This is a genomic window from Marinobacterium sp. xm-g-48 (genome assembly GCF_013282925.1).
Lineage (GTDB): Bacteria > Pseudomonadota > Gammaproteobacteria > Pseudomonadales > Balneatricaceae > Marinobacterium_E.
The window spans coordinates 1-57,671 of the sequence record NZ_WBYQ01000003.1 but is presented as its reverse complement, the minus strand read 5'-3'; the positions used below and the strand labels follow the sequence as shown (position 1 = coordinate 57,671).

The window sequence follows — 57,671 nt, the reverse complement described above, 5'->3', positions numbered from 1 at the left end:
GCTACTTCTTCGTTTTCGTAACGCTTGAAGCCGGTGTTGCGTTCTGCGTCTACTGGGAAGATAACCGATGCGATCTTGCGCTCACGGAAGTAAGCCGCAGTCTCATCGGGTGATGGCATCATGTTGTGGCCAGCTGGGTTCTTGAAGTACTTCGCGAACGCTTCTTGGAACTCAAAGTAGCCGTCATCACGATCACAAGAGCAGGGCTCTTCCGCGTGTGTGTGGAAGTCGATGGCGATGATTTCGTCTAGATTAATCATTCTCTATCCCCTTAAAGTGAGATCACGTGGTCATCAGATGACTCAACGTATAGTGATTCCATTATATCAGCACGGCGAGCCATGACAGCGCGCTGGTTGATCGAGCCCTTGTCTGTGATCTCGTTGCCGTCGATCGATGGCAGTTCAGACAGTACTGTGATGCGTTTAACGCGTGTTGAACTACCGGTACTGGTGCCCGCCATCTGTTCAAGACGTTCTGCCATCACCTCTTTGACGTGTGGTTGAGCAACCAATGTCTCGTTGTCCATCTCTTTGCCACCCGGCACCAGTGCTTGCAGGTGCGCCCAATCTGGGAAGATCATCGCAGCAATGTAACCACGGTCACGGCCACAGATTACGGCATCTTGCACATAAGGAGCAAAGTGGTGAATCAGTGATGCACGCAGTGTGCCTACGCTGACCCAAGTCCCGGTATCGAGTTTAAAGTCTTCAGAGACACGGCCATCAAACAGAAGGCCGCGGTTAGGTTCGTTCGCGTCGATCCATTTAACCGCATCGCCTAGACAGTAGAAGCCCTCTTCATCGAACGCTTTCTTAGTCTGCTCTTCGTTACGCCAGTATCCAGGGGTGATGGTAACCGCTTTCACGCGGATTTCTGTTTTGTCACCGTTAGGGATGAGCTTAAGCGTGATGCCGGGTGCTGGGCTGCCAACAACGCCTGATGCAGACTCTTCAACGGATGCGAACAAGACAGACGGTGCCGTCTCAGTGGCGCCAAGACCTGTCACCATAGGTACTTTCTTACCAGTGTGTTCAACCGAAAGCTCGTCAAGCTGATCCCAGACGTGCTGAGCTAGGCCAGCACCGGCGAAGAAGAACATCTTCAAGTTTTTGAACAGCGATTTAGCGATTTCAGGGTTCGCTTTTAGCTCTTTCGCCATCAACTCGTAGCCTTTAGGCACATTGAAGTAGATGGTTGGCGAAATCTCTTTGAGGTTCTCCATAGTGTGGTGAATCATCTTCGGTACCGGTTTACCTTCATCAATATAGAAAGTACCACCGTTGTAGATCGCCATACCGATGTTCTGGTTACCACCAAAGGTGTGGTTCCATGGTAGCCAATCAAGAATAACGGGCTTCTCATCTTTCAGGAATGCGTAGACCGAACGCACCATCTCTTGGTTTGCACAGATCATCTGCTGAGTGTTGATCACCGCTTTTGGCATGCCGGTTGAACCGGAAGTCCATAAGAACTTTGCGATCGCATCACCAGTTAGAGCGGCGTGTGTTGCGTCAGCTTCTGCTGAAGCTTCGCAATTGAGCGCCAGGTCAAGGTGGGTCACATCATAGCTTAAGCCATCCGTTGCGTGGTCTGCTGAACAGGTCAGTACTGGTGCTTTATCGATGTTAACCGCGTCAATGGCATCACGGTAAGGACCTAGGTTATCGGTAAAGATAAGACCCGGTGTCAGTGTGTCAAAGACGTGACGCAGTTTGCCGTAGTCGCTCGAGATTAACGAATATGCAGTCGAGATGGGTGAGAAAGGTACACCGATGTACATCGACGCTAGAGCAACCAATAGGTGTTCTGTCGAGTTGCCTGACAGGATAACCACTGGGCGATCGTTGCTCAGGTTTTGCGACAGCATCCAGCTGGCAATTGAACGTACACGCTCAAGTGTCTGTGCGAAGGTGAGTGATTCCCACTCACCATTTTCACCGCGCTGGCTGATCAGTACAGTGTCTGGGGTCTCTTTAGCCCAGTGAACCAGTTTATCGGTTAGCTTAACTGGGTAGTCAGCCAATGGCTCTGCACTGGTGACGTATTGCACGCCTTCGGCAGCGTTCTCAATCGTCACGCCGAAGTCGTTGATATTTACTGAATGAAATTCTGCAGTCATTTTTATCTCCTGATGCCTAATGCATCTAAGCGTTAAGCATCAAATTTGTAGTCCGCAATTCCGTCAGCTGCGGAATTGAAGTTAGCCACTTTTGCATACACCTGAGGTAACTGGTGCGCATTGTAGAACTTGGCTAGCGCGATCATGTTGCCAAAGAACTCTGGATCGTTGCTCTGTTCAGCAGTTGCTTTCAATGCAATCTCGCCAAGTTGCCATGCTGTCAGTAAGAAGCCCAGTGCATCCAGCATTGGGACTGCGCCAGCATTCAGTTGCAGTAGATCAGCCTCTTCAGCCATCAGGGCAGGGAGGGTGTCACGAACGGCTGCGGTTGCTGCGGTAAGGTCCTGGCCCAGTTTGGCAAGATCCGTGTTTGCAGTGAGCTCATTAGCGACAGCATCGATCTCTTCAAGTAACTGAGTCAGTGCTACACCCTTATCCATACGAATCTTACGGAACAGCAAGTCGCTACCTTGAACACCGGTAGTACCTTCGTAAATGGTCGTGATGCGAGCATCACGCATAAACTGTGCAACGCCCGTCTCTTCAACAAAGCCCATGCCGCCAAATACCTGAATGCCGGTACCGGTCATTAGGTTGGCCTGTTCGGTCGCGAAGGCTTTAAAGATTGGAGTGAGTAGTGCAATACGCGACTCTGCTGCAGCTTTTTCAGCTTCGTCCGTTGCGTGTTCTGATTGATCAAACAGTGCTGCGATTAGGTAACCTAACGCGCGCTGACCAGTCGCAAATGACTTCATGGTCATTAGCATACGCGCAACATCGGGGTGCTGTGCGATGGCTACGCGACGCTCACCAGTAGCAAAGTGACGACCCTGTGGACGTTCAAGTGCATATTCACACGCCTGCTGATATGCGATTTGAGAAAGAGCTACACCCTGTACACCGACAGATAGGCGAGCTTCGTTCATCAGAATGAACATTGCCATCAAGCCTTTGTTCTCTGGACCGACTAATTCGCCGAAACAGTTGTCCTTGTCACCGTAGCTCATTGAACAGGTCGGGCTACCGTGTAGACCGGTTTTGTGTTCGATGCCGGTACAGACAACGTCGTTAAATTCACCCAGTGAACCATCGTCATTAATACGGTAAGTGGGTACAGCAAATAGAGAGATGCCACGGCTACCTTCAGGAGCATCCGGTGTGCGAGCTAGAACAAAGTGAACCTTGTTCTCAGTCATGTCGTGCTCACCGTAGGTGATGTAGATCTTTTGACCTTTAATTAGGTATTGGCCGTTATCCTGAGGAATCGCTTTGGTTTTGAGCTCACCCAAGTCAGTACCAGCGCTAGGCTCAGTTAAAGCCATGGCAGCAGTCCATTCGCCGGTGATGAACTTCTCGATGTAACGCGCTTTCTGCTCTTCCGTGCCGAACTTCATTAGGATTTCACTACAGCCCTGAATGACTGCGTGGAACATGACAAACGAAAGGTTAGCGCTATGCCACATCTCGTTAACAGGCTGCGCGATGAATTTAGGCAGCTCCTGACCACCGAAATCCATAGGTAGGGCTAGGCCCATCCAGCCGTCTGCTGCGAACTGATCGAACGCCTCTTTCCAACCGGTAGGTGTGAAGACTTTGCCATCTTCAAAGCGACAACCTTCGTTGTCACCCACAGCATTCATTGGCGAAAGCGATTTTCCAGCCAGTTCACTGGCCGCTTCTAGAATGGCTGCCACAGTATCGGCATCGAAATCAGCCAAAGCTTCATTGGCGTTCAGACCGGTATTTTCAACAGCGTTCTGAACCAAAAACTGCATCTCTTTTAGCGGAGCTTGATAGTCACTCATCGTTAACTTACCTCTGCTTAATGATTATTTGGCGGCCATGCGGATCGCACCATCAAGGCGGATCACTTCACCGTTTAACATCTGGTTTTCGATGATCTGCTGTGCAAGCATTGCAAACTCATCTGGATTACCAAGACGTGAAGGGAAAGGTACAGATGCCCCAAGCGCTGCCTGAACCTCTTCAGGTAGTTCGTCCATCAGCGGTGTGCGGAATAGACCTGGAGCAACCGTCATGATGCGGATGCCAAGTTTCGCTAGTTCACGCGCTAGTGGTAGTGTCATTGCTGCTACACCGGCTTTAGATGCAGAGTAAGCCGCCTGACCAATCTGACCATCAAATGCAGCAACCGATGCCGTGTTGACAATCACACCGCGCTCGCCAGAATCACCTGGTTCGTTGTTCTGCATGACGTTCGCAGCCAAACGTGCAATGTTGAATGTACCGACTAGGTTGATGTTTACAATGCGCTGGAAGCTCGCAAGGTCGTGTGGGCCATCACGGCCAACCAGACGTTTAGCACCGCCAACACCAGCACAGTGAACAACCCCTGAGAGTGCACCAAACTTAGCTGTTGCTGCTTCAATACACGCGCTTACAGAAGCTTCATCAGAGACGTCAGTTTTACAAAAGATCGCCGAGTCGCCCAAATCGGCTGCAACACGGTTGCCGCCTGCTTCATTGATATCTGCGATACATACCTTGCCACCCATCGCACTTAGACGACGTGCCACTGCTTCACCAAGGCCTGAGCCAGCGCCAGTCACTAGAAATAGTTTATCTGCAATCTGCATAGTGAACTCCGGCCGCTTACTGCTGTGGCTGTTTTTTACGGTTTAGGAATTTCTCTAGACGAGCAACAACGTCTGGGTGAGTCTGTGTAATACCGCAAAGTAGAGACTCAGTGTACATGCCGTCGTCATGAGACATGCTGTCGATGTGACGAAGGCCTGTTGTCATAGCCCAGTTTGAGTAGGGTGAGTTGGTGGCAATGTGTGCTGCTAGCTCTTTTGCTTTCTCCAGTGACTGGCCATTTTCAACAACGTAGTGTGATAGGCCTAGGCGGTAGCCCTCCTCAGCGTCGACATCACGACCCGTTAGCATCATCTCAGTCATGCGGCCGGCACCGATAACGCGTGCAACGTTACGTGATGCACCACCACCCACGAAGATACCGTGGCGGCCTTCTGGTAGGCGGTAGTAAGTGCCTTTTTCAGAAACACGAACGTGTGCACAGGTTGCTAGCTCAAGGCCACCACCGATAACAGCACCCTGCATAGCGGCAATTACTGGAAGGCCTGAGTTTTGAATATGTCCAAAGGTGCGGTGCCACATGTTTGAGTGCTTAACAACATCTAGGCCTTGGCGTGCTTTGTGTTCCGCAAGATCAAGACCTGAACAGAACTCTGGGCCAGCACCCGAGAAAATCACGACACGTACATCTTCAGGCATGGTGATAAATACCTGTTCGATCTCAAGACACAGTTCGTCGTTGATCGCGTTTTTCTTCTCAGGACGGTTAAGGTGTAGGTGGCCGATGCCGTCTTCAACAGTGAACTGGATGTAAGTGTAGTTGCTCATAAGAAGCCTCATTTTGTTTGGGTGCTATGAAGCACAGTGTCTGTCTGATATTTGTTTATCATATAAACAATTAAAGGGCTCAGCAATATGCTTTGGTCTAAAACTGTTTAGTAACTAAACAATTTTAATTTAAGTACAAAGTGTGTTTACAATATCCCTATCTTTTTAAGTGCTTTATAGCTGCTGTATTAGTGTTAAGGGTAAAGAATGGCGAGTCGTTCAAAACGTAAAAATGAATTAGATGTGGATCTTGGCCTATTGGGGAGCTCCCTAGGTTACCACCTGCGTCGTGCTCAGCTTGCTGCCTTTAATGGGTTTTCCAAAGGTTGTGCTGAGTTAGGCATCAGTCCAGGTCTGTTTTCAGTGTTGGAAATTGTTTACCGCAACCCTGGCCTGACGCAGACCGCAGTGGCGAATACCCTTGGTACTGACCGTTCGGCTATGGTCGCAGCGATCGATAAGCTAGAAAAAATGAATCTGCTAGAGCGTTGTGCTGCCGAGAATGACAGACGATCCTATGCGCTCAGAATGACTGAGCATGGCAACGAGTGGTACCAAGCGGCAGAGAAGAAGGTGCAGGCTAACGAAGAGGCCTTCTATGAGCCGTTACAAGATTCAGAGCGCGAACTACTGGTCGATATGCTGACTCGTTTATCGAATCGAGCTGAGGCTCAGTAAAAGCATGACCGCCTCAACGAGCATGAATCCCATTCCCCAGTTTGGGCTCTACGGTGAATCCAATATTGATGATCCGGTGTTTGTGCATGTTGAGAACATAGCCAGTCGCAGTCGCGATAATGGTTGGTCTATTCAACCACACCGACATGGACGAATGTTCCAAATCATTTTTGTCTTTGATGGCATGGCTGACGTCACTATCGATGATCATAATCACTCTTTGACAGGCCCCTTTGCGATTTCATTGCCTGCCGGTGTTGTACATGGCTTTCGATTCTCGCCCGAAACTGAGGGTGTCGTGCTGACATTGGCAGAACCGCTGTTGACCAACGAGTCCTATGAGCGTTGTGAACCCTATTTTGGTTCCCTGTTTGCTGGTGCATCGGTGATCTCTCTAGTCGGTCAAGAGCGCATTGTTCAGGAGATTCAGGGTTACTTAGGCATGATCGAGCGGGAACTGGCCTCTGTCGATATGGGGCACTCATTGGTCTCGGAATGGTTAGCCCGAGCGACGTTGATGCAGCTGCGCCGTTTGCTAGTCACTGATGCTGATAGCGCGCCATCACTTCAAGCCGCCAAACCGGTAATACGATACCGAAAACTGATCGAACAACACCTCTATGACCACCTGTCGGTAGAGCAGTATGCGTCGTTTATCGGTATCTCTGCTGATCATCTTAACCGCCTCTGTAAACAGGAGGTGGGTAAAACCGCCAAGGCGATGGTGCAAGAGCGATTGCTGTTGGAAGCCAAGCGCCGTCTGGTGTTCACCCGTGGTAGTGTCGAAGAGTTAGCCTTTGATCTGGGCTTTAAAGATCCTGCCTACTTCTCGCGTTTCTTCAAGAAACTCACTGATCAAACCCCTGCTGTCTACCGTAGTTCTCATAACTACGACTCTAATTAAGATCGGAAAAGTACTATTAATGATCGTTAATGGCCCTGTTGGGAGCAGAGCCGTCGGTCCATTATGTTTGAACGATTTTGAATCATCTCGAGAGCAGAATAATGAAAACATTGAAGACACAAGTAGCGATCATTGGTGGCGGCCCTTCGGGTCTGTTGTTAGGACAACTGTTACACAAGAAAGGGATCTCTAACGTCATACTTGAACGTGTAACAGGTGATTACGTATTGGGTCGTATCCGCGCAGGTATCCTTGAGCAGGGCTTTGCAGATCTAGTCCGTGAAGCCGGTGTTGCTGAAAACATGGACAAGTGTGGTCACGTTCATGAAGGTGTCGTCATTGCAGTAAATGGTGAAAATCATCGTATCGACCTTAAAGGTTTGACAGGCGGTGACGTCGTTGTCTGTTACGGTCAGGTCGATATTACTGAAGACCTAATGGCTGCTCGTGAAGCAACTGAAGGCTTGGATACTTACTATGAAGCATCGGATGTTCAGCCACATGATGTGAAGAGTGATAATCCTTATGTGACATTCACTCACGGTGGAGAAGAGTACCGTCTTGAGTGTGACTTCATCGCGGGTTGTGATGGCTTCCACGGCGTTTCACGTCAAACGATTCCTGAAGATGTACGTACTGAGCACGAGCGTGTCTACCCATTCGGTTGGTTAGGTCTACTGGCTGATGTGCCTCCATGTCACGATGAGCTTATTTATGCGAAATCAGAGCGTGGCTTTGCCCTAGCATCACAGCGCTCACCAACTCGTTCACGTTACTACATTCAGGTACCTTTGACTGACAAGGTTGAAGATTGGTCTGATGAAGCGTTCTGGGAAGAGCTTAAAAAGCGCCTACCTAAAGAGGCGGCTGACAATGTTACTACTGGACCAGCACTTGAGAAGTCTATTGCACCGCTCCGTTCATTTGTTTGTGAGCCAATGCAGTACGGCAATCTTTTCCTAGTCGGTGATGCGGCACACATCGTACCGCCAACAGGCGCTAAAGGTCTTAACCTGGCTGCTTCTGATGTGGCAACGCTATACAAGATTCTGACTAAAGTTTATGAAACGGGTGATCGTAAATACATTGATCAGTACTCTGAAATCGCACTGCGCCGCGTTTGGCACGGTGAACGTTTCAGCTGGATGATGACTAACATGCTTCACGACTTTGGTGACGAAGTTAGCGATGCAGGTACTGATCCAGAAATGCGTCAGCGCTTTATGGATTCTGAGCTCAGCTACTTCATGAACTACGAAAATGGTCGTCGTGTTATTGCCGAGCAGTATGTAGGTCTTCCTTACGAAGATGTAAAAGAGTAATTTTACGCATCTGCTAAAAACGCCAGGCTGCTTAGTTGCAGCCTGGCGTTTTTATTTGGTCATTCACTTCAGGTTATAGCCAATCTTATGCAGGAACAGCATGCCTGCAATCATCACAACCAATGCTCCAAGAAGTGCTCCAAGGTAGGAGCCAGATAGGTCTGCAACGTAACCGGCAAAAATCGGTGCAACGATCTGAGCAACCCCAAAGCTGATGGTCAGTTTTGCCATCGCTTTCGCTGGGTTGTAGGGGAATGCGCGTCCGACAATGGCCAGCGTTAAGCTGACGATTCCGGCAAAGGTGCCTCCCCAACAAGCGGCGGCAATGAAACTGGCCAAACTTTGGTCGGTCACAAGCGGCAAGATAAACGAAATGATTTGAATGATGTAGGCCAATTGCAGGGCTTGTATCTGTCCAATGCGGTTAGCTACCTTGTCCCAGATCAGTGCCGACGGCGCCGCACAAAGCCCCACGATGACCCACACCCAACCACCTTTGCCTGCTAACTGGGGTGTGTTTTGTAAAATATCGATAATGAACGTGGCACTGATCACGTAACCAACACCGGCACAGAAATAGGTGGCGATCAGTAGGTTCATAAACCGTGAATCAGGCTCTTCAGTTTGATTTGACGTACCTGCTTCAAATTTAGGTGGGTAGGGCATCCAAAGCCAAGCTGGAATTAGAAACACAGCGCCCATCAATGCAAGGTCTTGCCACTGTTGATCCCAGCTTAGATCGGCCGAAAATAGGGCTGTGATCAAACCGGTAAAGACAATACCGATGCCCATGCCGATGAAATGGACCCCTAATTGTGGCTTGAAATGATTGGCGCGCAACCAGTTTATGACCAGTCCAGAGGCGAGCAGCAGCCCCGCGGTACTGGAGATGCCAGAGAGAAATCTGAGTATTGACCAGAGCAGGTGATCCTCTGTAAGGCCAGTACCATACGTAGTGACCGTCGCAAGAATTAGATAAAAACGGTAGAGATGAAGTTTTGCTGACAGCTCTTTGATATTCGCCGCTAAGATAGCTCCGACTAAATAGCCGATGTAGTTGTAGGTTGCTAACCAGCCTCCCACTAACTTTGAGAGATCTGTCTGCTCTAGCATTTGCGGTAGCAGAGGTGTGTAAGCGAATCGAGCTATGCCAACCGTCAGGATCATTGAACAGATGCCAGCAAAGATAACTTTGTTGCGCTCAATGATTAAATGTCTGTTTGAATCTGTGCTGCTCACAATGCTCAATTCCTAAAGGTGATCGATCACTCTAATGCGAAAAAGTAGATAAATGTATTAAACCTTTAGTGCATCGATTTTAAGATGCGGAATGCCCATTGGATCTTAGTCGTTTCGATTTACAGAAAACCTTTAACAATAGGTCTGCTCTGGATATGAAAACCGCGAGCAGAATCAACGTGCAACCAAGTAGTTGTGACGCGGACATCGTCTCCTTCAGCCAAATCATACCTAAGATAGCCACCCAAACAGGCTCCAATGTCAGGATCAGAGCACCTCGGCTTGCGGGGCCAAGTTTCAGTGAGTAGGTCTGAACAAAAAAGCGCAGACTGGTCCCAATTAACACACTGGCAAGAAACCAGCCTAGAATCGAGATCTCGGCGTTAATGGTCCAGCTTTCGGTTAATAATGAGATCGGCAACAGAACAGCGCCCGCTGTCAGCAGTTGAATCGACGTCAGTGCTCTTAATGGTGTTTTACCGGCGGCGCGACTATTGATGTTTAGGTAGATTGCAAAAGAGATTGCTGACGCTAAGTAGTACCACTCACCCAAACCAAAGACAAAGTTAGATGTTAAGGTGAGAAAAGCAGCACCGATCACAGCAACCGGCACCGCGAACCAGGCAAAACGTGTGGGTTGGTCACCAAATAGTGGCGCCAAAAGAGGTGCAAAAATGGCACCTAAACTGGTCAGAAACGCGCCGATTCCGATATGAGTTCCGTGGAACAGGCCTAATATCCAAAACCCTAGGCCTGCGGCAAATATCACACCAACCAAGGTCACCCGCGAAAGGTCACGTAAGGTGAAGAGTAACAACTCACTGCGTGCGAACAGGGCAATCAGGAGCCCCGCCAACATAAATCGACAGCCCATGAATAGAATGGGTTCAAGACCTAGCAGAACCTCTTTAGAGAATATCCAGCTAATGGCAGCTAACAGGGAGGCCAGCAGCATGAGTAGGTCAGATTTAAGGTATTGAGGGTTCAATGTGTGATCTCGTAAGGTTGAGTGGATAGCATAAACAAAAAAGACGACCCAAGGGTCGTCTTTTTGTTGCTCAATGAAGATTACTTCATTGTTGGCATTGTGAACTCTGGACCAGCACTTAGACCGGTTGGCCAGCGAGCTGTGATTGTCTTCATGCGAGTGTAGAAGCGAACGCCGTCTGGACCGTGCATGTGCAGTGGACCGAATAGCGAACGTTTCCAGCCACCGAAGCTGTGGAATGCCATAGGTACTGGGATTGGCACGTTGACACCGACCATGCCCACTTGTACGTTTTCACAGAAGTTACGAGCCGTGTCACCGTCACGTGTGAAGATGGCCGTGCCGTTACCGTATTCGTGATCGTTGATTAGGTTCAGAGCTTCTTCATAGCTGTTAACACGAACAACCGCTAGCACAGGGCCGAAGATCTCTTCGTTGTAGATGCGCATGCCAGGCTTAACATTATCGAACAGCGTTGGGCCAACGAAGTAACCATTGTCGTGATCAACCACTTTGAAGTTACGGCCATCAACAACAAGCGTTGCACCTTCTTCTACACCTGAATCGATGTAACCCAATACTTTGTCAGCGTGTACACGGCTCACTAGAGGACCCATGTGTGGCTCTGGAGTCGACATACCGTTACCAACAGTCATACCGTCGATAGCAGCCGTTAGATCTTTGATCATGTGATCAGCTACTTCGTCGCCGACACAGACAGCAACAGAGATCGCCATACAACGCTCGCCTGCAGAACCGTAAGCAGCACCCATTAGAGAGTTAACAACTTGAGATGGCTCAGCATCTGGCATAACGATCATGTGGTTTTTAGCACCGCCCAGTGCTTGTACACGTTTACCGTGTGCGCTTGCAGTTGAGTAGATGTACTCAGCGATTGGCGTAGAACCTACGAAGCTTACAGCTTGAATGCGCTCATCTGTTAGAAGCACGTCGACCGCTTCTTTGTCACCGTTAACGATGTTGAATACACCATCTGGAAGACCTGCTTCAGTTAGAAGCTCAGCTAGACGCATAGTCGTCGTTGGATCTTTCTCAGAAGGTTTCATTACGAAGGTGTTACCGCAGGCAATTGCTACCGGGAACATCCACATTGGAACCATTGCTGGGAAGTTGAATGGGCTGATACCCGCACAAACACCCATAGGCATCATCTGACTGTAACTATCGACACCGGTACCAACATTTAAGCTGTGTTCGCCTTTTTGAAGGTGAGGGATACCACAAGCGAACTCTACAACTTCAAGCCCACGAGTCAGTTCACCTTTGGCGTCAGAGAATACTTTGCCGTGCTCAGAGACAATTAATTCTGCCAGTTCATCCGAGTGCTTCTCTACCAGCTCTTTGAATTTGAACATGACTCGAGCGCGGTTAAGTGGAGTCACTTTGCTCCAGGTTTTGAATGCTTCTTGAGCATTTGCAATCGCTGTACGTGTCTCATCAGCAGATGAAAGTGAAACCTCTTTCGATTGAGCGCCTGTCGCCGGATTGAATACTGGTGCCGTGCGACCTGAGTTAGAAGCGACTGTTTTGCCGCCGATGTAATTTCCTACAATAGACATGATGCTCTCCTGATTCTGTTTAACACCATTAAGCAACATCATATTTGTTATAACAATAGAAAATATTTTCTGTATGATATTTCAAAAATGATATTTCATGGTGGCTTTTTTATGCGTAACTTAACGTTTAATTGGGAAGATGCACGTTACTTTCTTGCCGTTGCTAGGGCTGGGCAGATGGGCAAGGCGGCCGCGAGCCTCAACATCTCGACGATTACATTGTCGCGTCATCTATCCTATCTACAGCAACGTACCGGTACGCCACTCTTCACCCGTCTCAGTAGAGGCCTTAAATTAACGGATGAGGGGTTGCGTTTGATGCACTATCTTGAACGCGCTGAGGCGGAAATAGAGGCGGCTTCAGAAATTTTTCGAGGCCCAACAAATTCAGTCAGTGGTACGGTCCGAATCGCCGCTCCAGAGGGGTTCGCTCTTCGTGTGCTGACACCGCAACTCAACGCACTATTAGAAGCTAATCCTGATCTCAATCTCGAAATTGTCCCTCAATCACGCGGTTTCTCGTTATCACGTCGTGAGGCCGATATTGCCGTGATGGTCGGTAAACCTACCGAGCCAAATCTGGACTCTATCTGTTTGGGTAGCTATAGCCTTGGGCTCTATGCATCTCGACCGTACCTTGATAAGTTTGGAGTGCCCAAAGACATTGAGGGTTTAGCTAATCACAGATTGATAGGCTATGTAGAGGATCTTCTTTTCTCAGATAAATTGAACACGCCTAGGTCAGTCTGGTCGCAATGGCATTCACAAGCGGCAATCTACTCTCCCATTGGTCAAGTAGAGGCCGTTAAAGCAGGATTAGGGGTAGGGGTATTGCATCGCTTTCTCATAAAAGAGACGGATGATTTAATTAGACTCATTCCTGAGATTGAGGTTCAGCGTGAGTTCTATCTTGTCTATCACCAAAGTACCGAGAAGGTACCTCGAATCGGTGCTACCCTCGAATTTATGAAGGGATTAAAAGTTGAGTAGTGTCTATGAATGATGTCATGATTCTAGGGGCGGGTGCATTAGGTGCTTTTGTCGGTGGTTGTATTGCCAAAGCGGGTTACAGCGTTCAGTTGGTCAATCGTTCCAGTAGCAATGCCGAAGTGATCAACGCTCAGGGGCTCAAAGTTGAAACCAGTGATGATACCTTTGTTGTTCACCCTGATGCGGTGCAGTTAGAGCACGCGTGTGATGCTCGTTTTGTACTGCTGTTCACTAAAACCTACCAGAGTGAAGAGGCCATTAAGGCCGTGCAAGCGAAACTGTCATCTTCATCGATCATCGTGACGCTTCAAAACGGTTTGGGTAATGGTCGGCGAATCGCTGAGCATGTTAAGCAGTCTGTCATTCATGGCGTTACGATGATTCCCGCAACTCAGGTTGAGCCTGGCTTTGTTCGCTCGCACGGGTTTAGCGATACTTGGTTTGGCCCACTCAATCCCAATGATCAGCATGCGCTTTCTGCAGCGATTGAGTTGGAGAAAATATTAACAGAGGCGGGTATTACCGCTGCCAATGTCGATCAGCCTTTGAACAAGATCTGGCAGAAGGCCTGTTTCAATGTCGCTATGAACGGAGTTTGTGCTTTAACTGATGCCGGCCCGGGTATTGTTAATGACACTAAGGCGTTGAAGCGGGAAGCTCACGCGTTGGCCGATGAGGCTGTCAGCGTCGCGAACGCAATGAATGTGACTGTGGATACAGAGGCGCTGCATAACCTAATCAACTTCGCTTGTGCCGAACACCGCTTTCATCAGCCCTCTATGTTGCAGGACGTGCGGGCGGGCCGCTTAACAGAGGTCGATTCGTTGAATGGATTTGTTGTTGAACAAGCGAAGCGGTTGGGTGTTTCGGTTCCCAAAAATGAGCTAATGACGGCACTCATATTGGCACGCCAGATTTCATCTGAGTTCTGGTCAGGAGTGAAGTAACTGAGTGGCTACAACTCTTTAGGATAGGTGTGAATCAATCGCCAGTAGGTGTATCCAAACAGACCCGTAGCGAGTATTGACCAGAATGGGGCAGCACCCCAAAAGAACCACTCGGCTGCAGCCCAAAGTCCTGTAAATATGACAGTACCGTAGCGGCGCGCTTTGGGTTTGAAAAAAGCTAGGTCATCGTCGCGAATCACAATTTGTATCCTTAGGTGGATTGCATATAAAAACGAAGCGTTTATTCTAAACGCATATTAGATATTCGAGCTAATTAAGTTCGATCTGCACAATTAGGAAACAGCGTGTCTACGTCACATCATTACACACTCAAGGTTGAGTGTCCCGGCCGTACTGGATTGGTGGCCGCAATCACTACTTTTTTAGCGAATCGTGATTTTTTCATTGTCGAAATGAAGCAGTTTGATGACGAGGTGTCGGGTCGTTTTTTCAGCCGTTTAGAGTTTACTACTCACACGCCATTGGATTTAGACCTGATAGCCGACGAGTTTAATCGTGAAGTTGCGGATGCGTTAGAGATGAACGCTCAGTGGCGCAGCGCTAAAGCGCCCATGAAAACTCTGATACTGGTTTCGCAACACGATCACTGTCTGATGGAGCTGCTCTACCAGCAGAAACGTGGTGAGCTCAATATCGAAGTGACAGGCATTCTGTCTAACCACCCAGACCTTGAGCCTGTCGCCAATTTCTACGGCTTAGATTTCGAGTTGTTGCCTACCCTGGAGACAAAACTTGAGACCAAAGCTGCTCGTGAAAAGCGCATTCTGCAAGCGTTCAAAGAGACAGGTTCTGAGTTGGTGATACTGGCTCGATACATGCAGATTCTGTCGCCAGAGCTCTGTTCGGCGTTGGCAGGGCAGTGCATCAATATACACCACTCATTCTTGCCAGGCTTCAAGGGCGCTAGACCCTATTTCCAAGCCTATGATCGCGGTGTGAAACAGATTGGTGCGACCGCTCACTATGTTACTTCTGATCTTGATGAAGGTCCGATCATCGAACAAGAGGTGGGTCGTGTTGATCACAGTTTTGGCCCTGATGACTTGCGAGATATGGGTCGTAACATGGAGAATCTGGCGTTATCCAAAGCCGTTCGTGCTCACACCGAACAGCGCGTCTTTGTGAATGGCCTTAAAACGGTCGTTCTCTCTTAGTTACAACGCATTTAGGTTCTGCAAATAGTGCTCGGCTGTTTGCAGAATCTCTGTTTTCTCCTCTTCAGGCTTTTTATCCCAGTTACGATAGACCATCGCGGTGCGTGGGTTGTTGCTGAAACGGCTGGCGTGGCGATGTTGGAAGTGCCAATAGAGGCTATTGAATGGGCAGCTGTTATCCCCCGAGCGTTGTTTCACATCGTAGTGACACCCTTTGCAGTAGTCGCTCATTCGGTTGATGTACTGCCCTGATCCTGAGTAGGGCTTTGAGGCTAATAAGCCGCCGTCGGCAAACTGACTCATACCGCGAGTGTTGGGCATCTCTACCCACTCAATGGCGTCGATGTAGATGCCTAGATACCATGCATCGACCTGTTTTGGATCAATGCCTGCCATTAGACAGAAGTTCCCTATGACCATTAGCCGCTGAATGTGGTGCGCGTAGGCGTACTCCAGTGACTGATCAATGCACTGGTGCATGCAGCTCATTTTGGTCTTACCATCCCAGAAAAAGTCGGGGAGATTCCGGTCAGCATTTAGGGCATTCATGCTGGGGTATTCAGGTAGATTGATCCAGTAGATGCCACGAACAAACTCGCGCCAACCTAGAATCTGCCTGACAAAGCCCTCTATCTGGGCTAGATCGATACGCTCGGGTTGCTCGCGGTATGCTTGAATGGCACGCTCAATCACCTGAGCTGGTGAGATCATTTTACAGTTCAGAGCGAAGGAGATTCGTGAATGGTAGAGACTCCATTTGTGCTCTGAATTGGCCGTCATCGCATCTTGGAATTTTCCAAAAAGAGGAAGGCCGTGGTTACAGAAAAACTCCAATAGTTCCAACGCTTCACTTCGAGTGATTGGCCAGACGAGTTGTTTGCCCATCTCACCAAAGTAGTTGATGCCGTGTCGATCCAAACGGTTTCGAATATCATCTGTGTTGTGAGCAAACACCAGGGGTTCTGGAATGTCCGCAAGATCCGCTTTTTTAAACGCTTTTTGGTTCTCGGTATCGTAATTCCAACGTCCGCCCTCGGGCTCTTTGCCCTGCATTAGGTAGCCGTGTTTAACCCGCATGCGTCGGTAGAAGGCCTCCATGCGGTGTCCAGTATTGGGCTTAAACTCTTTGCTAATCGCTTCAAATGGCAGCAGGAAGTGCTCGGTGTCGAATTCACGCAAACCGGTCCCTTCAGGCAGTGACAGGTTACGACACTGTTCAAGAAGACGTATCTCATCGGGTCGCTGATACTCGATCTGTGTAAAGCCGTGGCATTTGATCAAATGGTTGATCAATGAGTCTAGGGATTTAAAATCGGCAGTCTCATCAAGCGTTAAATGAATGACCTGATGACCCGCGCTTTTAAGAGCCTCGGCAAAGCGCTGCATGGCCATAAAAAAAGCGGTGATCTTTTGCAGATGGTGTTTAACGTAATTCTGCTCTTGGTGCAGTTCAGCAATGAGGTAGGTCACCTCGTCCGATTTATCACGAAACCAGCTGTGTTTGGCGTTGAGTTGGTCGCCGAGTACCAGTCTAAGGGTGCTCATCGCTGTTGCTTAGCCTCGCGTCGACAGCGCTCTGAGCAGTACTTCACCTGCTCCCAATCGCGCTCCCACTTTTTGCGCCAGTTGAAGGGCTTTTGGCACTGCTCACAGATTTTGCTTGGTAGATTGAGTTTGTGGTGCATTATTTCATCTCGATGGGCCAGTCGTGGTAGTCGACACGATCGATTGGCAGCATCATCTCTTCACCGCCCCAGCGCTTTATAAATAGCCCCTCGGGGTCATAGGTTTGTGTCTGCTTCGCTAGATTTAATTGTCGATGGCCGCGCGGATCTGCACCAACGCCACCTAGGTACTGCCAATTCCCCCAGTTGCTGGCCAGATCAAAGTCGATCAGTGCCTCTTCAAAGTAGGCCGCACCGTAACGCCAGTCAATGCCAAGCTCATGCACTAAGCAGCTCGCCACCAGCTGTCTGGCGCGATTGGATTGATAACCCGTTGCTTTTAACTGACGCATAGCAGCGTTGACGATCGGGTAGGGGGTGGTGCCTTCAATCCAGGACTTCATTCGTTCTGGGTAGAAGGAGGTTAAGGGTTTACGATTAAAAGGCCCTGTCTGGTGATAGATCTTGTTGCCCCACTTGTGGGCGTACCACTGGAAATAGTCACGCCACAGCAGTTCAAAAAATATCCAGTAGGTCGAGTCATTTGCAACCACATCTTCCTCATAACGATTCAGCCTCTCAATGATGCGCTTGGGTGACAATACCCCTAGCGCTAACCAGGGACTGAATTTAGTCGAGCACGCCCACTCATCCAGACCATTCCTAGTCTCCTTGTAGGTGGCGGGTAGATCACTGGAGAAATAGTGTTCGAGATGGTCTAACGCGCTCTGCTCAGAACCGTTGAAGGCATTCTCGCTAGAGCAATCAATGTTGAATGTGGAACCCTGTTTATCGCCGAGAGGAGGTAGGCTGTCAGGTTCAGCAATACGGGCATCAACCTCGATCGACTCTATCTTCTTTCTAAAGGGGGTGAAGCTATCCGGCAGTTCCGCTAGGGCAAAGGGAAGTTGTCGCTCACCGTAAAGAGTGTGCGTCTCTAACACTGTTATCACTAGGTGCGGAAAGCGTGATGCGATCTCTTTAAGAGCGCTCTGCTCATAGCTGCCAGTGTGTCGAGAGGTGACTAAATGCTCGACTTGATCACGTAAAATGACCTGGCTTAACGCTTCGACGTAATCGCTTTCAATCACTTCTAACGCCTGGTTCAGCAGGCTAAGTTTGCTGTGCAAGCTTGACAGTGCTTGGTTTAAAAACTGTTGGCGATGCTTACCGATTCCTTTGAAACCAAATCGATTGGTGCGCTTATCCCTGGGGTGTTGGATGAAGAGACAGGTTAGCTGTTCGCTGTTACGGGCTTTATTAAAGACGGGGTTGTCATCAAGGCGTAAGTTGTTGGTGAACCAGAGCAGTGTGTGTCGATACATGGGGCGATCCTATGGTTGAATCTTTGATACGCACTGCTCTGGGCTTTAGAGCACGGAGTGACTGGAATCAATCGGGTTGGAAAATAGATCCTTTGATAGCCGCTTTGACCGTTTTGACAATCAACACCGTTAGCAAAATAGAGACCAGTGTCAGCATCAGGTGGCTCAATGTTTGGAAGAAGAGAGTCTGGCTCTGCTCAAACATGATCAGTGTGCCAATGGTGAAGGCTGCAATTGGGAAAGAGTAGGCCCACCAAGAGACAAAGAAGGGGATTCTTGCAAAACGTGGAAGCTGCGACACAAGTAGCAGAACCAAGAACATCGCCGCGTAGTAGAGGATGTGTGCAAAGTTATCGACAACGCCCTGATTGAGCTTCAAATAGGCAATAAATCCGACCGAGGGCGGCGCGATCATGATAAACAGTGTCGGCAGTAACTTCTCTGGGAGTGGCTCGTGAAAAATGATGCGGTTAAAAACTAATACCTTTAACACAATCCAGTAGACTATTCCGATCGCAAAGAAGAACCAGCTGACCTCGGTAAAGCCCAGCGTAACCCCGCCAATGGGTGCAATGATGTTGCCCACAATCGGGATGAACCAAGCAGGGGTCGTGTGTTGTACCTGCCAGCGAGCGTGGTGTATCCATTGATTCATCAAATAGAGCGTCAAGATCAGTTGGATTGAAGCGCCCATCCACCATACGGCCGTTGCCAGAGGTGTCATGATCTCCGCCATTGCGACCGCGATCAGCATTAAACCGATGGAAAAAGCAGGGAAGAAGCTGATTTTGATGGGGTGATTAAACTCGGCAATCACCTGATGAGCATGACGGCGCATCTTTAATAGGTAGCTGATTGCCAGTGTTGCTAATAGAACGGCCGTAATCACTAACAGTACTTGCCACACAAGGTTAGTAATACCTAGAACCTCAGAGGCTTTTTTCCAAGCGAGGGTTAAGCCACCCATTCCCATTACCGTTGCGAACAGAGCCACCGGCATATGGGCTAGACGAGATGTCACATCATTCATTGTTTAATCCTGTGAAATTAGATGGATCTAATATAAGGGCTAACCTTAATGGCAACATTAAGATTGATCAATTGCTATCACCTCTATGGCATCTCTACTGATCGAAAACTGAATGTTGAAGCGCTCCAAACTGATTCCGTAAATACGTGTCTCATCAGAGTGAAAGGCGGGTCTAGGGTCTTGCCTTAGAACCTCTTCAATGAGTGTCGATAGTTGTGGTTCTTTAGAGATAACCTCTAAGGCCTGATCAGAAAATTGAATAGGTTGATGCAAGGGCTCGGGCTGTTCCATGCCGGGGTAAACGGCATCCGGTAGCGAGTCGGAGTAGGGAATGTAGGGTTTGATATCAAAGACCGGGGTGCCATCCACCAAGTCGATACCCGACAAATTGAGTCGCACACCATTGTGTATATTTATTGAGTCGAGTTTCACAACCGATAACCCCATAGCGTTAGGTCTATGTGTGCTGCGTGTGGCAAACACGCCTAGCTTCTCGTTACCACCTAAACGGGGTGGTCGAGTTAAAGGCTTCCAGCCGGCATTCAGGTTCTCACTGAACTGAAAAATCAGCCAAACGTGAGAGCAGTTCTCTAACCCCCTAACGGCATCAGGATCGTTGTAGGGTGCGACTAATTCCAATACGGCTTTCGCGGAGGGTGCAAGGCCAGGCTGGCGCGGTGCTCCAAACTTCTCTTTGAATGGGGTTTTGATGAAACCGATCGGTTCAATACAGTGCATTCAGTTACATCTCTTCAATCGGTCTATCAGGAACGGCAGCGTCATCGTAGGCCCCCCAAATGGTTTGATCGAACTGAATGACGGATCCCGTCATCATGCCGCTGTCCTCTGAAGCCATCCATAGCACCGCTTTAGCGACCTCATCAGTCTGAAGAATTCTGCCTGCCGGAAGGGTGGCTGCTTTCCGATCAATAAATGAATCATCCCCCGTCTCTTGAGCGATCAGCTCTCGCTCGTGATCAGAGTTCATCCAGCCTATATCGAGCTGATTGACGCGAATTTGGTTTCTTAACAGGGCATAGCCAGAGTTTCTGGTGAGTGTCGCCAAGGCACCTTTTGATGCGCAGTAGGGGGATAGAAAAGGTTGTCCGGCATGTTCTGACATCGATCCAATGTTGATGATGGCTCCTTTGATCTTCTCGCGAATCATCACTTTGACACTCTCTTGCATGAGAAAGAAGGGCGCCTTTGTGTTGATGGCGAACATTTGATCGAACAGTTCTGGAGAGGTCGTCAGTAGGTTGCCTCTATCCGTTAATCCTGCCGCATTCACCAATAGATCAACCCGTCCAAACTGCTGATCGGTCTCGGCCACAATGTTGCGAACCTGGTCTATTTGATCGAGTTCAGCCGCAACAAAATGGGTTTTAATGCCATACTGTTCCGCGATCTCTGAAGAGACCTGTTTGCCTCTGATCTGGTTGCGGCCGGTGATAACAATTCCTGCTGCGCCTGCTTGGGCAAATTGGTGTGCGATGGCTGCGCCCAAGCCTTGAGTGCTGCCTGTAATGATTGCTACTTTTCCATCGATACGGTTCATCAATCTGTCCTAGTTTGATACTGACATCACCATACTGTTAAGAAAGGTTTGTGAAAAGTCTTATCGTCCTGGCGTTCTACAAATACTAATCGCTTCAATGTAAACCGTACCCGCTGCTTTGAGTGCTTCAGATGCTCGGTCAAAGGTGGTCCCGGTGGTATGAATATCATCGATCAATAGGACGTGACTGGGCGCTGGCTGATTGCAGTAGAAGGTCGAACCTAAATTGGTTTTACGTTCTGCACGATTGAGTGAGGCTTGATGGTCTGTTCGACGCTTTTTTTGAAGGGATTGTCGATCAAGGGGGAGCTTTAAATAGCGACTCAAATGTTGGGCAATGATCTCCGCTTGATTAAAGCCACGCAGTGCACAATCGATTGGGTGACTGGGTATCGGTATCAGTGTGGGTTGGGTGCCGAATCGAGAGAGATCGATCTGCTTTGCCAGCAGCTGGCTCATCCAGAAAAGGGGCTCTGGATTCTTTCCCTGTTTGATCTTCTGGAATAGCTCTCGCATGGGGAACTGGTAGATCAGTGGTGATTGTGCGGTATCAAAATGAAACCACTCGCCATAGCAGTCTGGGCAGGATTCGTCTGGTTGATTAAGAGGGTAAGCGCAGACCTGGCAGGGGGTGCTGTTTTTAGCAAGGTCTGCAAAGCAACCCAAACAGAGTGGCTCATTGAACGGTTTGCTTAGTCTGCATAATGGACATTTTGCTGAGTCAAATAGCCACTCAACGATCGACTCTATCTGAAACATCAGTCTGGCCTCCTTGCCTATGATAAATTTAGTTTAGTCAGCGTTTTTAACTCTGTAAAATAGTCGCTCAAACTTAATCTGAAAGGGGCAGTGCGCGGTATGAAGCAGCGTTTTTTTGTGACGGGCACTGAGGTCTCTTCACCCGTCAATGAATTCAGTTGTGCGCTTTTAAAGCAGGCTAATCAGAAAGGGTTTAGCTCTCTGGGTCTTAAGCCCGTTGCGACTGGCTGCAGTGAAGTGGATGGAGAGTTAAAGAGCCAAGAGGCGCTGAATTTAATGGCGTGCTCCTCCATTGAGCTCTCCTATCTTCAGGTGAATCCTTTCTCGCTAGCCGCAAATGCTTCGCCACACATTGCTGCTGAGATGGCGGACGTTAGAATGAGTGCTGATCGAATTAAAGCCTACATGAGCGGTGCACTGATGCGTTCGGTCAACCTGGCATTGGTCGAGGGAGTCAGTGGATGGCGGGCGCCCATCAATGATCGTGAGTCGATGGCTAGCGTCGCACAGGCGCTTGGCTTTTCAGTGATATTGGTCGTCAATCTGAATGAGAATGCGATCAATCAGACCTTGTTAACCGTCGAAGCGATTCGTCGTGATGGTCTCGCTTTGGCCGGCTGGGTCGTGTCACAGACTCAGTGTGACTCTGATGAACGAGCAATCGAGTGGTTGCGCAGAGTGGTTCCAGCGCCTTATTTAGGTTCTCTCGCTAGCGAAGGGGGTGAGTCAGATCGGTTGGATTGGGCGCCACTAGGACTGTAAAAACCGCTCAACAATCTTTGTAAAAAGCGCAGGCTTCTCTGCGTGTGGCCAGTGCCCAGTCCCCTCGATGATTCTGAGTTGAACTTTGGGGAAGCGTTTAACCACCTCGTTTTGGTATTCAGGCTTGATGTAGTCTGATTCGCTGCCTTTGATGAAAAGAGTTGGGCCTAGGTATTCCCCCTCACTCATTGGGCTGGCGATCTGATCATACTCGCGCTCAAGTGCCTCTATGTTCATTCGCCAATCAAACCCAGCCTCTGTGCGATAGAGGTTCTTCAGAAGAAACGCTCGAATACTAGCATTGTCAATGTGATGACTTAGGTGTTGATCAGCCTCGGTTCGGCTTTTGATCTCGTTCAGTGGGACCTGTTTTAGCCCTTTGAACACATCGGTGTGGTGGTGAGGGTATTGCACGGGAGCAATATCAACCACGATTAATCGTGAGACTCGTTCGGGATTATTCAGTGCCAGCTCCATGGCGATCTTTCCGCCCATAGAGTGCCCCAATAGATTAAATTGCTGCAACCCAAGTTGGTCGGCCAGTGCCAGGACGGAGTCTGCAAAGGTGCTGTAGTTAAACTGATCAACCTGAGGAGAGCGGCCATGGTTCAGCATGTCGGGAGCGATGACATCAAACTGCTGTTGCAGTGCTTTGATGGGACCGCCAAGATTTTCCCAGCTGCCGAATAGGCCGTGTAACATCAAAAGCGGTTCACCAGAACCGCTTCGATGAAAGTGCAAGCTCATCGCTTACAGAACGTCCAGTAGCTCAACGTCAAATAGAAGCGTTGAGTAAGGAGGGATGCCGCCCGGAGAACCTTGCGCACCGTAGGCTAGGTTGTAAGGGATAAATAGGCGCCATTTAGAGCCTTTAGGCATCAACTGAAGGGCTTCAGTCCAACCTGCGATTACACCTGTTACGGGGAATTCGATCGGTTGACCGCGCTCGACAGAGCTGTCGAAGACAGAACCGTCTGTGAATGTGCCGTGGTAGTGAACGCGTACTTTGTTAGCCGTTGTTGGCTTTTCAGCATCCGCATCACCTGCTGATAGGATTTCGTATTGCAGACCCGATTCAGTCACCGTTACTTCATCACGCTTTGCGTTGTCGTCTAGGAACTGTTGGCCAGCAGCCGCTTTCTCTTTGGCTTCTGCTTCTTGTTTAGCGCGTAGGCGTTCAGTCAGCTCGTTGAATGCCGCTTGTAGATCTTCTGGTTCTACGTGCATCGCTTCGCCGGCGAAAGAGGCTTTAAGGCCAAAGGCAACTGCGTTGATGTCTACGCCGTCAAAACCGTTTTGTGCCAGTTGGTCACCCATCTGACGACCAATGCCGTAGCTGGCGCGCTGTTCAATTGTTTCTAATGTAATGTCGCTCATGATTATCCAAATGTTTCGTTTAAGAACGGCGCGCAGGGTAACATATTCGTTACTGTTGAACGAATAGCAGTGGGTCTACGCGTTGGTTATTCAGACTCACGCCCCAGTGTAGGTGGGGTCCCGTCACTCGTCCGGTGGCACCTACCAGACCGATCTGTTGTCCCAGATCGACTTGATCACCGACTTTAACGTCAATTTTGCTCATGTGGCAGTACATGGTGGATAGGCCATGGCCATGGTCGATGATCACGGTATTGCCATTGAAGAAGTAATCTCCTACGGCGGTTACTTTGCCTTTAGCCGCTGCTTTAATCGGTGATCGATCGGGTGCAGCAATGTCCAGTCCAGAGTGGGGTGCACGAGGCTGATCATTGAAAAAACGTTTAAGTCCAAAGGCGCTGGAGTAGGGGCCTTCAGCAGGCATAGCCAAAGTCAGTATTGGGTCTTCGTTTTTGGTAAACAGTTTGTAGGCGCTCTTTTGCTCAGCCGACTCTCGTTTCCAACGTGCAACCTGTTTGGGGTCGGGTTCGACGTATTTACGCTGCTTAATCTTCAAACGCTGTTCTGGATAGGCTTTATCGTCTAATTGAAAGGTTAGAGTCTTGCCACTGAATTTGAGCTCCTGTGCTTTGCCAACGGTTGCCTTAAGGCTAATGCCGGCAACGGCAGTCCACTGTCCCTCTTGATCGACAACCATCACTCGGTAACCGTCATACGTCACTTCAGGTGCAGGTTCGCTGCTGGGCAGGCCTAGGTCTACGATGGCGATACCGCCCGGTACACGAGACTCTGTGGGCAGTGCTTTTGCAGTTAGGCTGAATAGAGCCAGTGACAGTGTCATCAGAAACAGGGGTAATCGCATACTCTCTCCCTTAATTATTAGTGTGCTTATCAATCGTTGGTTTCGGTGTGGATATCTGTAACCGTTGATGTGATGGAGCCTTTTTGCAGTCGAATATTGATACTCTGCCCGGCCTTAACTTGGCGTGAATCGCGTATCACCTCGTGCTGATCAGTCGTCGCCAATGCATAGCCACGCTCAAGCGTCGCTAGCGGGCTAATGGCCTGAAGGCGGCCCACCTTTTCAGCCAGCTCCAGCTTTCGTCGATCAATTTTACTCTTCGTAAGACTCTCTAACCGACTCATCAGTTGTTTAACCTGTTCCTGATGAGCAGTAAGAGTTCTACTCGGATTGAGACGACTAAGCTGGCTTTGGTTCTGATTGAGTTGGCTGCGTTTGTCGCGCATCAATCGGTTCATCGCGCTGTGCAGTCTCAGCTCCAATTCGTCACTACGCTGAACCTGTTCGCGGATACGCTCTCCGGGGTGTCTAAGCCGCTGTTGTAGGCTCTTTAACTGTGCCTGTTTTGCTGACAATAACCAATCAAACCGCTGTTTAAGAGCGCGCTCAGCTCGATTGATGTTGGCTAATATCTCTGCGCCATTGGGGCTGAGTAATTCGGCTGCTGCTGACGGAGTAGGGGCTCTTAAATCCGCCACCATGTCGGCGATGGAGAAGTCGACTTCGTGCCCGACCGCCGAAACGGTCGGGATGTTTGAGTTGGCTAGACTGAGCGCAACGACCTCTTCGTTAAAGGGCCAGAGATCTTCAAGCGAACCGCCACCGCGACCCACAATGAGTACATCCGCGATCCCTTCGCGGTTTGCCAGTTCAATCGCCTTAACAATTTGCCCAGTGGCTTCATTGCCTTGAACCGCCGTTGGGTAAAGTCTGACGGGTAGTCCAGGGTAGCGACGTTTGAGTACCGTCAAGATGTCGTGAATCGCTGCTCCAGTGGGGGAGGTGATCACGCCTATGCATTTAGGGTGTTCAGGGATCGGTTTTTTGCGGTCCGCTTCAAATAGCCCTTGCGCTTGCAGTTTTAGCTTTAGTTTTTCGAATAGGACTTGGAGTTGCCCTTGGCCATCTTGCTCCATAGCGCTACAGATCATCTGATAGTCGCCACGCCCTTCGTAAAGACTCACGCGTCCGGTGACAACCACCTGGTCACCCTCCTTGGGGGCAAAGTTCACCCGCAAATTGTTACCACGGAACATGGCGCAGCGAACCTGAGCTTTCTGATCTTTAAGGGTGAAGTACCAGTGGCCAGAGCTTGGCTTGGCTAAGTTGCTGATTTCGCCAACGACCCTGATCGAAAGAAACGAGTTCTCCAACAGCGATTTTACCTGCTTGTTCAGTTCGCTAACTGCGATGGCTGTTCGATTTGAAGAGGTTTGAACATTCATCCGGTCATGCTAGCGGTTGTTGCTTCTTTTTAACAGAAAAAATCCTATTGTGCGGCGCAGAAAAAAGGGTGAAAAATGCCGCTATTTACTGCGACTTTAGATTGATAAAAAAGGCGAATTTTAGTAATGTATTGGGCTAATTTTTTGCCCATTTAGACAGGTTTTTTAGAATGTTACGAATTGTTGAAGAGGCTTTGACCTTTGATGATGTACTTCTCGTTCCCGCTTATTCAGAAGTGTTGCCTAACGCCGTTAGTTTGAAAACACGTCTGACCAAGGGTATCGAACTCAACATCCCACTGGTTTCTGCGGCGATGGATACCGTGACTGAATCTCGTCTTGCGATTGCTATGGCGCAAGAGGGTGGTATCGGCATCATTCATAAAAACTTAACCATCGAACAGCAGGCTGAAAATGTTCGCCGAGTGAAAAAGTTCGAGGCGGGTGTTGTTACTGATCCAGTCACTTGTCAGCCGACTACAACGGTTCGTGAAATCATCGCGCTGTCTCGTGAAGTGGGCTTCTCTGGTTTTCCTGTTGTTGAGAACGGCGACCTGGTTGGTATCGTCACTAGCCGTGATGTTCGCTTTGAAGAGAACCTAGACACCCCAGTCTCTAACATCATGACACCCAAAGAGCGTCTAGTGACGGTGGGTGAAGATGCGACTCACAAAGAGATCTCTGACCTTCTGCGTAAACACCGTATCGAGAAACTTCTAACCGTAAACGAGCAGTACCAACTGACCGGTATGGTGACGGTTAAAGATATGAACAAGGCGCAGGCTTACCCTAATGCGGCTAAAGATTCTCGCGGTCGTCTACTGGTAGGTGCTGCGGTAGGTACTGGTGCGGATACAGAAGCTCGCGTTGCAGCACTGGCTGAAGCGGGTGCCGATGTCATTGTTGTTGATACGGCACACGGTCACTCAAAAGGTGTTATTGATCGTGTTCGTTGGGTTAAACAGAACTTCCCAGATGTACAGGTGATCGGCGGTAACATCGCAACAGCAGATGCTGCCATCGCGTTAGCGGATGCGGGTGCTGACGGCGTTAAAGTAGGTATCGGCCCTGGTTCTATCTGTACGACACGTATCGTCGCAGGTATCGGTGTGCCACAGATCAGTGCGGTAGCCAATGTGGCTGCGGCGATGGCTGAGCGTGGCGTGCCTCTGATTGCTGACGGTGGTATCCGTTTCTCGGGCGATATTTCGAAAGCAATTGTTGCGGGTGCCTCTGCGGTGATGGTGGGCTCTATGCTTGCCGGTACTGATGAAGCGCCAGGTGAAGTTGAGCTGTTCCAAGGCCGTGCTTTCAAGTCATACCGTGGTATGGGTTCGTTAGGTGCGATGTCAGGATCCACTGGCTCTTCAGATCGCTACTTCCAAGATGCGAAAGCGGGTGAAGATAAGCTTGTCCCAGAAGGTATTGAAGGTCGTGTACCTTCGAAAGGTCCGCTGGCAGGCGTTGTACACCAGTTAATGGGCGGTCTTCGTGCCTCTATGGGTTACACCGGTTCAGGCGATATCGATACCATGCGCACTAAACCAGAGTTTGTTCGCATTACCAATGCAGGTATGAGCGAGAGCCACGTGCATGATGTCAGCATCACCAAAGAGGCACCAAACTACCGCGTCGGTTAAGACTCGATAGTTATAATTTCAGTGGGGTAACTCAGGTTGCCCCATTTTTAGTTTTAAGGGCAGCTTGCCCGCAGTTGGAATCAGAAAGAAATGAGCCAAGATATCCATTCGCAACGCATACTTATTCTAGATTTTGGATCGCAGTACACCCAGTTGATCGCACGTCGTGTTCGTGAAATCGGCGTCTACTCTGAGATCTATGCTTGGGATATGGACGAAGCTGACATTCGTGCCTTCAATCCAAAGGGTATCATCCTAGCCGGTGGTCCTGAGTCTGTGACAGAGTTGGATTCGCCACGTGCTCCACAAGTGGTTTTCGATCTAGGTGTTCCGGTTTTGGGTATCTGTTACGGCATGCAGACCATGGCAGAACAGCTTGGTGGTAAAGTGGCTTCGTCGGACGAGCGTGAGTTCGGTTATGCACGTGTCCGTTTGATGGATAACGCCAGTCGCCTGCTGGAAGGTATCGAAGACCACATGGCAAATAACGGTGTCATGTCGTTGGATGTATGGATGAGCCACGGCGATAAGGTCGTTGAGTTACCTGAGGGCTTCTCAATCATCGCTGCGACTGAGTCAGCACCCGTTGCGGCTATGTGTGATCCTGCTCGTCAGCTTTACGGTGTGCAGTTCCACCCAGAGGTGACTCATACGAAACAGGGTCTGCGTATTCTAGAGCGTTTTGTCCGTGACATCTGTGGTACTGAAGCACTGTGGACGCCGGCCAATATCATTGCGGATCTGGTTGAGCGTGTTCAAGCTCAGGTGGGTGACAATAAAGTATTGCTTGGCCTATCGGGAGGTGTCGATTCCTCTGTGGTTGCAGCGCTTCTGCATAAAGCGATCGGCGATAAGCTGACCTGTGTCTTTGTTGATAACGGTCTTCTTCGTAAGAACGAAGGCGATCAGGTCATGGAGATGTTTGCGAACAACATGGGTGTTCGTGTTATTCGTTCTGATTCTGAAGATCTTTTCTTGGGTCGTCTTAAAGGTGAAGCGGATCCTGAGAAGAAGCGTAAGATTATCGGTAATACCTTCATTGAAGTATTTGATGATGAGGCGGCTAAACTAACTGAGTGTCGCTTCTTGGCTCAGGGCACCATCTACCCGGATGTGATTGAGTCGGCTGCCTCGAAGACCGGCAAGGCGCATGTGATCAAGTCGCACCACAACGTGGGTGGTCTTCCTGAAGATATGGCATTTGAGTTGGTTGAGCCACTGCGTGAACTGTTTAAAGACGAAGTTCGCAAGATCGGTCTTGAACTGGGTCTTCCCTACGATATGGTCTACCGTCACCCCTTCCCAGGCCCTGGTCTCGGTGTTCGTATTTTGGGTGAAGTTAAGAAAGAGTATGCCGACATTCTTCGTGAAGCGGATGCGATCTTTATCGAAGAGCTGCATAAAGCGGATTGGTACCATAAAACGAGCCAAGCCTTTGCCGTATTCCTACCCGTTAAGTCCGTAGGGGTTGTGGGTGATGGCCGCCGTTACGAATGGGTCATTGCGATTCGTGCCGTTGAAACGATCGACTTCATGACCGCTCGTTGGGCTCACCTACCTTATGAACTGCTTGAAACAGTCTCTAGCCGTATCATCAACGAAATTCCGCAGGTCTCTCGTGTGACATACGATGTTTCGAGCAAACCACCTGCAACCATTGAGTGGGAATAATCGATGTTTCTTTTAAGTTCAGGTGTTTTTCTCTGGTCATTAGCGCACCTTCTTAAGCGCATAGCACCCACTTTTAGGGCCTCTTTAGGCAATCTTGGAAAAGGCCTGATCGCTGTTGCGATTCTGATCTCAGTGTTAATGATGGTGTTTGGTTATCAGCAAGTTGAGACGACTTACTACTGGGGTCGCAACCCCGCGATGGTGGGTATCAATAACCTGTTGATGCTGCTGGCTGTCTACCTACTGGTCGTTTCAGTCGTTAAAAGTGCATTGGCAAACCGTGTGCGTCATTTGCAACTGAGCGCTGTCAAAACCTGGGCGATTGCGCACTTGATGGTTAATGGTGACAGCGCGTCGTTTGTTCTGTTTGGTGGTCTGCTCGCTTGGGCCGTGATCAGCGTGATACTGATTAACAAAGCGGGTAAGCCTGAACTTGAAAAACGACCAACGAGTCTTGTTCGTGAACTGATTGCCGCCATCGTTACGGCTGTTCTGTTTGGTGCCATAGCCATGGCTCATATGAAACTGGGCTACCCAGTTTTTGGTTAAGGGTCGACTGAGCGTTTAGGGATGAAGCAGATGAAACCATTAATCTTTGGATATCTCATTTTAATGGTCTCTATGCTGCTTCAGTACCAGGTCATTTGGCCTGCTGAGGCTGTGTTGCTGTCTCACTGGTCAGAAGGTCCAGCCAGTCTTCTGTTTCTTCCTCATGGCATCAAAGCGCTGTTGATCGTTTTGGTCGGACCGATTGCGGTTTTACCTATCACTTTAGCTCATTTAACGACCGATATCCTGATCGGAGTCGATGCCGGAAGGATTCTCTTCTCTGCGTTTGTTAGCTCGGTTGTCATGTTAATACCGATGTTGATGTTTAACTACGTCTCGCAACGTCCACTCTTATCGGGTGTAATGGGATCAGGGTTCTCATTGCCTCAAATGACTCGGCTGACCTTCTCGGTTGGTTTGATTGCTGCACTTCTTAATGCATTGGCGAATGCGGCCTGGTATAGCGAGAGCGGTGTAACGCTTTTGGCGTTTCGATATTTAACGGGTGATCTGTTGGGTATATTCGTGGCTCTTCTGCTTTGGAGTCTATTGTCTCGAATTGCTCATAGAGTGAGTGATTAGTTGTGCTGCAGATTACGTTGTTTGCGCTACTCTCTATTGGATTGGTTATCCAATATGAAGTGATCTTTCCGTTAGAGTCCTATCTACTGCCTGCTTCAGCGGCTAGCTTTCTTTACATTCCGCACGGCATTAAAACGGTGATGGTGGTGTTGTCTGGTTATCGAGCGCTTCTACCGATTTTTACCGCCCATCTTTTAGCCTATGTGATATGGGCGGTTCCGACCCCGTCGATCGCTTTGGATGCTCTGGTTAGTACCCTGGTTATGTTTATTCCATTGGTTATTTGGAACTTTAATCGACTTGCACCACTGTTGGCGCCCCTGCCCATTGCTGACGACTCTAAAGTGGTTCTGTTCAGAATTGTTCTGGCTGTCGCTTTTGTATCATCACTGTTTAATGCACTTTTGCATACTCTGCTGTTCACTAATGAGCCGAGCGGACTGTTGTCGTTTAGAATCATGGTAGGTGACTTACTAGGTACTCTGCTCGTACTGACTCTGTTGATGCTGACTAAGAAGCACTTAGTGAATCTTATTAAGAAGTAGGTAAACTGACTTTTTAGTCAATTTCGGGATGTGGAATACCTTAGTTGATTGCTAGGTTTAATAAGTCTGTTATACTACACAAGTCGAAAGCAGTGAGAGCCTATTAAGGCCGAAGTTCCTGCTGAATAATTAAAGGAACTCTGTATGAGCACTTTGAAATTTTATCTAGGTTTGATCAAGTTAATTGATTCAACCTCAAAAGAGCTTGGTTTGGATTCGTTGACTGATTCTGACCGTCAAGTTCTGAACATGCTTTGGGAAGTGGCTGATCAAAATACGGCTAAAGCCTCTCTTAGCTACGAAGTCTTTGCTGACTCTGCGATTGCAAAAGGGATTAAAGTCTCTCGCTCGCAATTCTTTAAGTCATTGAAAAAACTTGAAGATGTTGAGTTGATTAAGCGTATTGAAGGGCCTCGTAGCTCTACTTACCAGCTGAAAGCTGAGTAAGCACTCGTTAAGCAAAACATCACATAAAAGCTGCACACTGTGCGGCTTTTTTGTTTTTGGGGTGCAAGTTACCATAGGGTTTTAAAATTTAGGACGTAATGTGGACGATCAGTATTGGATGAGGCAGGCGCTTGAGCTAGCGGCGCAGGCGGGTGAACACAACGAAGTGCCAGTGGGTGCAATTGTTGTCCTTGATGATCAAGTCATCGGTCGTGGCTTTAATTGTCCAATTAGCGGCTGTGATCCATCAGCACATGCAGAGATCCAAGCCCTCAGGGATGCTGCTAATCGTCTTGAGAACTATCGCCTAATTGATGCAACGCTCTATGTAACGATCGAACCCTGTTCTATGTGTGCTGGTGCCATTGTGCACTCTCGTATCAAGCGATTGGTGTTCGGAGCCTTGGAGCCCAAAGCGGGTGTGGCGACCAGCCAAGCTCAATTTTTTGATCAGCCTTGGCTCAATCATCGTGTGGAGTTGCAGGGTGGGGTGCTGGCAGATGAGTGCTCATCAATAATCAGTGACTTCTTTGCGCGCCGTCGAGATGAAAAGCGACAAGCCAAGCTCAACAAGTTTGGCGAGGCCTCTAATCCAGAGACTTAAGTTTGATGGAGCGGTTTTGATTTAAGCGCCTGAACGGTTCGATGATCTGAGTATATTTTTGAATGTTGTTCACATAGGTGACGGGTTCACTGCCGCGAGCCTCTCCATGACGGGTTTTGGCCGCTATCTCTGGATCTTCAAGTAGTGGTAAAAACTGCGCTACATCTTCCCACTTGTCAGCATTTTTGCCGCCACGTTGAGTCAGTATGCGAGCATCCTCTAGGTGTCCAAAGCCAACATTATAACCGGCCATAGCTAACCAAAGTCGTTCGGGCTCTGGAATGCGGTCAGGCACTTTCTCTTCCATTTTTCTTAGGTATTTTGCACCCCCGATGATGCTCTCTCTAGGGTCTGTTCTCTCCTCAACCCCCATCTCTTCTGCTGTCGCTTGTGTGAGCATCATTATGCCTCGCACGCCTGTGCTAGAAACGGCATCCTCATCCCAGTGCGACTCTTGATAGCCCACCGCGGCGAGAATGTGATGATCGAGCCCAACCAACTCGCCTGCTTCAACGAAGTAGGGGTTTAAAGGCTTATAGCGCTCCTCAAGTGCCATGCGAAAAGCGTGTGTCTCGACAAAGTTAAGGGGATTTTTGGGTGGGGTAGAGTCTCTGTTGAGCTGCTCAATCAGCCTCTTGGATTCGGGTTTTTCTAACCAATCGCTTACGGCTTGGTTTAGAGTTTGATCTTCACTTTTTAGCGAGTACCAAACAGCAGGAGCATCGCTTTGGATCTCAAAGGCTTTTGCTAACTCGGGGTGATAGCTTTTCACGCGACTGAAAAGATCGGAAGGTACAACCGCGAAGGTGGCCTCCCTGTTCTGTAATAGGGTCATCAGGTCTAAATGATTGAGCTCCTCAAGAAGGTCAACCTCTATATCGGGTTTGATGCTGAGCAGTTGGGCCGCCTCGGCGCTGCCATCCAAAGCAAGAATGTTGCCCTCTTTGATATCAGCGAATGATTTAGGACGCTTGAATCCCTGGGTCTTTCTGTAGATAACCAGTGACCGGCTGTCGCGATAGCTTGGATGGGGTTGGTATATCGACTCTCGAGATGGCGTTAGGTGAAGATTGGCAGCTGCAATATCGGCTCGACGATCACGCAAAGCCTGAAAAACATGTTGGTGATCTTCCGCAATGACGAATTCGATACCTAGACCTAGATGATCGGCAAAGTTTGTCGCCAGTTGATACTCAAAGCCTGTGCGAGTCTGATCAATATCGAGTGTGGATAGGGGGGCTGCAAGTGAAACGACACGTAGATAGCCTCTATCCGTTATCTGTTCGATCAGCGGTTTTCGGTTGGCACTGGTCAAGACAATCCAAACCGCCAGAAATAGAATGCCGGCAGTATAGATATACGGTCTTAATCTTGGTGCTTGTCGAAGGATAAACATTCGTAATGATTAGCTGCTAGCTCTCCCTAATTGCGTCAGTTTGCGCTAAAATTGCATGTTTTCCAACGCCTGATTCGCAGGATCACCAAGAGGCCTCTGAAACCATGCTCGTTTTGCGCGGAGCTCCAGCTCTTTCTGCCTTCCGTCACGCTAAGCTTTTTAACGCTGTTAGCCAAAAAGTTCCGTCAGTTACCGGACTTTATGCGGAGTTTGTTCACTTTGCCGATATGAACTCTGAGTTGAGTTCTGAGAAACACTCGATTCTTGAGCGTATTCTACGATATGGGCCAAAAGCGGATCAGCAAGATCCCAAAGGCAAACTTATTCTGGTTGTTCCTCGTCCAGGTACTATTTCACCTTGGTCCTCTAAAGCGACTGATATCGTGCACAACTGTGGCTTGGATGCGATTGATCGTATTGAGCGCGGTACGGCGTTTTACGTTGAAAGTGCTTCAGAGCTAAGCGAGCAAGAGTTGAGCGATGTTCAAGCCGTGCTTCATGATCGCATGGTTGAAGCGGTGATGAGTGATCTTGAGCAAGCAAGCGCGCTATTTAGACATGAGCAACCACGTGAAATGGGTCGTGTTGATATTCTAGGTGGTGGCCGTGAAGCGTTGGCTACAGCTAACCAAACATTGGGTCTCGCACTGGCTGAAGATGAGATCGATTACCTTGTCGATAGCTTCAAAGAGCTAGGTCGTAACCCCGCTGATGTCGAGTTGATGATGTTTGCACAGGCGAACTCTGAGCACTGTCGTCACAAGATCTTCAATGCCTCTTGGGATATCGATGGAGAAGCGCAGCAGAAATCTCTGTTCGGTATGATCAAGAACACCAATGAGCTAGGCGGCGAAAAAGTTCTATCAGCGTACAAAGATAACGCGGCCGTGATCGAAGGTTGGCAGGCACCGCGTTTCTACCCGAACTCTGAATCTCAACAGTACGGCTACAATGATGAGCCTGTACATATCCTGATGAAGGTTGAGACGCATAACCACCCAACCGCTATTGCGCCTTTCTCGGGTTCTGCAACGGGTTCTGGTGGTGAGATTCGTGACGAAGGTGCTACAGGTCGTGGTGCTAAACCTAAAGCAGGTTTAACCGGCTTTACGGTCTCTGATCTCAATATTCCTGGTTTTGAGCAGCCTTGGGAGTCGAAATACGGTAAGCCTGAACGCATTGTGTCGCCACTCGATATCATGATCGAAGGTCCAATTGGTGGTGCGGCGTTCAACAATGAATTTGGTCGTCCAAACCTGAACGGTTATTTCCGTACCTTTGAACAGTCGGTACCTGGTGCAAACGGTGAAGAGGTACGTGGATACCACAAACCGATCATGCTGGCCGGTGGTATGGGTAACATTCGTGCTGACCATGTTGAAAAAGGTGAAATCGAGGTTGGTTCTAAACTGATCTGTCTAGGCGGGCCTGCAATGTTGATCGGTCTGGGCGGTGGTGCTGCATCCTCGATGAGTTCGGGCAGTTCATCAGCCGATCTTGATTTTGCGTCTGTACAACGCGGCAACCCAGAGATGGAGCGTCGCTGTCAGGAAGTTATTGACCGCTGTTGGCAGCTAGGTGAAGCCAACCCTATCGAGTTTATTCACGACGTAGGGGCGGGTGGTCTATCGAACGCTTTCCCAGAATTGGTGAAAGATGGTGGTCGTGGTGGTTACTTCCAGCTACGTAACGTCAACAACGATGAGCCAGGAATGGCTCCGCTAGAGATCTGGTGTAACGAAGCGCAAGAGCGTTATGTGATGTCGGTTAAACCGGCGGATCTGCCACGTTTTGAAGAGATCTGTCAGCGTGAGCGTTGTCCTTATGCTGTCGTCGGTGAGGCGACAGAGGATCACCACCTCACTCTGAACGACACCCACTTTGAAAATAAACCGGTCGACCTACCAATGAGCGTGCTCTTTGGTAAACCGCCTAAAATGCACCGTTCTGTGACTCGTGCAGAGTACGAAGTGCCTGCGTTTGATAGCAGCAACATTAAACTGGCTGAAGCGGTTGAACGTGTTCTCAAGCTGCCAGCAGTTGCCTCTAAATCTTTCTTGATCACCATTGGTGACCGCTCGATTACTGGTCAGGTTGTTCGTGACCAGATGGTCGGCCCTTGGCAGGTTCCCGTTGCTGACTGTGCGGTAACCTCGACAGGCTTTGTCGGTTACACCGGTGAAGCGATGGCGATGGGTGAGCGTACACCACTGGCTGTGGTTGATGGCCCTGCATCTGGTCGTATGGCGATTGGTGAGACACTCACCAACCTTGCTGGTACCCCGATTGAAGCCCTAAGTGATGTGAAGCTGTCAGCCAACTGGATGTGTGCTGCAGGTCACCCTGGTGAAGATGAGAAGCTGTACGATACCGTTCGCGCGGTAGGTATGGAGTTGTGCCCTGAACTGGGTATTACGATTCCAGTGGGTAAAGACTCGATGTCGATGCGCACTGTATGGCAGGATGCTGATGAGCAGAAATCTGTGACATCGCCACTCTCACTGGTGATCTCTGGCTTTGCACCCGTCTCTGATGTTTGCCGTGTACTGACACCTGAGCTTCGCACGGATCAAGGGGAAACGGATCTGATCTTGTTGGATCTAGGGCAGGGTAAAAACCGCTTGGGCCTATCGGCACTAGCACAGGTCTTTAACGAAGTGGGTGCTGATGTTCCAGATCTTGATGATGCGGATCAGTTCGCGACCTTCTTTGCCGCCATTCAAGGCCTAAATGAGCAGGGGCTTCTGTTGGCTTACCACGACCGTTCAGACGGTGGTCTACTGGCAACCATTGCAGAGATGGCGTTTGCCGGTCGTACCGGTGTTGACCTGAGCTTAGATCTTCTTGCGTCTGATGAGTCTGAAATTGCAGCGGCACTGTTTGCGGAAGAGCTCGGTGCGGTTGTTCAGGTTAAGCGTGAAGATACTGAGCAGGTACTGACGGAATTGAATGCGGCCGGTATCGGTGAGATCGCATCAGTGGTCGGTGCTTTGAATCCTGATGATCTGTTGAACATCAGCTTCGATGATGAAGAGGTTTACTCTGAAAGCCGAGTGACACTGCAGCGTTGGTGGGCAGAGACCTCTTACCAGCTGCAATCGCTACGTGATAACTCAGACTGTGCCAAGCAGGAGTTTGACGCGCTGTTGGATGCTGAAGATCCTGGTCTGAATGCTGACCTTTCGTTCGATGTGAATGAAGATGTTGCCGCACCCTTTATCTCTACTGGGGTTCGTCCAGAGATGGCTGTTCTGCGTGAGCAGGGCGTTAATGGTCAAATTGAGATGGCTGCCGCGTTTGATCGCGCTGGCTTCAATACGGTTGATGTTCACATGAGTGACATCCTTGCGGGTCGTATTGAGCTGGATCGCTTCAAAGGCTTGGTCGCTTGTGGTGGTTTCTCTTACGGTGACGTACTGGGAGCAGGTGAAGGTTGGGCGAAATCGGTTCTGTTTAATGACCGTGCGCGTGATCAATTCAGTGCCTTCTTCGAGCGCCAAGACAGCTTCGCACTGGGTGTCTGTAACGGTTGTCAGATGCTCTCTAACCTACACGAACTGATTCCAGGTGCTGAGCTGTGGCCACACTTTGTGCGCAATGAGTCTGAGCAGTTTGAAGCTCGTGTGGCGATGGTTGAAGTGCAGAAATCGAACTCACTGTTCCTAGCGGGTATGGAAGGTTCGCGTATGCCAATCGCTGTTGCACACGGCGAAGGTCGCGCTGAATTTGCCGATGCGTCGCATCTGGCTAATCTAAGTGGTTCAGGTACCGTGGCGTTGCGTTATGTAAATAACCGCGGCGAATTGACGCAGAACTACCCAGCGAACCCGAACGGTTCACCAGAGGGGATTACCGGTGTTACCTCTGCCGACGGTCGTGTCACCATCATGATGCCTCACCCAGAGCGAGTGTTCCGTGCCGTACAGAACTCTTGGGCTCCAGATCATTGGAGTGAAGATGGTGCATGGATGCGTATGTTCCGTAATGCACGTAAGTGGGTTGGCTAAGCCACCCACTGTTAGCCACTCAATTTAGAGTGTCGAACGCATAAAAAAGGCGACCTAATGGTCGCCTTTCTTCTATCTTTTTTCTGACTATTCGAACAGTCCGAAGGTGATGCGATCGAATAGAGAACGCTCCTCATCTGCTTGCTCTGATGTGTCAGTCGCCTCTGTCGCTGGCGCTTCATCGGCACGCACCGGTTGAGCCAGTGAGCTGGTTGGTTGAATCGGCTCCGCCAGTTCTGTCCCTTCACCGAGCAGGCCAAAGCTTGCGGTGTAGATCAGATCATTGCGTGGTGCTTTGAATGAGCGTACTTGGTAGTCAGGGAAGTTGGTGGCCAAGACAGTACTCGCATCAGCGGCCAGTTCAGTCAGGCCGAGCTCAGTGTAAGCTTCTGCCATGATCGCTAAGGCATCCGGTGTTGCTGGTGTCTCTTGCAGATTTTCAACCACGTAACGACCACGGTTTGCGGCTGCCAACCATGCCTGACGTTTCATGTAGTAGAGTGCGACATGGATTTCGTAGGTGGCTAGACGGTTCTTGAGGTACTGCATGCGGCGTTGCGCGTCGGCTGCGTACTCGCTGTCTGGGAAGCGGTTGATCAAGGTTGTAAAGCTGTCGAACGAGTCGCGTGCGGCACCTGGATCACGCTGAGCCACATCAATGGGTAGGTATTTAGCAAAGAATGAGCGCTCGGCTTCAAAGGCGCTTAACCCTTTCATGTAGTAGGCGTAGTCGACGTTGTCGTGATTAGGGTGCAGGCGAATGAATCGATCAGCTGCGGCTGCAGCAGAGGTGTTTTGATTCATTCTAAAGTGTGCGTAGATCAACTCTAGCTGTGACTGTTCGGAGTAACGGCCAAATGGGTAGCGCGCTTCAAGAAGCTGTAGTTTCTCGATCGCCAGCTGGTTATTGCCCGCATCAATTGCACTTAGCGCCTCTTCATAGAGCTGCTCCTCTGGAACGTCGGGCTCTATTTTCTCCCCATTGCTACTACAACCCACCAGTAGAGTGGCAGCGAAAAGAGCGGGAATCAGTCGGTTAAAACGCATGTTTACATCCTAATCTATGCACAGCGGTTCAGCGCTGCGATCTCTATTGAGATATACTATTCAATATTCCTTATTTAAACACAGAGCTTAGCTCACCAAAACACTCTTAGAGCCAGATAGAGCAATAATGTCAGAACATATTCACCTTGAAGCCGTTGTACCCGATGAACTCTACGGTAAACGACTCGATCAAGCCGTTGCGCAGATCTTTCCCGACTACTCTCGTTCACGCCTGCAGGGGTGGATAAAAGAGGGGGAGTTGACCGTTGATGGCAAAGTACTTCGTACGCGCGACAAGCTGACCGGTGGTGAAAAGATTGTCGTCGATGCTCAAATCGCAGTGATTGAAGAGCATAAGGGTGAGGATATTCCGCTCGATATCGTGTTTGAAGATGAACACATTCTTGTGCTGAACAAACCCTCGGGTTTGGTGGTTCACCCTGCGTCGGGTCATGCCGAAGGAACACTGTTGAATGCTCTGTTGCATCACGCCCCAGAGGTGGCTCAGGTACCGCGAGCCGGTATTGTTCACCGCCTTGACCGTGAAACCACTGGGTTGATGGTTGTGGCCAAGACGATTCAAGCGCAGACCGATCTAGTTGAACAGCTGCAAGAGCGTTCGATGGGTCGCGAATACGAAGCGGTTGTTCAGGGTGTCATGATTGGTGGCGGTACCGTTGATGAGCCGATGGGTCGTCATAGTAAGAACCGTCTCAAAATGGCCGTTGTAGGTCTGGGTAAAGAGGCGATCACACACTACCGCGTGTTGAAGAAGTTTCGTTCACACACCCATATTCGCCTGAAGCTCGAGACAGGTCGTACGCACCAGATTCGCGTTCACATGGCGCACATTAAATACCCACTGGTCGGCGACCCGCTCTACGGTGGTCGTTTCCGTCTGCCGAAGAACTGCAGCGAGCGTATGGTACAGACCTTGAAAGGGTTTCGTCGCCAAGCGCTGCATGCGAAAAAGTTGGAGCTTTGGCACCCCTTTACCGGTGAGCACTGCAGCTGGGAGATCGATCTTCCAGACGATATGCAGCGCCTGCTGACCGTTCTTGATAAAGATGCGACGAAATACGATTACGAGCTATGAACCTAATCTGGGCTGACTGGCCGGCACCGCCGAACATTAAAGCGCTCTGTACGACGCGCCAGGGTGGTGTCAGCTCAGCGCCATTTGATCAGCTTAATTTAGGTGATCACGTTGGGGATGACCCCCAAGCCGTCTTGGATAACCGTCAGTCTCTTCTGAATTCACTCTCTCTAGTAAAACCGGCACAGTGGCTGAAGCAGGTTCACGGTGTTGAAGTGGTTGAAGCCTATTCAGATCAACAGATTCGTGAAGCGGACGCCTGTTACACAACAGAACCTGGAGTTGCGTGCGTCATCATGACCGCAGACTGCTTGCCCGTTCTATTTACCAATCGATCAGGTAGCAAAGTGGCAGCTGCGCATGCCGGCTGGCGTGGCTTAGCGGAAGGTGTGTTAGAGCAGACGCTTTCGCAGTTTGATGATCCGTCTGAGGTCATGGTGTGGATGGGGCCGGCGATTGGTCCCGATGCGTTTGAAGTGGGTCAGGAGGTGTATGACCGTTTCGTTGACGATCTGGCCCAGTCGCGTGACGCATTTAAGCCCAGCCCCTCGCATAATGAGCGCTGGGTAGCTGATATCTACCAACTAGCTCGATTGCGTCTAAACAGAGCCGGTGTTCGTCAGATTTTTGGCGGCGGTTTATGTACTTACACTGATTCGGAGCGCTTTTTCTCTTACCGTCGCCAAGCTCAAACGGGGCGTATGGCCAGCCTAATTTGGATGGAAGCTAATGAATAGCTCCGGTTTGGCTGGGCTCGGTATTACCCATCCTATTATTCAGGCGCCGATGGCGGGTGTGTCCACACCTGAACTGGCCGCGGCGGTCTCTAATGCGGGTGCGTTGGGCTCTATTGCGGTCGGAGCTGTTAATGCTGATACCGCGCGTCAATTGATCCAGAGAACGCGGGCTTTGACAGATCAACCGTTCAACGTGAACCTGTTCTGTCATCAGCAACCTCAGCGTAGTGCAGAGCTTGAGCAAGATTGGATTGGGCGTCTAACTCCGCATTTCGATCGTTTCGGCGTGAATCCACCCGCTCAATTGAATGAGATCTACCTAAGCTTCTTAGATGATCCCAATATGTTGGCGGTGCTGTTAGAAGAGCAGCCTGCGGTTGTCAGCTTTCATTTTGGTCTGCCTGAGCTTGCTTGGATTAAGCAGTTACAAAACAGGGGTATCCTGACGCTGGCCTGTGTCACCTCGTTGAGCGAAGCGCAGTTAGCGATTGCGGCGGGTGTTGATGCTTTGGTGGCTCAGGGTGTCGAGGCAGGCGGGCATCGTGGTCTCTTCGACCCTCACCAAGATTCAGGGCTAACGACAATGGATCTGGTCACTCAGTTGGTCTCTTCTGTTGAACGGCCGATTATTGCCGCAGGCGGCATTATGACAGGGGCTGATATTGCCGCCGCGTTGCATGCTGGCGCTGCGGCTGTACAGATGGGAACAGCCTTTGTGCTCTGCCCTGAATCTTCGGCCAATGCTGGATATCGAGCCAAACTAAGTCGTGGCGCTGCGGTTAACACCGAGATCACATCAGCCATCTCCGGTCGACCGGCTCGCGGCATTATCAACCGAGCTCATACAGAGATTGAGCCTGACAACAGAGCGGACATTCCCGATTACCCTCTGACCTATGATGCGATGAAGCAGTTGGCTACAGCCGCTGCTGCACAGGGCGACGAGGGGTATGCCGCACACTGGGCTGGAACAGGTGCTGGGTTGGCGAGATCCATGCCTGCTGCGCAGTTGGTCGAGACACTCGTGTCAGAGCTGCAAGCCTCACTCAACTCATAAAATCCGATAATCAGATTGCCTAATTTTTAGTAGTCGATATATACTGTTTATCCATACAGTATATTTGTCGATTGATTAGGTATTAACGATGGCGATTACGCAGATAGCTGATGCGGTCGATCTTACCGCTGACCATTTAAAAATTCCTTTCTATACAGAGAGTGTGCCGGCTGGTTTTCCATCACCGGCTCAGGACTACATTGATAAGACGTTGAGTCTTAATGAGCTCTGCATTAAGCACCCCAATGCCACCTATTTCGTCCGTGTCGATGGTGACTCCATGGACGGTGTGGGTATCTACAAGGGGGATGTCTTGGTCGTTGATCGATCGCTGACCGCTCAGCATGGTGACGTGGTGATTGCCAGTGTCAGCGGTGAGATGACGGTGAAGACGCTGCAGCTACGTCCACGCGTGCGTCTGGTTCCACAGAACCGACGCTACTCGCCCATCGAGTTGAAAGAGGGGAGTGAGCTGCAGGTGTTTGGTGTGGTGGTCAGTGTTGTCAGGGTGTTGAAGTAGTGTCGCAAGTGATCGCGCTGGTCGATTGCAATAACTTCTATGTCTCTTGCGAGCGACTGTTTCGCCCAGATCTGCAGGGCGTGCCGATGGTGGTGCTCTCTAATAACGATGGTTGTGCCGTCGCGCGCAGTGCCGAGGTGAAAGCCCTAGGCGTCAAAATGGGAGTGCCTCGGTTTCAGATTGAAGAGCTGATAGAGCAACACGGTATCTGCACCTTCTCTTCAAACTACACACTCTACGGCGATATCTCAGCGCGTGTCATGAATACGCTGGAAGCGATCGCCCCGCGAGTGTTTGTCTACTCAATCGACGAAGCCTTTATGGATCTGTCGGGGCTGCAGAAGAACTACTCACTGTTGGAGTTTGGTCGTTTCACTAAAAGCAAAGTGGAGAAAGAGGTTGGTATACCGGTATGCGTTGGCATATCGACCACTAAAACCTTGGCGAAGTTGGCCAATCAGGGGGCCAAAAAGTACCTCTCTACGGGCGGTGTTGTCGATTTAACCGAGGTCGAACGACAGCGTAAGTTGATGGCGATGACCGAGGTAGGTGATGTCTGGGGTGTCGGACGTCGTATCAGTCAACGTCTGGAGTCGATGGGCATTAAGAGTGCATTGGATCTTGCCGATGCTGACCCTAAATGGATACGGAAACACTTCTCGGTTGTGTTGGAACGGACGGTGTCTGAACTTAACGGGGTCTCTTGTATCCCCTTTGACGATACCCCGCCGGTCAAGAAGCAGATTGTCGTGTCGCGCTCCTTTGGTGAACGCATCACCGAGCTAGCGGAGATGCGCAAAGCGATTGCCGGTTTTATTACTCGTGCTGCAGAGAAGCTGCGTAAAGAGGGGCAGGTGGCTCAGCATCTGCAGGTCTTTTTGCGCACCAGTCCGTTTGCAAAGAGTCAGCCGCAGTATGCCAACTCCACCAGCGAACGACTGGTGGAGCCAACGGATGATACGCGACAGCTATTGGCCGCTTCGATGCGCCTGATAGAGCGTATCTGGTTAAGTGGTTATCAGTTTGCCAAAGCGGGTGTGATGTTGAGCGACTTTTACGATCCAAAGCTTCAGCAGCAGACGCTATTTTGTGCGGACGGGGACAGTCGCAGTGAAGCGTTGATGACCACCCTGGATCAGATTAACTATAAAACAGGTCAAGTACAGTTTGCCCGTCGTATCGATCGGAATCCTTGGGATATGAAGCGTGAAATGCTCTCTCCGCGTTACACCACCAGTTGGTTAGAGTTACCGCGAGTCAAATAGAGAGGTGTTAAATAGTTAAAATAATGTCGTAAAAGTTTCATTAAACCCCTTGAAATAGTCAGACTTACCCTCACATAAAAGATAGAAACATTCATTGGCCTTGCTTCGGGAGGCCGCTATCAGTGGAGGCTAAGATGCGCCCAGATAAATTTACTTCAAAATTGCAGGAAGCACTGTCAGATGCTCAGTCATTGGCCGTCGGTAAGGATCATAATCAGATTGAACCTATCCACCTGCTCGCTGCGTTGATCGATCAGCGTGGTGGATCAATTCGTCCCCTGCTCAAGCAGGCTGGTGCGGAGCTGCCGCAGTTAACCCGTAAAGTGGGTGAGGCGCTTGAGCGACTGCCAGTGGTCAGTTCGCCCGATGGTGATATTCGCCTATCTCAAGATATGGCTCGTCTATTCAATCTAACCGACAAACTCGCTCAGCAGCGCGGCGATCAGTTCGTGGCGAGTGAGCTCGTCATACTGGCTATGCTGAGTGATAAAGGTGAGGCCGGGAAAGTCTTGCAGGCTGCAGGTCTTACACAAGAGAAACTGGTTGAAGCGATTAATGCGGTAAGGGGAGGCGAAGCGGTGATGGATCCTAACGCAGAGGAGAGCCGTCAAGCTCTGGATAAATACTGTGTTGATTTAACAGAGCGGGCAGAGAGCGGCAAGCTTGATCCGGTGATTGGGCGCGATGATGAGATTCGTCGCACCATTCAAGTGCTCCAGCGTCGCACGAAAAACAATCCGGTACTGATTGGTGAGCCGGGCGTAGGTAAAACCGCCATCGTTGAAGGGCTGGCGCAACGCATCATCAACGGCGAAGTGCCGGAGGGGCTGAAACATAAGCGAGTGCTGTCGCTCGATATGGGGTCACTAATAGCCGGTGCAAAGTTCCGCGGTGAATTCGAGGAGCGATTAAAGGCGGTCCTTAATGAGCTCTCTAAGCAGGAAGGGCAAATCATTCTGTTTATCGATGAGCTTCACACCATGGTCGGTGCCGGTAAGGGCGACGGTGCGATGGATGCCGGTAACATGCTGAAGCCTGCATTAGCACGCGGTGAGCTGCACTGTGTGGGCGCGACTACTCTGGATGAGTATCGTCAGTATGTAGAGAAGGACGCAGCGCTTGAGCGTCGCTTCCAGAAGGTGATTGTTGATGAGCCGAGTGAAGAGGATACGATTGCGATTCTACGTGGTCTTAAAGAGCGCTACGAAGTACACCACGGCGTCGACATCACTGACTCTGCGATCATCGCGTCTGCAAAGCTGAGTCAACGCTACATCACCGATCGTCAGTTGCCTGATAAAGCGATCGATCTGATCGATGAGGCGGCATCCCGTATCCGTATGGAGATGGACTCCAAACCGGAAGAGATGGACCGTCTGGAGCGTCGTCTGATCCAGTTGAAGATGGAGCGTGAGGCGCTGAAAAAAGAGAAGGATTCAGCGGCTAAAAAACGCTTAGAAGAGCTCGAAGAGACCATCAGTACTCTAGAGAAAGAGTACTCAGATCTAGAAGAGATCTGGAAGGCGGATAAAGCGGTACTGCAGGGTTCTCAGCAGATTAAAGAGCAGTTAGACCAGGCCCGTATCGAGATGGAGCAGGCACGTCGTGCAGGCGATCTGGCGAAAATGTCAGAGATACAGTACGGCAAGATTCCAGAGTTAGAGGCGCAATTGCAAGCGGCCGATAGCGAAGATGAATCTGAGGCTCAAACGGAGTTGTTGCGCAATAAAGTCACCGAAGAGGAGGTGGCTGAAGTGGTCTCACGCTGGACCGGTATTCCAGTCAATAAAATGCTCGAGGGCGAGCGTGACAAACTGCTGCGCATGGAGCAAGAGCTGCACAAGCGAGTCGTCGGTCAGGGTGAGGCGGTTGAAGCCGTCTCGAATGCGGTGCGCCGCTCAAGAGCAGGTCTGGCTGATCCGAATCGCCCGAACGGTAGCTTCCTATTTTTAGGCCCTACCGGTGTTGGTAAAACGGAACTCTGTAAAGCGCTAGCCAGCTATCTGTTTGATACCGAAGAGGCGATGGTACGCATCGACATGTCAGAGTTCATGGAGAAACATTCGGTTGCTCGATTGATTGGTGCACCTCCAGGCTATGTAGGCTATGAAGAGGGCGGTTATCTAACCGAAGCGGTTCGTCGTAAGCCTTACTCGGTCCTACTGTTAGACGAGGTCGAAAAGGCGCATCCCGATGTCTTCAATATCCTGTTGCAGGTGTTAGAAGATGGTCGTTTGACTGATGGTCAGGGTCGTACCGTCGATTTCCGCAATACCATCGTGGTGATGACCTCGAACCTAGGCTCGGATCTGATCGCGGGTTACAGCGATGATCAGGATTATGAGCAGATGAAAGGGGCAGTTATGGAGGTGGTGGGTACCCACTTTAGACCGGAAGTGATCAACCGTATCGACGAAGTTGTCGTGTTCCATAGCTTGCGCAAAGAGCAGGTGGCAGGCATTGCAACCATTCAGTTGGAGCGTCTGCGTAAACGCCTTGCTGAACATGAGCTGGGACTCAGGTTGACATCAACGGCCATGGATAAGTTGGTGGAGGTCGGATTTGAGCCAATTTATGGTGCAAGGCCACTCAAACGTGCGATTCAGCAGTGGATCGAAAACCCATTGGCGCAGCGTCTATTGGCAGGCGACTTCATGCCTGGAGCCGAAATTGCGGTCGATGTGGCGGACGGTGAATTTACCTTCCGCTAGCTCTACTACGGTGCTAAATCGGGGTCTGGCCTTCTGTCAGACCCCGTTATTGTGAAACCGCTATTTAAACCGCTATCATTGCGCTTCTACCAAATTTTGAGGCACCTCCTTGCTTAGCTATCAACACGGCTTTCACGCCGGAAACTTTGCCGATGTTCACAAACATCTCACCCTTCAACTTCTACTGAATGCGCTCAATAAAAAGGCGAAACCTTGGAGCTATTTAGAGACGCACTCGGGTCGTGGGTTATATGACCTCTCGTCAGAGCAGGCGCAGAAGACCGGTGAGTTTCGTGATGGGGTGGCCAAGCTGTGGGGGCAAAAACAGCCGGAAGCTGTTCAGCAGTACCTGTCAGCCATCGCTGAAGTGTCTCAATCTGATCAGCTTCTTCACTACCCTGGATCACCGACACTGACGGCCCTAAATGCACGTGAGGTGGATCAGATTCATCTAATGGAACTGCACCCACAAGAGGTTAAAGAGTTAAAGCGCAATATGCGCCTGTTTGCCAATGTTGGGGTGCACCACCGAGATGGCTATGAAGGGGTCTTATCACTACTCCCCCCTAAACCTAATCGAGGACTTCTATTGATCGACCCCGCTTATGAGGTGAAAGAGGAGTATCAACAGGTGGCGAGCTTTGTCGGAGAGGCAATGAAACGCTGGCCCAATGGTCAAATTGCTGTCTGGTATCCACTGCTGGCTGCTAACCGTCATGAGAATATGCTGAAGGCGATGGTTCGACAGCTGCCGGATGTTGGAGTGTTGGATTCACAGTTTGTCGTGGCAGAGCCCAGAGAGCGGGGTATGTTCGGATCTGGAATGTTGCTAATCAATCCCCCTTGGCAATTTGATCAGCAGTTGGAAGAGCTGCTACCGGGTGTGTTGGCTCAGCTCAACGCAGAAGCGCCAGAGATGACGCTTCGTTGGCTGAAACAGGCCCCTTAAGAGGTTAATTTAGAAAAGAGCTGGGCTAGTAAAGCGCCTGCTCATCTTTTACCACTTCAATCAGCAACTCAATGAATAGCTCATCGGCTTCGCTGCGCTCTAAACCAATGTGAACGCTGGTGGTGTCGTTGAGCTCATCAGCGATTAACTGAACTGCATTCTCTTGGCCCATATGCTTGCGCGCAATCTCTTTGGCGGTAGAACAAATTTCAGGCTCCATCAGTACCTTTCGAGTGAAGCGAACCAGCTCTTCAATAACGCGATCTTTCTGTTTTACATCGGAAATCGAAACCATTGTTTTTCTCCCTATGACCTCTGTTATTTCAAATTAGGGTTGATACGAGGACCATCCTAAAATCAATAACTTAGGATCAACTTTAAAATCATGTCTGATACTTGATAAAAGCTAAGACTGATATTCTTTACGCTTTTTAAAGCATAATGTGATACTTAAATTTTGGCGGCAAAATTTTAGTCTTTAAGGTACTTAACTTACTGTAAATCTAAAGATACAGCTACACAAGAATGCTATGTCTGAAGAATGTAACTAAAGTTGTATGGTGGACAATAGTGACATAAGTGAGTATCAAACAAAAAAGAGAAGCTTATGTCTGCACAACCACAACCACAACCACAACCATCAGAATCAATAGAACAAGATACTTCAATCTTAAAAAAATGGTTAAAAAGGGGTTTTCATGGATTTTTAAAAATTATATTTGCAGTAGCTTCTTGGCTAGCGGTATGGGTCCTCGCCGATTTGTACAGCATAGCAAGTGATCCATCGAGCATTTCACTTGCTGTTGTCATTGATGCTGTTTTTATAGTTTTCGTTATTGTTGCGTTGAGCTTCAGAAAAAGGGAAAAGTCTTTCCTTGTAGAGTTTAGTTTGAAAGAGATATATCTAAAAGCAACAGCTATGTTTGTTGCTTTTATGATAGCTACAACAGGAATAATTAGTTTCCTAGTTAGCGATCAATTCTCTCTAGGTGTATTTGATGAAAGTGACCTAGAATTTCTAAGCATAATGTTACTTGCTGGGTTTCTTGAATCACATATAGAAACTATCACTGATGCCAATATCAAGTTCGAAAGAATATTAAGATTATTTTTTAATGCAGTAATGGTTTTATTTATAATTTCAATATTGTCTTTCCGAATAGACCAGTTTGAAATTATTCAGCTTCCTAGTTTTCTTGTAGGTATAGGTGAGTTTTTGATTGTAGATAGTGCTGAATGGTTATTTGAAAATGTTTAAGAAATTTACCTTAGTTACTTTAGTTGTTTTATTTGTAATTGTATTTTTTGTTACGTTGAATGCGGGAATTATAAATAAAGTAGTTCAGAGTTTTTATTCTAAAGCAGGGGCTCCAGTCAAATCTACATTGTTTGTGTCATATAGGAGTTTCAAAAAAACTCTTAAGACGGCAATTGAAGGGCAGTTAGAGGAAGAAATTGGAAAGTCACAAAAGATAGCTCTTGTAGAGGAAACTGAAGAAATAAATGTAAGAATTATTTCTTTTAGTGAAGATGGTAGTTATGAGTTGTATGATGAACCAAAAGAAAAAAATGTACTCCCTATAAAAGCAGGAATAACTTCTGAAAAATCTAGTGTAGTTTCTACCGAGAAAAGGAAGTATGAAAAACCTATAAAACTACAAGAGAATAAGGTCAAGGAATTATTAACACCGCTTTATGTTAAAACAAATGTTGAAAATCCAAAGGTACGAATACTGAATATCAAACCTAGGTTTAGTAACGGTATAAAATTAAAAAACGGATCATATGAGATTGAAGTTAGCAAAGAAGGTTACAGAACTCAAATTGAGTGGGTGACCATAGATAACTTCTCAGGACCAGATAATAAAAAAGACTTAGATCGAATTACGGCAAGTTTTGATTTGCAAAAAAATGGTGTTGAGGGTTGTTCTGACAAGCTTGAATATAATATACAACCCTTTACTGACGCTGACGATGGTCCTGGATTAATAACATTTAGATTAATTTATGATAATGCTTCGGTTCCTGAACTGTACCGAAGCTCATATAAATTAATTGATGACTCAAATAATTCTAGGATTTTAAAGTCCACCTTATCCCAGAATTATTCTGAAGCAATCTTTAGTTACGAGCCTCTTACAGCTCAAGGCGCGCGTGATAACAGAGATAAAAATTTAATTTGTGAAACTGGCCCAGATACATGTTATGTATCAAATGCCCTTGCATATTTAACATTTGAAAAAACGGCTGGTGGAGTGCAGATGATAGATCAGCACGTGTTTCCTAACTTGGCTATTGCTCGAATTGATAAGGATCTTATGTGTGAACTCAATTATAATCAAATTTAAAATATCACTTCTTGGGGTTATGTTTTTGACAGGTTGTGTTAGTGAAGTGACGAGTTCTTCCAAAAATGAAGTTTCTTATTTCACATCTACTTTTAACCCTTTTTCCGCAACTAAAAAAGTTGATTTCTATGTATCTGATATGAAGTTTATTAATCAATCATGTGAAAATTTAATTAGTCTAAAAAAGATTAATTATGATTACAGATACATGGCAAATGATCACATGAAAGAGCTAGGTTTTGTATCTTTTCTAGATAATAATCTGGTTGATTTCCATATTGATTCGTTCATTGATAATGAAAGCGCTTATTATTTGTACGCGTCTGAATCGGGGTATGAAGTTGAAATTAATGATGTAACTAAAGAGTATTATTTCAAAGGTATGAAGTTGGCATATTATTACATGGCTAAGAATTCACTTCATAGGCCAATATACGATGCTAATATGAAAGCGATAAATTACGCTTACAATTTTAACGGTTGTGGTTGATTTTTGTTCAAGATTTTACTGTTTTGCTCTAAAAGAGTTTTGATGGTTAATTATGTTCATATATAAGAAAAATAATTTTAAATTTCGTTCTGATTTAAGTTCTTTTGATAAAAGTGATTTCTCTAGGTTAATTAATCAAGCTGATGCTCTTATTGATACTCAGATTAACCTAGCACCAAATCTCCAAAAAAAATTTGTTAAATATAATGTCATAATGGAAGGTGGTGGTCTAAGAGGTATTGCGCATTTAGGTACCTTATATGCACTTGAGAAACTAGGCTATCGATGGCATAGCCTTGGTGGAACAAGCGCAGGGTCACTAACGGCTGCATTAATAGCTTGTAATACTAACCCTGTTACTGAGGAACGGGCAGTTCAAGCTGCAGAATTAGTCTATAACTTATCTTACTTAGACTTCCTAGATGGTGGAGATGATGCAAAAAGCGTTCTGAAGCTCGATAAAAAGACTTCAAAAGTTCGAAGCCTTGTGATGGCAATAATTACTATCATTAGAAACATAAAGGACTTAAAAGCGGATTTAGGTATTAACCCAAGAGAACATTTTAGTGCCGACCTAAGACAAAAAATGGAACATTTCTACCAAGGAAATGTAGAAACTAACTACGAGAAATTAGTCGATATCAGACTTAAACAATCCAACACCCACTCAGAAACTCCTGATTTCCAGGCTGTAGTTTTCAATCTAAATCGTTCTGAAAGAGAAGTTCTACCCTCTGACTTGATAACCAAATACGGTGACATCTCAGCTAACGTTGATGTTTTAGATATAGCAAAAGCTTCAAGTGCAATCCCCTTCTTCTTCAAACCAGTAGAATTCTTTGATCATAAAGGGGACTTCATAGCACAGTACGTTGATGGTGGTATTGTTGATAACCTTCCTTCCGATTTATTTGAAGGCGAGGGTAACTCTTTCGATACGATTCTTATAGAACTGATAGAGCCAAAAACTGTAAATGAGAAGATTGAAGGTTTAGGTGATATAGCTAAGTCAATTTTTAAGTCTGCGTTCAAGAAAGAATATGTTATCCCAGTCCATTTGCAGAAAAATCATATTCAGATTGATCTATCTAGCGATGAATTTAAAGAAATCAGTTTGTTAAGTTTTGATCTAAGTGTTGAACAAAGGAATCAACTTTTCTTGGCTGGTGTGAATGCCGCTTTAAAGTGGGCGGCTTAACTTTATCCGTATCAGGGAATATTTATAATGCTGTGGTTATGGGAGCTGTAGGGCAAGTTAATGGGAACTATGACCATGAACCCCTTCAAGGAGAAATAAAAGAAAGACAATTCAGAGGATATTCCGAGCATATGGACTATGCTGTTTACTTCAATTTCTTCGTGTTGACCATCACTTTCGATTGATACGAAGAACAACGTAGCATTATCATTTTTTACAATGCCATTTATGTGGGTGAACTTGGTCATTTCCACTATTTTTTGCAGATTTTATACCGATAATGGAAATGATAATTGCTGTAATACCTAAAAGGTAGGATTCATTAAACAGTGCCATTATCCCGCCAAGTAAAACTAGTGCAAAAAATGGTTCTGACATTCTTAATCCTATCTCTTTAAGCTGGTTGGACTGAGCCCACTGTGCTTTACAAGTTGGACAAACCTTAGATGCAAAAGAGACGCTTGAGTGGCAGCAGCCGCATATGCCGCCATGATGATTTAGTCTAGCCATGAAAGTAATTCCAATTTTAAGATTTTCTATGCCAAGCGGACGGTCTCCTTGAAACCATCCTTTTTAATTTAAGCATCACCGACATTTGTGACCTATTAGACGTTTGTTGATATAGCCTAAGACGTTAGCAACCTGTCGCTAAGCCATTTTTCAAAATCCTCGCTTTGAACATAAATTATTCCCAGCGCATGAGATTGATCAGATCTGAATCCACTAACTCTTTTAAGAATTACATCTGCTAAAAGACTTCCAAACCGAGTCTTGTGCTTAGCAAATATTCGATCATTACTGCTCACTTTAACCATTTCCCTTTGTTGAGAATCTGTTGCAAGTTCAACTAGATTCAGTAACGAATCGACGCTTCTAATATCGAAATGAAGATCTCGGTTGATAGCTCCTGAGTTAACAGGTTGTATTACCTGTTTATCTATCAAAACGGGCAAATCATTCCTGTTTATTCTCAGTAATCTTGCATAGTTGAAGCCATTTACAATGCATTCGCTTGGAATGGTATCAGTAACGACTTTTCTAAGTTTAGGCATCAACAACGTATCTGTGTTCATACCTTTGGTTTGAGTCAAATGCTTATTCAACCTTGGAGGCTTTTGATAATAGTATGGAACTTCAATTGCTTTGTAATTTTGAGGAATTACTGATGAAATGGGTGACCAGTGCTTTTCGAATTGAGTCTGATGTTGTGATCTTGCATCAGGGTAAGTCCATAGTTCGTAAGCTTTCTGAATTAGGTTTGAGTCTAAGAACTCAGCTTTCATCGTGCTAATTTGTTGTGGTCCAAGATCAAAAGGTCTTAGCGCTCTTAGAAAACACGTTGCGAAATTATTGTAAGCAAAGCCGCTATGTTTCTGATTGAAACGATTGAAACTAAGTTCGGCTTTAGAGGGCTCGAAGTATCTATCAGTTGGGTCTAAAGCATCCCACCTGATATTACAGTTAGGACACTTTACGAATAAGTCAGAGTTCCAGCGAAATGTTACGTCACAATTAGGGCAATTATGTATTAATTTTTCGTTGTGTTCGTAACAAGCAGAAGTGGTCAGATTACTCCAATTTGTATTTATGAACTCATGTTCTAAAACGCAGCTAAGACACAACCTAGGGGTCGGTATTTTTAATGACCTAACGTCTCTTTCACACCTATAACTCCAGTCAGTATGATGGGCTTTCCATAAAGATCTTAAGGTATTAGATGATTGTCTCGTTAGGAGAGATAAACTCTCAATATTTTGTTCGAGCGTACTCTCAGTTGTTGATCCAAATGTTTTTAAGAATGACCCGAGTCCCTTCTCATAACAATTCATAAAAGCAGGAATAGCGATTCCGTTGAGATACATAACACGAAGAAGATAACCGTAGATATCTTCCTGTTGCTTTGCTTCAGGGCGAACACCAAACTCCATTGTTATGACTCCTTCAAACGTTTCTTTAAGGCTTCAGACTGAGCCTGGAAAGGATTGAATTTGCCAAGTTTAGGGTTTAAAGGTGGATTAGTATTCGCAAGTGCAAAGTCTATGAGTGTTAAGTTTTCTTTATTAGGTGCTCTTTGAATAGCTTTAACGATGAGACGATTGATCAGACGGGGTTTTCCATCTGTAGCAAGATATATACGTGCAAGGTTAATCTCTGAAGTTAATGATATTGAGTTAACTCCAAGATCATTGAGTATGTGTTCACATACGCTCAGGTATGAAGAAAAAATAGAAATCTCTTCACGAGAGCCAAGTTTGAACGGTCTTAAAGTAATATGCTCATGAGTGAATCTTTGATACAACTCTTCATGTTCACGAATGGACCCTAGTGATTCAGGTGTGCCTGACATCACGATAGCAATCTGGTTTTCATCCATCAGAACTTTTATGAAGTTAAGCACAGCTCGGGTACTTTTCTGAGCTTGCGCACGAAGCATGTGCTGAAATTCATCAAATATAATTAAGCTTACGTGCTGATTTTTAATTACAGCAGAAAGCCTATTTTCGAGCACAGATTGTGTGCTCGATGTAACGAATGGATGACCTGCAGCCGTTAAAAGCTTCTCAATGATTGCTTTTGGTGTAGGAGAAGCAGGAATTCGTATGGATAAAATTGGCTTTTTAGTAAGTGTTTTTGTCTCTAGGTCGCTCTGCTTATCTAAGTAAGTCTTAGTATAGTTTTCCAGAATCCTAGTCTTACCAACCCCTGAGGGACCTAACAAAAGCATCCCTGTGCCAACAATTCCACTCATACTATGTGTATTCGAGATCGCCTGAATAGCGGTCTTAAGCTGGGAGTGAAGAATCGTCTTACTGTTAAATTCTGCAACGAGGTTACACATAGTCGTAACCTCCAGATAAATCTTCGTCTAATGTGACAGGAAGAGCCCCTGACTCAAAGCCTTGCTCAGAGCTATTTTGATTAGCATTAGAGTTTTGAACCGCAGAGAGTAAATCCTCTTTAGAAACTACCTCAATATCAGGATGGCGCCTACGAGCCTCTGCTGCTTTTTGGCGTTCTTGAATCTTTAGGTTATCCCTCTGAGTTCTAGTTTTAGCGACAGGACTCGATTGCTCATCTTGGGTCTCATGTGGGCATCTCTCGCTTTTAAATTTAACGTAAGGAGTGTCAGTAGGAATTCCTTCGGTGTTACGTACTTCAAACACTTCATCAGTGTATGGATCTACAACCGAAATAGAAGAGATATCATTAGGGTTGTAGTTACAAGTTACAGTAGGTTTTTCATGATCCTGATTTAAACGCATCCCCAATTTTTTCAAACGACCCTCTCGGTCGTTGTATCGGATATTATTGATGACAACACCAAGGTGAGAATGCTCTCCAGTGATGATGCGCTGTAAAACTTCACCTTGAGGAGTCGACATGTGCTCAATGTTAGAAGGCACAAAAGGAGGGTAACTCAATGCCTGTTCGTCCCAAACCGATTGAGGGGTTCTCTTACCTAATCCCTTGTGAGCAGTTTGATGATATTCATCAACGATCCAACCAATCAGTCTCGATTTAAACTCCTCATAAGTCAGAGTGGCTTCTTCTTCGATCGTTCGCTCTAGACGTCGCTTGTCATTGATTCGACCACAATAACCAGGTAACAGTTCGGCAAAGCGACTTCTAACGGTCCCGAAGAATCTCTCTACAAACGGCTTGTACCAGCCTTGACCCGTTGGCGCGACAGTAGCACTAACTCCAGATTGAATCAGAAATGATTGAGAAAGGACGCCTTTGTATGCTGTTCCCCCATCAACTATAAGAGTTTGTGGTTGACCAAATTGAGTCCAACGGTTTTCAGTTCCGTAATCCACATCTTTAGGTAAGAACGCATGGCGATAGCAATCCATCACACTAGCTGCTGTTTCTCCTCGACCAATCTGAACATGTACACCAAGTACAGATCGCGAATAACAATCAAACAGTACAAAAACGGAAGGTGTTCCGAGATATTTACCATTAGCATCTACTAGTCCACATGCAAGATTTACTGCGTCTGCCTCAACACGCTCAAGAATCTGACTTGAAATGATTTTACTAACCGCATTTCGACTAGCTCTAGTCAGCTCTCTAGGTCCAGCCTGACATCCAATAACGAATAGTGGATCAAATCTCTTGCTCCAGTTATAGAACGTTTGAAGTGAAGGAATTTGAGAATCAGGGAAACCTTCATCTTTCAGCTCTTTAATGAACAATTCATAAATTACTGAGCGCTTAACGGGCTCTCGTGTTAGATAGTAGTCATCAAAAAAATCTCTAGCTTTATCCTCAACGATCTTGTTAATTTTAGACTGACGATTCTTGGGTTTAATTCCCTTTACTGACTCAGCGAGCAGGCTTGGGTCGGTGTTAAATAGTTTAATTTTTCTTGCTAAGGTCGCGGGAGATGTTCCTTTGAGATCATTCTCTCGATGACGAACGATATCAATCGTCTTCTGTCGCTCGTAGACACTTCCAATAACCCCTTTTCCTAATCGATTGAAGTGCTCATCAATATATTTTTTGATTCGGTGGAATTCTATTTGCTGTTTTGTCGTGAGGTCTTTGGTTGCTTTTAATTTTTTAGAACCGAATGTCAAAGTGAGTTCTGTTCCGTAAGCCTGCTGGATTTCATCACCCGACAAAAAAATTGGTTGAATGTCATCTTCGAAACGTAAAGTTAAATCTTGGCAGTCAGCATCTAATGCCTGAGCTATCGCATGCGCACCGTTATATATAACTGGAGTGGGCTCATTCAGCCTGAATACATTAGCTAAAGAAGTCATTACGCAGCCTCCCAGGAAATATGCATTTCCGTCCAAGGAGTGTTGAGATCAGCATTCACTAAACCATGAGCGATAAACTGCCTGATTAGATCAGGATTCTTACCAACAGAACGAAGCCTGTCTTGTGCCGAAAGGATAGATGCACACTCGCTAGTTGAGGCTCGAGTAAATTCTTTGAATTCATCGAGAGGGCAGGGTTTCGATAATGCTGACCGAATGTGCATAACATTACGCAACAATGGTCCTCTAATGCTCTCAGAGTTTAGAAATTTATATTCAAAATTATTAGCTGCGGCTATTCGTTGAAGTTGGTTACTAAATCTAGGATTCAAGTTACGTGGAGATTGACTCGACCCGATATCGACCAGCACTTGTTTATCAGTGTAATGGACAAGAAACGAAAACTTCTGCGTTTTAGTAATCTTGTTGATGCATGCACTTAACTGGATATTTGATGTGTAAGAGATAACGTCATCAGACCAATCAAGAATAACAGCGTAATCACGCTCATGGGGTTTCAATTCATGAATTTCATTAAGCTTTTGCGAGTAATGAATTGCAGTCCCATGGGTAGGGTTCTGTTTGACACATAACTTCTTCGAAGAAGTTTTATTATAAAAATTATTAGCTCTCTGTGTGCGTTCTCCTGATTGTTTTGTTAGATCAAAAATGTGTTTCGTCATACGTTCTCCTTTGCCTTGATGCTTTAAACGATAACGATATGAGCAGGGGGTGTCAATGCCTAAATCAAGTATAAGCTATTGATTTTATTGGTTTATTTCATACAGACCATTGTGCTTTTAGTAAAATTTTCGCATTGAATTTTATGGAGTATTGATAAGCTGATCTCTTTCCATATTCAGTTTTCACGCTACTTCCAGGTGTCCATTAGCTCGCCACTTCGAGCCGAGATTCCTGTCATGTTTTTTTCACGAATTTGTCTTAAAACTCCATAAAAGTGCTCGCAAAAAAATTTTAATTTTTTTTAAAAAAGATGCTTTGATGTGAATTTTTATGCTCTTACATGAAATATCGATCAACAAGTTTTGTAGGTTTGTTAACAAAGTGATGGGCGAGGTGGAGTTCATCGTATGTGTTTTTCAGAGATATCGAATCAACTTGCTAGACGGTCTTAAGACGATGGCTTAACTGAGTCAAAGTGAGATTGGTAGAAAAAATATTTGTTGTTAGCCTGTTCTGTTTAGACTTTATTTTCATAAGCCAAAAAATGATAAACCTTTATTAAATAAAAACCTTTTATGTTGATTTGATTTTTATTGGTTTATTTAAAATATTTCGTTTTAAATTTTTAATATCTTTAATATTAAAATAAGCAGAGAAAATTACTCTATGAAAAATATAAGATATTGATTGTTAAGAATTCGGTATTTTTTGAGGGTTTATTCTTGGGTTTAATTTATTTCACAATTGGTTTGTTCTTGCTGTAGAGACTTGCCATATTCGATTTAGTAATATGTGACCATTTTGGTTGTTTGCTATCGTTCTTGTATCGTTTTAAGTTTCTTCCCGTCTTGCCCTTGTGGCAAATAAAAAGAGGAAACGAAAAATGGCTCATGCACTTGATAGAAACGAATTGTGGGACTTTGCTGAAAGTGAAGGTTTTAACTTAGAAGCTATTGGTAATAAGTTAGGACTGACTAAAGAAAGAGTTCGACAAATTTTAAATGAAAAGTTTGGTTGGTCAAAAGTTGATAAAGCTAGAAAGCGTTTCCGAAAAATAAAAAAAGATCAAAAGGAATTTGAAGCAAAAGATCATAAGCACAATAAAATGTTTCAAAACATTTTGTCAAAAGGAGATCGTGTTCCTTACTGGAGTATATTTACGCTTGATCCTTACTATCTTAATACCTGTACTGCATTACTAAAGGCTAGGTTAGCAGAGAATTTTGATCTGCAGTTAACTCAGGATGATGCACGTTTCTACATCGAATCTAAGTTGAGAACACTCTTCTACAATAGCTTCGATCGTCA

At 47.5% G+C, this 57,671-nt stretch carries 55 protein-coding genes (1 of these 55 running past the window's edge); 27 read left to right on the top strand and 28 right to left on the bottom strand.

Annotation, left to right across the window (positions count from 1 at the left end):
* The 5 genes in view from XMG48_RS06315 to XMG48_RS06295 are tightly spaced (at most 32 nt apart) and all read right to left on the bottom strand, a layout consistent with a single transcriptional unit that may run on beyond the window.
* Nucleotides 1-260: the 5' portion of an amidohydrolase family protein gene (locus XMG48_RS06315; protein ID WP_173481225.1), read on the bottom strand. Its footprint begins 619 nt before the window's first position; only the first 260 of its 879 coding nucleotides appear in the window; its start codon is at nt 258-260; the stop codon falls past the left edge of the window.
* A gap of 11 nt (nt 261-271) precedes the next feature.
* On the bottom strand, nt 272-2,122 hold the full coding sequence (locus XMG48_RS06310) for a feruloyl-CoA synthase (RefSeq protein ID WP_173481224.1): 1,851 nt from the start codon (nt 2,120-2,122) through the stop codon (nt 272-274).
* 32 nt (nt 2,123-2,154) lie between these two features.
* Complete coding sequence (locus XMG48_RS06305) at nt 2,155-3,927, bottom strand: acyl-CoA dehydrogenase (RefSeq protein ID WP_173481223.1); 1,773 nt, start codon at nt 3,925-3,927, stop codon at nt 2,155-2,157.
* A gap of 24 nt (nt 3,928-3,951) precedes the next feature.
* The gene (locus XMG48_RS06300) at nt 3,952-4,719 is read right to left on the bottom strand and encodes a 3-hydroxyacyl-CoA dehydrogenase (RefSeq protein WP_173481222.1); all 768 of its coding nucleotides are present in this window, start codon (nt 4,717-4,719) and stop codon (nt 3,952-3,954) included.
* Between the two features lie 16 nt (nt 4,720-4,735).
* Nucleotides 4,736-5,506 carry a crotonase/enoyl-CoA hydratase family protein gene (locus tag XMG48_RS06295; protein WP_173481221.1) on the bottom strand — a complete coding sequence of 257 codons (771 nt, stop codon included), beginning with the start codon at nt 5,504-5,506 and terminating at the stop codon, nt 4,736-4,738.
* A 207-nt stretch (nt 5,507-5,713) separates the two neighbouring features.
* On the opposite strand from XMG48_RS06295, the gene XMG48_RS06290 reads away from it, so the two are divergent.
* From XMG48_RS06290 to pobA, 3 genes are all read left to right on the top strand, one after another.
* Nucleotides 5,714-6,184 carry a MarR family winged helix-turn-helix transcriptional regulator gene (locus XMG48_RS06290; RefSeq protein WP_173481220.1) on the top strand — a complete coding sequence of 157 codons (471 nt, stop codon included), beginning with the start codon at nt 5,714-5,716 and terminating at the stop codon, nt 6,182-6,184.
* 4 nt (nt 6,185-6,188) lie between these two features.
* Nucleotides 6,189-7,088, top strand: coding sequence for a helix-turn-helix domain-containing protein (locus tag XMG48_RS06285; protein ID WP_173481219.1), 900 nt, complete (start codon nt 6,189-6,191; stop codon nt 7,086-7,088).
* 110 nt (nt 7,089-7,198) lie between these two features.
* Complete coding sequence (gene pobA / locus XMG48_RS06280; protein WP_217362084.1) at nt 7,199-8,410, top strand: 4-hydroxybenzoate 3-monooxygenase; 1,212 nt, start codon at nt 7,199-7,201, stop codon at nt 8,408-8,410.
* A 63-nt stretch (nt 8,411-8,473) separates the two neighbouring features.
* Here the strand turns inward: pobA and XMG48_RS06275 are convergent, their stop codons facing one another.
* From XMG48_RS06275 to XMG48_RS06265, 3 genes are all read right to left on the bottom strand, one after another.
* Complete coding sequence (locus tag XMG48_RS06275; protein WP_371731454.1) at nt 8,474-9,649, bottom strand: YbfB/YjiJ family MFS transporter; 1,176 nt, start codon at nt 9,647-9,649, stop codon at nt 8,474-8,476.
* Between the two features lie 79 nt (nt 9,650-9,728).
* On the bottom strand, nt 9,729-10,637 hold the full coding sequence (locus XMG48_RS06270; RefSeq protein WP_173481217.1) for a DMT family transporter: 909 nt from the start codon (nt 10,635-10,637) through the stop codon (nt 9,729-9,731).
* Nucleotides 10,638-10,717: 80 nt separating this feature from the next.
* Nucleotides 10,718-12,217 carry a CoA-acylating methylmalonate-semialdehyde dehydrogenase gene (locus XMG48_RS06265; RefSeq protein WP_173481216.1) on the bottom strand — a complete coding sequence of 500 codons (1,500 nt, stop codon included), beginning with the start codon at nt 12,215-12,217 and terminating at the stop codon, nt 10,718-10,720.
* A 111-nt stretch (nt 12,218-12,328) separates the two neighbouring features.
* On the opposite strand from XMG48_RS06265, the gene XMG48_RS06260 reads away from it, so the two are divergent.
* The gene (locus tag XMG48_RS06260; RefSeq protein ID WP_173481215.1) at nt 12,329-13,207 is read left to right on the top strand and encodes a LysR family transcriptional regulator; all 879 of its coding nucleotides are present in this window, start codon (nt 12,329-12,331) and stop codon (nt 13,205-13,207) included.
* 5 nt (nt 13,208-13,212) lie between these two features.
* Entirely contained in the window at nt 13,213-14,154 is a 942-nt protein-coding gene (locus XMG48_RS06255) for a ketopantoate reductase family protein (RefSeq protein WP_173481214.1), read from the top strand.
* Between the two features lie 8 nt (nt 14,155-14,162).
* On the opposite strand, the gene XMG48_RS06250 is transcribed toward XMG48_RS06255, so the two are convergent.
* Nucleotides 14,163-14,354, bottom strand: coding sequence for a hypothetical protein (locus tag XMG48_RS06250; protein ID WP_173481213.1), 192 nt, complete (start codon nt 14,352-14,354; stop codon nt 14,163-14,165).
* Between the two features lie 105 nt (nt 14,355-14,459).
* Between XMG48_RS06250 and purU the strand changes: the two genes are divergently transcribed.
* Nucleotides 14,460-15,329 carry a formyltetrahydrofolate deformylase gene (gene purU / locus XMG48_RS06245; RefSeq protein WP_173481212.1) on the top strand — a complete coding sequence of 290 codons (870 nt, stop codon included), beginning with the start codon at nt 14,460-14,462 and terminating at the stop codon, nt 15,327-15,329.
* On the opposite strand, the gene XMG48_RS06240 is transcribed toward purU, so the two are convergent.
* From XMG48_RS06240 to XMG48_RS06210, 7 genes are all read right to left on the bottom strand, one after another.
* Entirely contained in the window at nt 15,330-16,874 is a 1,545-nt protein-coding gene (locus XMG48_RS06240; RefSeq protein WP_173481211.1) for a cryptochrome/photolyase family protein, read from the bottom strand.
* A complete protein-coding gene (locus XMG48_RS06235; protein ID WP_173481210.1) occupies nt 16,871-17,014 on the bottom strand; it encodes a DUF2256 domain-containing protein in 144 nt (47 codons plus the stop codon). Before XMG48_RS06235 ends, XMG48_RS06240 begins: the two co-directional genes overlap by 4 nt.
* On the bottom strand, nt 17,014-18,318 hold the full coding sequence (locus XMG48_RS06230) for a DASH family cryptochrome (RefSeq protein WP_173481209.1): 1,305 nt from the start codon (nt 18,316-18,318) through the stop codon (nt 17,014-17,016). The genes XMG48_RS06235 and XMG48_RS06230 overlap by 1 nt, the downstream gene beginning before the upstream one ends.
* Nucleotides 18,319-18,385: 67 nt before the next feature.
* Nucleotides 18,386-19,348, bottom strand: coding sequence for an SLAC1 anion channel family protein (locus tag XMG48_RS06225; RefSeq protein WP_173481208.1), 963 nt, complete (start codon nt 19,346-19,348; stop codon nt 18,386-18,388).
* A 57-nt stretch (nt 19,349-19,405) separates the two neighbouring features.
* A complete protein-coding gene (tsaA, locus tag XMG48_RS06220; RefSeq protein ID WP_173481207.1) occupies nt 19,406-20,086 on the bottom strand; it encodes a tRNA (N6-threonylcarbamoyladenosine(37)-N6)-methyltransferase TrmO in 681 nt (226 codons plus the stop codon).
* A 4-nt stretch (nt 20,087-20,090) separates the two neighbouring features.
* Nucleotides 20,091-20,906, bottom strand: coding sequence for an SDR family oxidoreductase (locus XMG48_RS06215; protein WP_173481206.1), 816 nt, complete (start codon nt 20,904-20,906; stop codon nt 20,091-20,093).
* Nucleotides 20,907-20,966: 60 nt separating this feature from the next.
* Nucleotides 20,967-21,665 (bottom strand): ComF family protein, encoded by a 699-nt coding sequence (locus XMG48_RS06210; protein ID WP_173481205.1) that lies wholly within the window; start codon nt 21,663-21,665, stop codon nt 20,967-20,969.
* Nucleotides 21,666-21,764: 99 nt separating this feature from the next.
* Between XMG48_RS06210 and bioD the strand changes: the two genes are divergently transcribed.
* Nucleotides 21,765-22,427: a dethiobiotin synthase gene (bioD, locus tag XMG48_RS06205; protein ID WP_173481204.1), complete on the top strand. Its 663-nt coding sequence runs from the start codon at nt 21,765-21,767 to the stop codon at nt 22,425-22,427.
* Here the strand turns inward: bioD and XMG48_RS06200 are convergent.
* Genes XMG48_RS06200 through xseA form a run of 4 tightly spaced genes read right to left on the bottom strand, consistent with a single transcriptional unit; the run spans nt 22,416 to nt 26,051 of the window.
* Nucleotides 22,416-23,174, bottom strand: a complete 759-nt coding sequence (locus tag XMG48_RS06200; protein WP_173481203.1) for an alpha/beta fold hydrolase — start codon at nt 23,172-23,174, stop codon at nt 22,416-22,418. The genes bioD and XMG48_RS06200 overlap by 12 nt on opposite strands.
* Nucleotides 23,175-23,177: 3 nt before the next feature.
* The gene (locus XMG48_RS06195) at nt 23,178-23,804 is read right to left on the bottom strand and encodes an FKBP-type peptidyl-prolyl cis-trans isomerase (RefSeq protein WP_173481202.1); all 627 of its coding nucleotides are present in this window, start codon (nt 23,802-23,804) and stop codon (nt 23,178-23,180) included.
* Between the two features lie 49 nt (nt 23,805-23,853).
* On the bottom strand, nt 23,854-24,666 hold the full coding sequence (locus XMG48_RS06190) for a peptidoglycan DD-metalloendopeptidase family protein (RefSeq protein WP_173481201.1): 813 nt from the start codon (nt 24,664-24,666) through the stop codon (nt 23,854-23,856).
* Between the two features lie 29 nt (nt 24,667-24,695).
* Nucleotides 24,696-26,051, bottom strand: coding sequence for an exodeoxyribonuclease VII large subunit (gene xseA, locus XMG48_RS06185; RefSeq protein ID WP_173481200.1), 1,356 nt, complete (start codon nt 26,049-26,051; stop codon nt 24,696-24,698).
* 170 nt (nt 26,052-26,221) lie between these two features.
* Here xseA and guaB point away from each other — a divergent pair, with 170 nt between their 5' ends.
* From guaB to tadA, 7 genes are all read left to right on the top strand, one after another.
* Nucleotides 26,222-27,691 carry an IMP dehydrogenase gene (gene guaB / locus XMG48_RS06180; RefSeq protein WP_173481199.1) on the top strand — a complete coding sequence of 490 codons (1,470 nt, stop codon included), beginning with the start codon at nt 26,222-26,224 and terminating at the stop codon, nt 27,689-27,691.
* A gap of 90 nt (nt 27,692-27,781) precedes the next feature.
* Complete coding sequence (guaA, locus tag XMG48_RS06175; protein ID WP_173481198.1) at nt 27,782-29,362, top strand: glutamine-hydrolyzing GMP synthase; 1,581 nt, start codon at nt 27,782-27,784, stop codon at nt 29,360-29,362.
* A gap of 3 nt (nt 29,363-29,365) precedes the next feature.
* Nucleotides 29,366-29,911 carry an NnrU family protein gene (locus XMG48_RS06170; protein ID WP_173481197.1) on the top strand — a complete coding sequence of 182 codons (546 nt, stop codon included), beginning with the start codon at nt 29,366-29,368 and terminating at the stop codon, nt 29,909-29,911.
* 30 nt (nt 29,912-29,941) lie between these two features.
* On the top strand, nt 29,942-30,493 hold the full coding sequence (locus XMG48_RS06165; RefSeq protein ID WP_173481196.1) for a hypothetical protein: 552 nt from the start codon (nt 29,942-29,944) through the stop codon (nt 30,491-30,493).
* Nucleotides 30,494-30,495: 2 nt separating this feature from the next.
* Nucleotides 30,496-31,038 (top strand): hypothetical protein, encoded by a 543-nt coding sequence (locus XMG48_RS06160; protein ID WP_173481195.1) that lies wholly within the window; start codon nt 30,496-30,498, stop codon nt 31,036-31,038.
* A gap of 144 nt (nt 31,039-31,182) precedes the next feature.
* Entirely contained in the window at nt 31,183-31,485 is a 303-nt protein-coding gene (locus XMG48_RS06155) for a hypothetical protein (protein ID WP_173481194.1), read from the top strand.
* Nucleotides 31,486-31,585: 100 nt separating this feature from the next.
* Nucleotides 31,586-32,089, top strand: a complete 504-nt coding sequence (gene tadA, locus XMG48_RS06150; RefSeq protein WP_371731453.1) for a tRNA adenosine(34) deaminase TadA — start codon at nt 31,586-31,588, stop codon at nt 32,087-32,089.
* On the opposite strand, the gene mltF is transcribed toward tadA, so the two are convergent.
* Nucleotides 32,073-33,485 (bottom strand): membrane-bound lytic murein transglycosylase MltF, encoded by a 1,413-nt coding sequence (gene mltF / locus XMG48_RS06145; RefSeq protein ID WP_217363827.1) that lies wholly within the window; start codon nt 33,483-33,485, stop codon nt 32,073-32,075. The genes tadA and mltF overlap by 17 nt on opposite strands.
* A gap of 104 nt (nt 33,486-33,589) precedes the next feature.
* On the opposite strand from mltF, the gene purL reads away from it, so the two are divergent.
* A complete protein-coding gene (gene purL, locus XMG48_RS06140) occupies nt 33,590-37,492 on the top strand; it encodes a phosphoribosylformylglycinamidine synthase (protein WP_173481192.1) in 3,903 nt (1,300 codons plus the stop codon).
* Between the two features lie 87 nt (nt 37,493-37,579).
* Here purL and XMG48_RS06135 read toward each other — a convergent pair whose 3' ends face one another.
* The gene (locus XMG48_RS06135) at nt 37,580-38,539 is read right to left on the bottom strand and encodes an outer membrane protein assembly factor BamD (protein ID WP_173481191.1); all 960 of its coding nucleotides are present in this window, start codon (nt 38,537-38,539) and stop codon (nt 37,580-37,582) included.
* 127 nt (nt 38,540-38,666) lie between these two features.
* Between XMG48_RS06135 and rluD the strand changes: the two genes are divergently transcribed.
* From rluD to XMG48_RS06100, 7 genes are all read left to right on the top strand, one after another.
* Nucleotides 38,667-39,635, top strand: coding sequence for a 23S rRNA pseudouridine(1911/1915/1917) synthase RluD (gene rluD / locus XMG48_RS06130; RefSeq protein ID WP_173481190.1), 969 nt, complete (start codon nt 38,667-38,669; stop codon nt 39,633-39,635).
* Nucleotides 39,632-40,372, top strand: a complete 741-nt coding sequence (gene pgeF / locus XMG48_RS06125) for a peptidoglycan editing factor PgeF (protein ID WP_173481189.1) — start codon at nt 39,632-39,634, stop codon at nt 40,370-40,372. The genes rluD and pgeF overlap by 4 nt, the downstream gene beginning before the upstream one ends.
* Nucleotides 40,365-41,429 (top strand): nitronate monooxygenase family protein, encoded by a 1,065-nt coding sequence (locus tag XMG48_RS06120; RefSeq protein ID WP_173481188.1) that lies wholly within the window; start codon nt 40,365-40,367, stop codon nt 41,427-41,429. The genes pgeF and XMG48_RS06120 overlap by 8 nt, the downstream gene beginning before the upstream one ends.
* Before the next feature lie 88 nt (nt 41,430-41,517).
* Nucleotides 41,518-41,949 (top strand): translesion error-prone DNA polymerase V autoproteolytic subunit, encoded by a 432-nt coding sequence (gene umuD, locus XMG48_RS06115; protein WP_173481187.1) that lies wholly within the window; start codon nt 41,518-41,520, stop codon nt 41,947-41,949.
* Nucleotides 41,949-43,214 carry a translesion error-prone DNA polymerase V subunit UmuC gene (gene umuC, locus XMG48_RS06110; RefSeq protein WP_371731452.1) on the top strand — a complete coding sequence of 422 codons (1,266 nt, stop codon included), beginning with the start codon at nt 41,949-41,951 and terminating at the stop codon, nt 43,212-43,214. Before umuD ends, umuC begins: the two co-directional genes overlap by 1 nt.
* Nucleotides 43,215-43,348: 134 nt before the next feature.
* Complete coding sequence (gene clpB / locus XMG48_RS06105) at nt 43,349-45,925, top strand: ATP-dependent chaperone ClpB (protein ID WP_173481186.1); 2,577 nt, start codon at nt 43,349-43,351, stop codon at nt 45,923-45,925.
* 109 nt (nt 45,926-46,034) lie between these two features.
* The gene (locus XMG48_RS06100) at nt 46,035-46,874 is read left to right on the top strand and encodes a 23S rRNA (adenine(2030)-N(6))-methyltransferase RlmJ (RefSeq protein ID WP_173481185.1); all 840 of its coding nucleotides are present in this window, start codon (nt 46,035-46,037) and stop codon (nt 46,872-46,874) included.
* A gap of 25 nt (nt 46,875-46,899) precedes the next feature.
* Here XMG48_RS06100 and XMG48_RS06095 read toward each other — a convergent pair whose 3' ends face one another.
* Nucleotides 46,900-47,169, bottom strand: a complete 270-nt coding sequence (locus tag XMG48_RS06095; protein WP_173481184.1) for a hypothetical protein — start codon at nt 47,167-47,169, stop codon at nt 46,900-46,902.
* A gap of 312 nt (nt 47,170-47,481) precedes the next feature.
* Here XMG48_RS06095 and XMG48_RS06090 point away from each other — a divergent pair, with 312 nt between their 5' ends.
* From XMG48_RS06090 to XMG48_RS06075, 4 genes are read left to right on the top strand one after another with little or no spacing between them, the layout of a single operon-like run.
* Nucleotides 47,482-48,132: a hypothetical protein gene (locus tag XMG48_RS06090; RefSeq protein WP_173481183.1), complete on the top strand. Its 651-nt coding sequence runs from the start codon at nt 47,482-47,484 to the stop codon at nt 48,130-48,132.
* Entirely contained in the window at nt 48,125-49,222 is a 1,098-nt protein-coding gene (locus tag XMG48_RS06085; RefSeq protein ID WP_173481182.1) for a hypothetical protein, read from the top strand. The genes XMG48_RS06090 and XMG48_RS06085 overlap by 8 nt, the downstream gene beginning before the upstream one ends.
* On the top strand, nt 49,197-49,712 hold the full coding sequence (locus XMG48_RS06080) for a hypothetical protein (RefSeq protein WP_173481181.1): 516 nt from the start codon (nt 49,197-49,199) through the stop codon (nt 49,710-49,712). Before XMG48_RS06085 ends, XMG48_RS06080 begins: the two co-directional genes overlap by 26 nt.
* Before the next feature lie 52 nt (nt 49,713-49,764).
* Complete coding sequence (locus XMG48_RS06075; protein WP_173481180.1) at nt 49,765-50,910, top strand: patatin-like phospholipase family protein; 1,146 nt, start codon at nt 49,765-49,767, stop codon at nt 50,908-50,910.
* 207 nt (nt 50,911-51,117) lie between these two features.
* On the opposite strand, the gene XMG48_RS06070 is transcribed toward XMG48_RS06075, so the two are convergent.
* From XMG48_RS06070 to XMG48_RS06050, 5 genes are all read right to left on the bottom strand, one after another.
* Nucleotides 51,118-51,420 (bottom strand): hypothetical protein, encoded by a 303-nt coding sequence (locus XMG48_RS06070; RefSeq protein WP_173481179.1) that lies wholly within the window; start codon nt 51,418-51,420, stop codon nt 51,118-51,120.
* Nucleotides 51,421-51,536: 116 nt separating this feature from the next.
* The gene (locus tag XMG48_RS06065; RefSeq protein WP_173481178.1) at nt 51,537-52,838 is read right to left on the bottom strand and encodes a TniQ family protein; all 1,302 of its coding nucleotides are present in this window, start codon (nt 52,836-52,838) and stop codon (nt 51,537-51,539) included.
* Between the two features lie 2 nt (nt 52,839-52,840).
* The gene (locus XMG48_RS06060; protein ID WP_173481177.1) at nt 52,841-53,749 is read right to left on the bottom strand and encodes a TniB family NTP-binding protein; all 909 of its coding nucleotides are present in this window, start codon (nt 53,747-53,749) and stop codon (nt 52,841-52,843) included.
* Entirely contained in the window at nt 53,742-55,679 is a 1,938-nt protein-coding gene (locus tag XMG48_RS06055; protein ID WP_173481176.1) for a DDE-type integrase/transposase/recombinase, read from the bottom strand. Before XMG48_RS06055 ends, XMG48_RS06060 begins: the two co-directional genes overlap by 8 nt.
* Complete coding sequence (locus XMG48_RS06050) at nt 55,679-56,362, bottom strand: hypothetical protein (RefSeq protein ID WP_173481175.1); 684 nt, start codon at nt 56,360-56,362, stop codon at nt 55,679-55,681. Before XMG48_RS06050 ends, XMG48_RS06055 begins: the two co-directional genes overlap by 1 nt.
* An 884-nt stretch (nt 56,363-57,246) precedes the next feature.
* On the opposite strand from XMG48_RS06050, the gene XMG48_RS06045 reads away from it, so the two are divergent.
* Nucleotides 57,247-57,671, top strand: a 425-nt coding sequence (locus XMG48_RS06045; RefSeq protein WP_173481174.1) for a hypothetical protein, incomplete at its 3' end; no start/stop codon positions are given.

Bases quoted from the DNA above. Each gene is read 5' to 3' on its own strand.
- XMG48_RS06295 (WP_173481221.1), bottom strand. From the start codon at position 5,506: ATGAGCAACTACACTTACATCCAGTTCACTGTTGAAGACGGCATCGGC.
- XMG48_RS06210 (WP_173481205.1), bottom strand. From the start codon at position 21,665: ATGTTTCAGATAGAGTCGATCGTTGAGTGGCTATTTGACTCAGCAAAA.
- XMG48_RS06200 (WP_173481203.1), bottom strand. From the start codon at position 23,174: ATGAGCTTGCACTTTCATCGAAGCGGTTCTGGTGAACCGCTTTTGATG.
- XMG48_RS06285 (WP_173481219.1), top strand. From the start codon at position 6,189: ATGACCGCCTCAACGAGCATGAATCCCATTCCCCAGTTTGGGCTCTAC.
- XMG48_RS06300 (WP_173481222.1), bottom strand. From the start codon at position 4,719: ATGCAGATTGCAGATAAACTATTTCTAGTGACTGGCGCTGGCTCAGGC.
- XMG48_RS06060 (WP_173481177.1), bottom strand. From the start codon at position 53,749: ATGTGTAACCTCGTTGCAGAATTTAACAGTAAGACGATTCTTCACTCC.
- XMG48_RS06165 (WP_173481196.1), top strand. From the start codon at position 29,942: ATGAAACCATTAATCTTTGGATATCTCATTTTAATGGTCTCTATGCTG.
- clpB (WP_173481186.1), top strand. From the start codon at position 43,349: ATGCGCCCAGATAAATTTACTTCAAAATTGCAGGAAGCACTGTCAGAT.
- XMG48_RS06120 (WP_173481188.1), top strand. From the start codon at position 40,365: ATGAATAGCTCCGGTTTGGCTGGGCTCGGTATTACCCATCCTATTATT.
- XMG48_RS06235 (WP_173481210.1), bottom strand. From the start codon at position 17,014: ATGCACCACAAACTCAATCTACCAAGCAAAATCTGTGAGCAGTGCCAA.
- XMG48_RS06265 (WP_173481216.1), bottom strand. From the start codon at position 12,217: ATGTCTATTGTAGGAAATTACATCGGCGGCAAAACAGTCGCTTCTAAC.
- XMG48_RS06095 (WP_173481184.1), bottom strand. From the start codon at position 47,169: ATGGTTTCGATTTCCGATGTAAAACAGAAAGATCGCGTTATTGAAGAG.
- XMG48_RS06050 (WP_173481175.1), bottom strand. From the start codon at position 56,362: ATGACGAAACACATTTTTGATCTAACAAAACAATCAGGAGAACGCACA.
- purL (WP_173481192.1), top strand. From the start codon at position 33,590: ATGCTCGTTTTGCGCGGAGCTCCAGCTCTTTCTGCCTTCCGTCACGCT.
- bioD (WP_173481204.1), top strand. From the start codon at position 21,765: ATGAAGCAGCGTTTTTTTGTGACGGGCACTGAGGTCTCTTCACCCGTC.
- guaA (WP_173481198.1), top strand. From the start codon at position 27,782: ATGAGCCAAGATATCCATTCGCAACGCATACTTATTCTAGATTTTGGA.
- XMG48_RS06170 (WP_173481197.1), top strand. From the start codon at position 29,366: ATGTTTCTTTTAAGTTCAGGTGTTTTTCTCTGGTCATTAGCGCACCTT.
- XMG48_RS06290 (WP_173481220.1), top strand. From the start codon at position 5,714: ATGGCGAGTCGTTCAAAACGTAAAAATGAATTAGATGTGGATCTTGGC.
- XMG48_RS06065 (WP_173481178.1), bottom strand. From the start codon at position 52,838: ATGGAGTTTGGTGTTCGCCCTGAAGCAAAGCAACAGGAAGATATCTAC.
- XMG48_RS06135 (WP_173481191.1), bottom strand. From the start codon at position 38,539: ATGCGTTTTAACCGACTGATTCCCGCTCTTTTCGCTGCCACTCTACTG.
- xseA (WP_173481200.1), bottom strand. From the start codon at position 26,051: ATGAATGTTCAAACCTCTTCAAATCGAACAGCCATCGCAGTTAGCGAA.
- XMG48_RS06090 (WP_173481183.1), top strand. From the start codon at position 47,482: ATGTCTGCACAACCACAACCACAACCACAACCATCAGAATCAATAGAA.
- XMG48_RS06240 (WP_173481211.1), bottom strand. From the start codon at position 16,874: ATGAGCACCCTTAGACTGGTACTCGGCGACCAACTCAACGCCAAACAC.
- mltF (WP_217363827.1), bottom strand. From the start codon at position 33,485: ATGTTTATCCTTCGACAAGCACCAAGATTAAGACCGTATATCTATACT.
- rluD (WP_173481190.1), top strand. From the start codon at position 38,667: ATGTCAGAACATATTCACCTTGAAGCCGTTGTACCCGATGAACTCTAC.
- XMG48_RS06230 (WP_173481209.1), bottom strand. From the start codon at position 18,318: ATGTATCGACACACACTGCTCTGGTTCACCAACAACTTACGCCTTGAT.
- pgeF (WP_173481189.1), top strand. From the start codon at position 39,632: ATGAACCTAATCTGGGCTGACTGGCCGGCACCGCCGAACATTAAAGCG.
- XMG48_RS06155 (WP_173481194.1), top strand. From the start codon at position 31,183: ATGAGCACTTTGAAATTTTATCTAGGTTTGATCAAGTTAATTGATTCA.
- XMG48_RS06255 (WP_173481214.1), top strand. From the start codon at position 13,213: ATGAATGATGTCATGATTCTAGGGGCGGGTGCATTAGGTGCTTTTGTC.
- XMG48_RS06085 (WP_173481182.1), top strand. From the start codon at position 48,125: ATGTTTAAGAAATTTACCTTAGTTACTTTAGTTGTTTTATTTGTAATT.
- tsaA (WP_173481207.1), bottom strand. From the start codon at position 20,086: ATGCACTGTATTGAACCGATCGGTTTCATCAAAACCCCATTCAAAGAG.
- XMG48_RS06310 (WP_173481224.1), bottom strand. From the start codon at position 2,122: ATGACTGCAGAATTTCATTCAGTAAATATCAACGACTTCGGCGTGACG.
- XMG48_RS06190 (WP_173481201.1), bottom strand. From the start codon at position 24,666: ATGCGATTACCCCTGTTTCTGATGACACTGTCACTGGCTCTATTCAGC.
- XMG48_RS06075 (WP_173481180.1), top strand. From the start codon at position 49,765: ATGTTCATATATAAGAAAAATAATTTTAAATTTCGTTCTGATTTAAGT.
- XMG48_RS06055 (WP_173481176.1), bottom strand. From the start codon at position 55,679: ATGACTTCTTTAGCTAATGTATTCAGGCTGAATGAGCCCACTCCAGTT.
- XMG48_RS06260 (WP_173481215.1), top strand. From the start codon at position 12,329: ATGCGTAACTTAACGTTTAATTGGGAAGATGCACGTTACTTTCTTGCC.
- guaB (WP_173481199.1), top strand. From the start codon at position 26,222: ATGTTACGAATTGTTGAAGAGGCTTTGACCTTTGATGATGTACTTCTC.
- umuD (WP_173481187.1), top strand. From the start codon at position 41,518: ATGGCGATTACGCAGATAGCTGATGCGGTCGATCTTACCGCTGACCAT.
- XMG48_RS06225 (WP_173481208.1), bottom strand. From the start codon at position 19,348: ATGAATGATGTGACATCTCGTCTAGCCCATATGCCGGTGGCTCTGTTC.
- XMG48_RS06070 (WP_173481179.1), bottom strand. From the start codon at position 51,420: ATGGCTAGACTAAATCATCATGGCGGCATATGCGGCTGCTGCCACTCA.
- XMG48_RS06305 (WP_173481223.1), bottom strand. From the start codon at position 3,927: ATGAGTGACTATCAAGCTCCGCTAAAAGAGATGCAGTTTTTGGTTCAG.
- XMG48_RS06195 (WP_173481202.1), bottom strand. From the start codon at position 23,804: ATGAGCGACATTACATTAGAAACAATTGAACAGCGCGCCAGCTACGGC.
- XMG48_RS06215 (WP_173481206.1), bottom strand. From the start codon at position 20,906: ATGAACCGTATCGATGGAAAAGTAGCAATCATTACAGGCAGCACTCAA.